Here is a 52,671-nt window from a genome sequence, read left to right as displayed (position 1 = left end):
CGACGACTGCGTGGAAATGGCGGTCGCCGACGTGGTCGGCGAGCTGACCGGTCACCAGCCGTCCGAGCGCGACGTGGTCAAGCTGGCTCAATCCACCCCCAGCACCGTCCACCCCGGGCCCGTCTACACCACGCCGAAGAGGCGCAATGCGGGGGGCGGCACCTCCTTCGACGATGAGCCGGCGCTTCTCGCGCACTACGGCATTCACGCGGTGGCAACGGACCAGGACCGCGCCGCGAAACACGGTGTCCCGACGGGCATGGGCGCGCTCGAGGAGGATCTGGCCAAGGGCCGCAAGGTGATCGCGGGGGTCAACTCCGAAGTCATCTGGGGTGAGCCCGTCGAGGACAAGACCCCGGATGGCCGCCCGGAGGCGAACCACGCGGTGGTGGTCACCGGCGTCGACACCGCGGCCGCCGTCGTCTACCTCAACGACAGCGGCATCGAGAACGGTCGCGGCGAGCGGGTGGGCCTGGACGTCTTCGCCCGGTCGTGGGCCAGCAGCGGCGAGCAGATGACCGTCACCGACTAGCCGATTCAGCTGTCCCAACTCGGTATCAAACCCAACGCGCGCATCAGCCGGCCCTCGAACCCGGTCAGCAGCGACACCCCGCTCACCGGGGACTGGGGCAGCGGGAAGTTGAGGCCGGGGTCGGGCGCCGGGTTGAAAGGGTAGCCGGTCGGCATCATCGAGGGCGGCAGCAAGCCGAGATCCACCAGCGCGGCCTGCGGGCCCTGGACCGCGCCGCGGGCCAGGGCAGGCAGGATGGTGGACGGGTCCGGCAGTTCGAACAGGCTGGCGGGGGTGGCGATGTTAGCGTAATCCCCTGTGCCGTAACCCATGTCGACGAGCACCCGCAGGTCCGGCTGCAGCAGGTCGGCCAGCGCGTTGCCGTAGGGCGCCGGCAGGTATAGGCGCAGCGGGGCGACCAGCGGCAGGTTCTGCGTCAGCAGCTCGTAGTAGGTGGTGGCACCGGTGTAGCCCGGCGAGGTCGGCAGCTGGACCGCGTTGGCGATCTGCGTCGGCGTCAGGTCGACGTAGTCGTGCGCCCCGTGGTAGAGCGCGAACCCCATGACCGCGTTCAGGTCGCTGACGGGGTTGAGCACATACCGCGGGAAGTTGGCAACCATGTCGTACTGGTTGGTGAAGATCACGGTGGGGCACGGCGAGTTGGGGGGCGTCGCGCCGGTGAACAAGACGTCGAACAACGGTATGTACAGGCCGGGGAACCGCGCGAAGAACCCGCCGTCGGGGTTGTCGGGGTTACCGGTCAAAAAGAACGAGAGGCTCGCGGGATCGGGCGGATTGGCCATCGTCATGAGGTTTCGGATCTCGTTGCTGGCCACAAGCGCGCCTTGTGAGGTGCCGTAGACGATCACCTTGTTGCCCGCCGAAAGTTCCGTGTTCACAGCGGTGTCGAGCAACCGCACGCCCTGCGCCACCGACTGGCCCAGCGTCAGATTGCCGAGCTGCGGGGTGACCGGCCAGAACTGTTCCGGCGTGTAGATCGCCTGTCCCAGAGCCCCCGCCAGCGGCGACAGTGCCGGGTTGTCAAGGAAGCCGGCCATGATCGCGCCGACGTACCTGGCGTCCGGCAGCGGGAACGTGGTGCCGCCGACGATCAGGGCCACCGCCCCGTTCTGGGGCACGATCAGCGGGGGGATGCTCGTCGGAGCGGGGCCCTCGGCCTGCGCGACGAGCGGGGCGAGCGGCGACTCCAGCCGGCCGATCACGTCGCGCAGCGCCTGCTGCGCGGCCTGCTCGGCGTCGGTGTAGGCGGTGCCGGCCGCGCCCAGCAGCGCGATGAACCGCCGGCGAAACGCCTCATCCTGCGCCGCCAACTCCTGATAGATGGCCGATTGCTCGTTGAACAGCGGCGTGATCGCCGCGCTGACCGCGTCGGCCCCGGCGGGCGGGATGTTGCCCGTCGGCAGCGCGGCGAGGGCGTTGGCCTCGTCGAGGATCGCGCCGATGTCGCCGACGTCCGCGGCCGCCGACGCCAGGTCCACGGGAATGACCTGCATCTGGACCATTCTGGGCAACGACCGCGGGACCTGCGGCGTATTGGCGGGAATAATGCGGAGCGTGAGGACTGCTACGAAAATCGCGGCCGGCGTGCTGGTCGGCCTGGCGTTGCTGTGCGGCCCGGGCATCGCGCAGGCCGACAGCGACCTGGAGCGGGAAGCGTGCCAGCTCATGGATGATCCGGCCGGCCCCGAAGCTGGTTATGCACCAGCGGAATACGCTTTCATGATGCTGCGCGCCAGAATGTCGGCTCAAGCCGCGCGCGACGTCATGTCGGTGGCGGCCCAGAACGTCTGCCCGAACCACATCGTCGATTTGCCGGCCAGCTGGCGCTGACCGGCCGCGGGCGGTCAGCGCGTGATCAGGGCGTCGAGCTCTGGCGTGTCGCTGCCGGTGAGCCGCCGGTGCATCGCCCAGGCGATCCTGGCGCCCTGGATCTTCGCCTGTTCGGCGACGCGCCCCTGAAACATCTCGTCGACGGTGTCGGTCCAGACCGTCAGCCACCGGACGAAGTGGCGACCGCTCAGTGGGGTGCGTCGGTGGACGTGCCGGTGGGCGTGCAGGGCGCTCCCCCGGTAGAGCCCGGCGCGAAAGAGCACGGTCTCCCAGAAGTCGGCCATCACCGGGATGTGGGTGTCCAGGCCCTTGCTGCGCAACTCGGCGAAGGGCTCGCCCAGGGTCTCGTCGAGCATCACGCGGCCGTAGAACCGGCGCAGGAGCGCCTCGACGTCCGCGCGGTCGGCAATGTCCTCACTCATGAGCGACCACCCGCGCCCGGCACAGCCCGGGCTCGAAGATGGACTCCGGCCCCCGGTGCGGTCCATGCGCCCCTCCCCTCGACCAGCCATTTAAAGGAAATTTTTCATTCATATCAGCGCCCTCGACAAGGGACCAAGGTCATCGAAATGGGCCGCCGATCCGTCACACCCGAAGGGAGTTAACAACTTTGGGCCCCCTCTAGCCAACGCGAGGGCGACCGTCTAGAGTTTACACAAAACCAACTTGTAAAAACAGGCCGCGTCCCAGGAAGGGGTCGAGCAGGATGAGCATTGCGGAACGGGCCGCGCAGACGACGTGGGAAGGCCCGCTGGCGTCGGGCGAGGGCAAGCTTTCGCGCGGGAGCAGCGGGGCCCTGGACGGCCTGCCGTTGACCTGGGCCTCCCGCACCGAGCAGCCCGGCGGCAAGACCAGCCCCGAAGAGCTGGCGGCGGCGGCGCACTCGTCGTGCTTCTCGATGGCGCTGGCGCTGAAACTGGGCGAGAACCACACGCCGCCACAGCGACTCGACGTCACCGCCACCGTCACCCTCGACGCGGTCGACGGCGTCCCGACCATCACCGCGTCGCGGTTGCAGGTCAGGGCGCGCGTTGCCGGGCTGGACGCCGAGGCGTTCGCGGCCGTGGTGGACCAGGCCGCCGCCTTGTGCCCGGTATCTCGGCTGTTCGCCGGCGCGACGATCAGCGTCGACGCCGCGCTCGACGAAACCGAGCCGGCCGACGCGTAGGACCGCCCGATGCCCAGCCCCGCCGTATCCGCCGCCCTGACCCGAGAACACCACGAAATCGACGCCGCGATCGGGAATTTCATCGAGAAGCTCGACTGCGGCAGCCTGCAGCCCGAGCTGCTGACCGAGGCGCTGGAGGCGCTGCGCCGGCACATCTACCTCGAGGAGATCTTCCTGTTCCCGCCGATCCGGGATGCCGGGGTGGTGATGCCGGTCTTCGTGATGATGCGCGAGCATGGCCAGCTGTGGCGCACGATGGACGCCCTGACGGATCTGCTCGCCGACGGGACCGACAGCCGACGGCTGGCGGATACCTGCGCGCAGCTGGTGGATCAACTCCAGCAGCACAATTCCAAAGAGGAGCCGGTCATCTACCCGAACGCCGACACCGCCCTGCCCCCGCACACAACCGCGGAACTGACCCGGTTCATCGAGACCGGCCGCACTCCAGACGGATGGGTGTGCCAGCAGGCGTGACCAAAGGAGGATTTTCATGCGCGTCGTAGTGGACCTCGATCGGTGCGAGGGCAACGCCTTCTGCACGAACATCGCGCCGGAGGTGTTCCAGCTCGACGACGACGAGTACGCCGTGGTGACCGCCGATCCCGTCCCCGCCGAGCAGGAGGCGCTCGTCGAGCAGGCCATCGCCGCGTGCCCGCGCGCGGCGCTGTCCCGCAAGGACTAGGTGTTCACGACGAGGGACAGCCCGCGCCGACCGCGGATTCGCTTGCGTTGCTTGCTGATCGCCACCAGGCGCGCCACCGCGGTCTCGATGCCGCGGGCCAGCGCGTCGATGTCGGCGACGGCGTCGTAGTCGGCCAGGACGCCGAAGAACAGGTCCTCGGCATAGCTGAGCATGGCCACCCCGGTGCGCAGTTGCATCGCGATCGGCGGGACGGGGAACACGCTGAGCACCCGCTGGCCCATGAGTTGCAGCGGCTGGCGGGGGCCCGGGACATTGGTCGCCAGGGTGGTGACACCGCGCTGCGGTAGCCGGGTCAGCAGCCGAACCGCCCACGCGGTCAGCGGGAACGGAATGCGGTTGGCCATCGACACGAACGCGTGGCCCGCCTGGCTCTGCCCGTGCGACTTGGTGCGGTCCAAGCGCGAATGGACGGCTCGCAGCCGCTCGATCGGGTGCTGCTCGTCGACCGGCAGGTACGGCAGCATGACCGAGACGCGGTTGTCCGTCTTGTCCAGGGCGTCGACCGACCGCATCGACACCGGCACTAACGCGCGCAGCGCATCCGGCAGCGGTTCTTCGCCGCGCTGGACGAGGATGTTGCGGTAGCTCTCCGTGATGGCCGCCAGCGCAACGTCATTGATGGTCACGTCAAACGACTGGCATACCTGCGCGATGTCGGCGAGCGGGACCCGCGCGACCCCGTAGCGCCGCAAGGTGGTGATCGGCCCGTTCAGCGACGTCGTCGTGGGGCGCAGCAACCCGGCCGCGATTTCCGCGGCGCCCAGCGCCGTGCGGGCGGCGGTGGCGGTGATGGCGGCCGACGCGCTCCACAGGCCGCCCAGCACACTGAACGGGTTCAACCCGATGATGCTCGGTGAGACCTTTTGCGGCTGTGCGTTTTTGGCGGCGCGGATGTGGCTGACGAAACTTTCGCCGATCCCGTCGTCGCACAGCCCGGCCAGCATGTGGGTGGCGGCGATGCCGTCGGCCATGCAGTGGTGGATTTTGGTGAGCATCGCCCACCGGTTGTCGCTGAGGCCCTCGATGATCCAGATTTCCCACAGCGGCCGGTCCCGGTCGAGGCGGCGGGAAATCACGTCGGCGGCCAGCTGGAACAGCTCCCGGTCGTCGCCGGGCCGCGGCAGCGCGATGTGCCGGACGTGGCGGCCGAGATCGAAGGACGGGTCGTCCACCCACTCGGGCGCGCCGAGATCGAATGCACGCGTGCGCACGCGCTGCGCGAACCGCGGGCACGCGCGAATGCGTTGCGCCAGCGTCGCCATCAGCGCATCACGGTCCGGGATGGGCCCCTCGATGACGGCCAGGCCACCGATCGCCAGGCTCACGTTTCGGTCGGCGTCCTCGGCTTTGAGAAAGCCCGCGTCCAGGGTTGTCAGTTGGTCCACGACCACCACCTCCGGCGTTGTCTGCAACTCGCAGTAACACCATTGTCCGTCTGGGCACCGGGCCAAGGCAGGGCCGAAAGTCCCGAATGCCGCTCTTAGCGGGTTCTCAGCGCTGCGCGCCTAGGCTCGCGCTCCCATGGTTACGACGACTCATCGCACCGCCCGGGCCCACGAATGAAGATCGCGTCCGTGGTCGCCCGCCAGCTGCTGGACTGCAAGGCGCGGCCACTGGTGGAGGTCGAAATCACCACGGATACCGGACATGTCGGGCGCGGCGCCTCCCCCACGGGCAGTTCGGTCGGCGTGCACGAGGCGTTCGTGCTGCGCGACGGCGACCTGGCCGAATACGACGGGCTGAGCGTTCATCGCGCCATCTCGGCCGTCACCGACGAGATTGCTCCCGTTCTCGTCGGCGCCGAGCTCGACGACCCGCGATCGCTGGACCGGGTCATGGTCGAACTCGACGGCACGCCCGACAAGCACCGGTTGGGCGGCAACGCGATCTACTCCGCCTCGGTCGCGCTGTTGCGGGCGGCGTCCGCCGCCGCGGGCATGCCGACCTATGCCTACGTCAACGCGCTGCTGGGTCTCGAACCGCCGACCACCGTGCCGGTGCCCAGTTTCAACATGATCAACGGCGGCCGCTACGGCGACGTCGTGCAGCCGTTCAACGAGTTCCTGGTCGTGCCCTATCGCGCCGACTCCATTGAAACGGCGGTCGAAAAGGGCGTGACTTTGTTCGGTGTGCTGGCCGACGTGCTAACCGAGCGGCTCGGCCGCGCGCCGCTGGTGGCCCCTTCGTACGGGTATGTCGCGCCGTCCAGCGACCCGCGAATCGTCCTGGACGCGTTGGCCGAAGCGGTCGAGCGCGCCGGCTGTGCCGACATCATGGCTTTTGCGCTGGACTGCGCGTCGAGCCAGGTGTACGACAAGGACGCCCACACGTACGCCCTCAACGGTGAGCGGGTGACCGCGGAGGCGCTGATCGACTATGCGCGGGCGCTTTCCGAGGACTTCCCGATGGTGTTCATCGAGGACCTCCTCGACGGCGACGACTGGGAGGGGTTCACCAAAGCGGCGCAGACCATCGACCGCTCGCTCATGCTTGGCGACGACCTCATCGTCACCAACCGCGACCGCCTGGAGCGGGCCGTAAACACCTCGGCCATCGACGGTTTCATCCTCAAGCCCAATCAGGTCGGGACCGTCGCCGAGGCCCTGGACTGCTTCGAGTACGCGTCGCAGCACGCGATCCTGACGATCCCGTCGGGCCGCTCGGGCGGGGTCATCGACGACGTGGTGATGGACCTGGCGGTGGGACTGGGCGCGCCGTTTCAGAAGAACGGCGCACCGCGGTCGGGCGAGCGCATCCAGAAGCTCAACTTCCTGTTGCGCGCGGCGGAGGGCATCCCCGACTGTGCGCTGGCGGACGTGCCGGCGCTGGTGCGGTTCTGACCGCTGCCGGATCAGCCGCCCAGCATCAGCCCCGCCGCTATGGCGGCCACTCCCACCACCGACACGATCGAAAGCGCCACCCAGTCCGCGCGTTTCGGCGCCGACAGGCGCGCCGAGATCTGGCCGGTCCCGCCGCGCGCGGTGATGGCGTCGCCCATCTCGTCCGCGCGCCGCAGGGTCACCGTGATGACCGCGACGACAAGGTCGACGACGTCCGCCATCAGCTGCCGCAGACGGGCTTTGCGGGGCCGGTGGCCGGGCCGTGGTCGCAGCCGCCGTGCCGCGTAGAGCACGCGGAATTCGTCGATCAGCATCGGGAAGGTGCGCAGCGCGAGCGCCAGTGCGACCGCCCAGTCGTCGACCGGGATCCGCAGCCGTCGCAGCCGGCGACCCAAAGTGGCCACCGCGGGGGCGATTTCGGCGACGTTGGTCGTCCACGACACCAGCGCGCCCATGCCGAGCAGCACGACCGACAGCGCGGTGAAGCGCAGGAAGTCCAGCAGGCCGCCAAGACCGAGCGTCACCGTGCCCACGTGCAGGTGCGGGCTGCCGCCGGCCAACGTGGCGATGACGGCGACGACGGCCAGCAGGATGGGAAGCCAGCGCGGCGGCGACGGCAGCGCGCCCCGGGAAATGTGTGCCGACCTCACCCCGGCGAGCACCAGCGCGCCCACCAGCCCGATGGTCACCCATCCCGGGTACAGCGTCAGCAGCATCGACATGCCAAAGGCGACAAGCAGTTTGGTGCCCGCCCACAGGTCGTGGATGGCGGACCGGCCGGGCACCGGCCGCAGCAGCACCAGCGGTCGACGTGGGCGCCGGGCCGGGCGCTTCGCCGGCGAGGCCACCGGCGCGGGTTGCAGCAGGCCGTCGTCCAGGCGCAGGGTGCGCGGGCAGAGTTCCTCCAGGCCGACGAAGTCGTGCGAAATGACGATCACGGTCAGGCCGGTGTCGCGGCGCCGATCGGCGAGCAGCCGCACCAGCCCGCGTTGACTGTCGGCGTCCAGTCCGGCGAGGGGTTCGTCGAGGATCAGCACGCGCGGCGACCGGGCGAGCAATCCGGCGAGGACGACGCGGCGCATCTGGCCGCCGCTGAGCTGGTCGATGGACCGCTTCGCCAGGGCGGCGTCCAGGCCGACGGCGGCCAGCGCCGCGGTCACCCGGGCGTGATCGTCGGCCGAAAAGCCGCCCGCGGACGCCACTTCCAGATCGACGCGGCTGCGCATCAACTGCAGCCGGGCGGCCTGGAACTGCAGCGCGACCGCGCCGATCTGTTCGGAGGCCGGGCGCCCGTCGAGCAGGCAGGCGCCGGTGGTCGGGGTGGTGAGCCCGGCCATGATCCACGCCAGCGTCGACTTGCCGGAGCCATTGCCGCCGTGCAGAAGTAGCCCATCGCCCTCGTGTACCACGAAGCTGATGTCGCGCAGCGCGGTCTGCGCCCACGGGGTGCCGCTGCCGTATTCGTGTCCGACACCGGCCAGTTCGAGCACCGGCGCGCCGGATGGGTGACTCGCCGCGGTCGCCGGCGCCGGCGCGGGCGCGGCCTCGACCATGGCGGCGTTGTCCGGCGAATCGCTCAGATTGATGGTGCGGTCGGCGTAGTCGGCCTCGTTGTTGTAGTGCGTGATGTGCACCAGGGCGGTGTGGTGGCGTTCGGTCAGGTTCGACAGCACGGCCATGAGCGCGTCGCGCCCCTGTTGGTCGACCATGCTGGTGACCTCGTCCGCGATGAGCAGCGCCGGCTCCCGCGCCAGCGCCGCCGCCACGGCCAGGCGCTGCAGTTCCCCGCCGGACAGGCCGCCGGTGTCGCGTTCGGCGAGGCCGTCCAGGCCGACCTCGGCGAGCAAGCGGTCGACATCGGTGGTCTCACCGGGCGGCAGTCCCCAGACCACGTCGTCGGCGACCCGCGTGCCCAGCACCTGGCTTTCGGGGTGCTGCATGACGACCGCGGTGCCACCGGGTCGCCCGAGCCCCACCGCGCCGGGGCGTTCGACGGTGCCCGATGTCGGTTCGCGGCCGGCCAGGATCAGCATCAGCGTGGTCTTGCCCGAGCCGTTGGCGCCGGTGACCGCGACGTGGTCGCCCGGTTGCACCGCGAGGCTGACCGGGCGCAGCGCGTCGTGGTCGCTGTGCGGGTATCGGAGGCGGGCCTCGTTCAGCCGCACCGGCAGCGGCTCGATCGTCCCGGCATGGGCCGACACGTCCAGTTTGTGGACGTCGGGGACGCCGCGGAGCCGCTCCAAGACGCGCGACAGCGCCCACCAACCGATCACCGAGGCGCCCATGATCGTCGCGAGCGCGCCGGCGACGACGAGCCATTGCCAGTGATCCAGCGCCAGGGTGAGGAATCCTCTGGTGTCCTGCGCGGCCGGCTGCAGGTGCGGAAGCCGCGCCATGATCGTCGCGATTCCGTCCACGGCGGCGGTGATCGCGTGGAACATCAACTCCCGCAACCGGACCAGGACCGTCAGCGCGACGACCACCGCGCCGGCCACCACCACACCGGCGCCGAAGGAGGCCGCGATCACGGTCGGCGTGCCGCGGTGGCGGCGTTTCACGGTTCCGGCCAGGCCGCCGACATAGGCGCACAGCGCCACGGCCCCGAAGCCGCTCACGCCGACCACCAGGAAGCCGATCACGGCGGCGGCGAACGTCGCGGCGACCAGAACCCGAATCCGGTAGCGATACGCCAGCAGGCCCATCGGGACGGCGCCCAGGAGTCCCAGGGCCCCCGCGTGCGGGAGGACGACAGCGATGATCGCGATCGCCGCGCACAGCGCGCCCATCACCGCGGCGTGGGACAGTTCGCCGGGCCGTAGCGACGGAGCGTGGGATTTTGCCGATAGCCGTTGAAGGTCGCCGGCGTCATGCGGTGGACGCGCCGAAACCGTTTGTCGCGTCACCAAATCGTGTCCGCCCGTCGGCGAAGGCAAGCTGTCGTAAGCATGGGATCGCCAGCCTATGTGCGAGCCGCTGAGAAGCCGCTGAGGACGATGACCCCTAGACCCCGCTGAAGCAGTCCTGACCGGTCTGTGACGACTGTGACGATGCCGGGATGGTCGCGTTGGCGGTCGAGAACGTAGCCTCCACGCCGGTATCGGTGACCTTGACGCTGTCGGCGTGGATGCCGAGCGGATAGTTCTGGGTCGCTTTGGACGTGAGACTGTCCAGGTTCTTCTGGACCGTGTCCGTCGACATTTTGGAGCCCAGCGCGCTCAGATTGACCACCTGCAGCGACAGCCCGTTGTTGGCGATCTGGGGCTTGACGGTGGCGCTGTCGAGCATGCCCTTTAATTCGATGGTTCCGTCGCCGGGGTTGGTGGTGACTTTGCTGGTGACAAAAGTGCCGATTACCGGGATGGCGTCCTGGATCGATTGCTTGATGCCATCAGATGACCAGGTGATGGTGCCGTGCAGCGCGCCGATGGTGCCCTTCGAGTTGTTGGTGTCACTCAGGTGCAGGTCCTTGATATCGATGCTGACTTTCATGCCCTTGGCGCTGCGCACCTGATTGCCGGCGGTCTGCACGGAAATGTCGGGGTACTGGCCGCTGAAGTATTGCCAGATCACCGGCGGCATGGCGGCGAATGACACGCTGGCGCTGTCTTGCACCTCGCACGCCACCGCGCTTGCCACCTTGGTCTGAGCCAGGTGGCGGACGTACAGCTCAGCACCGACCACGACGGCCAGGACGACCACCAAGACAATGGTCAAGACCAGAGCGATCGACCGCCGGCTGCCGAACAATCGGCGTCGGATTCCCGCCTGCTTCTCCTTCGGCGGTGGCTGAGTGGATAGCCGCGTGGTGGCCGGCTCCGGCTGCCTGGGCGGCGGGCCGGACTGGCCCTGCCGCGGGGGCTCCGGCCGACTTGGCTGATACGGCGGCGGATTTGGCGGCCGACCGGGCGGCTGTGGTCGGTTCGGCGCCGGCGGCGGTGGGTACGGCCGACCGGCCTGAGGAATCTGCCGGGTCGGAGAATCCGACGGAGGCGTCGGTTGGGGTCGTGGGGGTACCGGCCCCCTACCCGGACCGGGCGGCTGGGACGGGCGATTCCACTCCGGCGAATCGCCGCGCGGCGGCCCTTGGGGAGGTGTCATCAGCCCAATATTGCCTTATCGACGTGAACGCGCTGGTGGCAGACGTGGCGGTCGGAGGCATCCAGCTTTGCTGGCCCGCCCATTGACTCGGGCCGGTGAACCCCGAAGACCGATTTGATATCGACTGCCGCCCGCCACTTCTGTTGGTGAAAGTCAGATATTTAGCATCACGCGATGCAGGAATTGTCGGTCGATGTGTGCCTCCAGCGCTCACGCGCCATTCCCCGGCGCGACGTATTGCGCGGTGCCATCGTTATGTCTGCGCTGCCGGGGTTGTTTGCGGCATCGGCAAGTATCGCCGTTCCCCCGGCGGCTGCCGTCCCTACGGTGGCTGCCGCCACGCCAAAACTGATCGACTTCGCCATGCGCCAAGTTCCGGCCGAGGCCATTCGAGCTGCCGGCTACTCCGGGGTCATCAATTACGTGTCGCTGTCGCGTCCCGGCTCGTCCATGGGAGCCAAGCCGATCACCCGGCCCTACGCCGAGCAGCTGACCGCTGCCGGGCTGATGATCGTCAGCAATTACCAATACGGAAAGCCAGGCGGGACAGCACCATCGGATTTCAGGCGCGGGTTCGAGGGCGGCGTCGCCGATGCTCGCACCGCCTGGAAGCTGCACACCGCGGCGGGCGGCGGTCAGAGTGCCCCCATCTTCTTCAGCGTCGACGAGGACATCAACCACGACACCTGGAACAATTTGGCGCTCAAGTGGTTTCGTGGAATCAATTCGGTACTGGGAGTGCAGCGCACCGGCGTCTACGGCGGTATCGAGGTGTGCCGGTGGGCCGCCGCCGACGGCGTCATCGGAAGTTCGCGCACTCGCGGCCACCGGTGGGCGTGGCAGACCCGGTCCTGGTCCCGCGGTCAGATCGAGCCCGCCGCGGTTCTCTACCAACGGGTGGTGAGTACCGCGTCGAATCCCGGCCCGGTAGTCGGCGGACTCGAAGTCGACGTCAACGACGTCCTTGCCGATGATTGCGGTCAGTGGAATTTACATCCGTGAGCCCGGGTGCCAGCGGGCTGCACATTTCTGGGTGGAGCTAAGGGGACTCGAACCCCTGACCCCCACACTGCCAGTGTGAAACGAGGTGTGCTGGCCCGTATTCGTGGTCTACCGCGTGCCAAATCGTCAAGGACAGCAGGCGCTTTCCGTGCCCATTTGTCTAGCGTGTGTTTGCCCGTGATCGAGTGTGCTAGGACACCGCTAGGACACTCCGAACACGTGTTTGAGCGAGGGCGGCCGAAGATATGCTTCGGTATGAAGACTTTGCATTCCACCGACCTTTGTCGCGTTGGCTCATAGGTCCGCGCCCGACCAGTCTTGTGCCACGTCTCGTCCCTTACGGCTTGGGTGTCTTGTCTGCCGGGTCTAGGGAGCCCCAGCCTTGTTGTGGTCCCCACTCGTATGCGGCCAAAGCGTCAAACAGCACGGCGTTTCTGCCAAGCGAGTGATCTTTCAGGCCCGTCGAGATTTGATATCCGGGTTTCGACGGATCCGTGAGGAACTCCATCAGGAAGTCGCCAACGTCCTGGTCCTGAAGGGTGACCATTAGTTCTAGGTCGAAGCTCGCGCACACATTCGCAGGCATGTTCGGCTTGATCTCCTGAAAATCAAGGATCGCCTGCGCGTTAGCGAGGTTGAAGGGCTCCATAGTGACGATTAGGCCGACGCGCGGCAGCTCTCCCGGGATATGAACGAACTGAGGGTGTTTCTTGGCTATCAGTTCGTCCGTCGTATTCAGTTGCTTGAACGCGCGTCCAAGCATCCGCTTGAACTCGTCCTGAGCGTTTGGCTTGCCAAGACGTATGGCTTCGGTCGGGCGAACCGATTTGACCTCCACCAAAATGACGGTACCTTCGCAGACGACAATCCAATCAACCGATCGCTTGTTGTCCTTGTCGTACACGATCTCCGAGTAAACCTTGGCGTTGGGAATCTGCTCGAGCTGCCGGCCGACGTACCGCTCAAATAGGTCACCGACGTCTTCGGTGAACCTGTTTTCCCACTTCGCAGCGCCTGAGTAATACAAGCCGAGTGGGCTGATCTTGCGAAAGAGTTGGGCTGGGACCGGAACCAATAGTTCCCGTTCGATACCGGCTACAACTGGCTTGGCGAGCAGCGGATTGAAGCTGAACCGTCGGTAGGCTCCCCACATTTTCGGTTCGCGCATGGATTTGAACCATTCCGTCGAGGCAACAAAATTCTTGTCTGTGATTTGCGCCAGGAGTTCAGGAGAGAGCACATCGGTGATCCACTTGAATGCTGGTTTGTTGAACCACTCTGCCGAGAAGCGGCCCTGACTCTTAGTTGCGGCGGCGTGGATCAAGAACCCAGTTCCTACGTATTGCGACAGTGTGCAGCCGAGCAAATCCGCATCCCATCCCGGTCGTATCACCTTCAGCGCGTTTGCGGGCTTCGTATCTTGGAACAGCGCCGCGGTGCGGGCCATGAGATGAAAAGGGTTCTGCTCGTAACTGAGCTGCTCGGAGGTGATCCGGAGCATGAATCCGGCTAGGGAACTGGGATTGTCGGCTGACAGCTCTGGATCATTGACTGCCGCGTAGGCGGCGCAGCAACGCAGCAAGTCGTCGGTCGTGGCAGGTGACCTGTGTTCGTTGCCCGAGACCAGGCTGACACGGGCAATGTCTGCGAGGGTCCACGGCGTGAACTTCATCCAAGGGCTCTTTTGCCAAGATCCGGGCGCTGCGTACTGCGCGGCGGCCGCCGCCAGGAGCGGCATCAGCGAAGACGGCGCGTACTTGCGGACGCGTTGGACATATTCGTGATCGCTGATGCTGTCCCTATAATTGTTTGGCACAGTCGCCAAGCTACATACACATGGCCGACTGTGGAATTCGCGTGGAAACACCAGCGTCGCTTGGAATTCGGCTGCGACAGTTACAACGGCGGTCAGCTCAGGGATGGATTTCTCGGTCGGATCCAGCAGCCGCCGGGAACCAGTTGTCAGGGTGCGGCGGCGAAGCCCCACTCGATCGCCCGAGCCAGCCGGCGTAGGTACAGCTCTCGCTCCGGCGCAGGGCGGGTCATCATGAAGTACGGGTGCTTCGGAAACAAAAGATACGTCGTGCCCGGCGAGTCGGACAGTCGGGTGCGGGGAACACGAAAGGGCCAGTTGAGTTCGCGGCAGACCTCGGGTTCGTAGATCAACTGAACTGCCGCCTTCGCGAACTTACCAACACCGATCACCAGGCGCGGCTGTACGATCTCGCGCAGCTCGGCGCGCAAGAAACCGGCGCAGTTCTGGGTTTCGTGCCGGTAAGGGTCTCGGTCGCCGGGTGGGTGGCAGTGAATTGAGTTGGTAATGAACAGCTGTGCTTTGGCAACTCCGGCTCGCGTAAACGCATCTTCGAGAATGCGCGCACTACCGCCGACGAAAGGCTCCTGCGCCTCCATGCATTTGCGACACAGGGCCTCACCGACGATCGCTACTGGTGAGTCCAGCGACCCGAACCCCGGTGCTGATTCGGTCACGCCGGGCACATTTAGGCGATCGGGGCTAACACACTTGCGGCAAATCTTGATCCTGCGGTCGAGGCGAGCTTTCGCGAGCTGCCGCGATTTGTTCGTCACGGCAGTTCCCTCGGCTGCCTGCCGAGCAGGTCGGCGATGACGGCTTCGAGAGTGTGCTCGAGCATGTCGCTGTGGCGCAACGCCTTCGGCCCGATCGACTCGTCGGTGTAAAAGTAGAGCAACCGTGTGCCGTTAGTGTGCTTCTGCTGGGCCAGATCGCGCGCGGCTTTCATGCGGAACAGCCACACGCTGTCGGTCGATACGTCGACGCACGCGAGCCATTGCGCCTTCGAGTTATCGGGAAATTGCCAACTCAGCAGGTCTTTGCCCTTGCCGCCGGCGGGCTTCGAAGCGAGATTCGCCTTGACCTGAATCGTCGCTGCCGACTCGTGGCCTGGCACGTACATCACCAAGTCGATGCCGGAGTCGGTTGTCAGTCGGGCGCTGTCGATACCGAGCTTGAGGAGCTGATACTGGACCAGAAGCTCACCAGCTGCGCCGATCGCCTGGGTCCCCAACTTAACCTCTTGAAGCACCCGCCAAATCCTACTTGCTGCGGGCCTTCCTAATGTTGCCGTCGCCGGTCGTCTCGTACATGTCGAAGTTGCGCTCGGCGGTCAGTTCGATGAGGTCATCGAAGACCACTCCGAGCGCCACCGGCGCCTCTGGGCTGTCCACTTCGTGGCAGATGACGGACGGCGCGAATGGGTTGGAGTCCACCAGCAACACATAGAGTCGTTCGAATTGCTCGTCGCGGTCAGCCGGGTCCGCTCGCCCGGTGAACAATCGGAACCGGGGAAAGACATTCTCAAAGGTGCTGTTGCGCCGTGGTGTGTGGTCACTGGCCGCGCCGATGTCGAAGAAGAAGAACCCGGCCACGACCGCGAAGGGGAACCGGCGATGCAATGTCGTGGACTCGAATAGCAGGTCGCCGCGCCGGTTGGTGAGGTTCTTCTGGAAGTGCCCACCGACGCCATCGCGGAACATGATCGTCTTGACCGAGCAGGCCAGCATCAGGCCGGATTCCTCAGTGGCCCAGGTGACATCTACCTTCTTAGCTCCGAGTCCGCCCGCGAGACGCCGCTCAGCGCCAGACAGCCCGATTTCGCCGGGTACGCCGGGCCTCGCGGTGTCCATGCCACGCGCCCTCAACTCCTGCGCGATGGCCAGGGCCAGGGCGCTACTAATCTTGTTGCCCCACGGGTTCTTCTGCGCCTGTGGAGCATCGTCGGGCGGCTTCGGACCGGCAGCCTTTACCGCGCCGATGAGCAGGTCATCGATCCGCGCCACGGCGCCCTCTTGCGACTCGTCGGGCGGTTAGTTCTGCGTGGGCATCGCGCAACACGCGGACCTCGGCGCGGCCCATGCCCAGCTCGCCGACCAGCAGCACGTCGTCAACAAGCCTCGAGGCTTCGAGGAGCTTCCCGCCGCGCAGCAATCCGGCCACCTGAGGACGGATGTTCATCAGGCGCTCGGCTGCGGCCTCCACCATTGCCGCCGGAGGAACCGGCAGCCGGTCGGCCTCGCGCGGCTCCAGCTTGAGCATCCCGCCGCCGTAGGCCCTGCCGACGGTCTCAGCGCCGACCAGCGTCATCGACGTCAGCGAGGCCAGCGGCAACAGAGTCTTGCCGAGCTTTCGGACCTTGGGCGCGAGATAGACACCGTGCACGGAGTTAAGGTGCGCGGCCCTGGCGATGTTGGTTGACAGCCGAGGGGTGTCGGCGTTCATGTATGTCAGCAACAGATCGGCCGGAGCCAAATTCGGCACGCGCCACCATGGCTTGCGCACGCGGCACTTGTACGCGGTGTGGACACCAGCGGCCTCCCCGGCGGCGATGTAGGCCCATGCCGCCGGGGACGGCTCGTCCGGTGGGCGGAATAGCCAAGTGGCAGAGCCGTTCCGCCCAAGATCGTTGAGCGCGGCGGTGCCGAACGCCAGCCCGCGCAAGTGACGACTGCCCGGCGGAGACAGCCGCAAGACGTCGGTCCGTTCGAGGCCCAGGTCAACCACTCGGGCGGGCGACAGCGCGAAGTACTTATTGTTGCCTGTGACGATGCCCAGCGTCGTGTCACCCCAGCTCTCAAGGACGGTGAAGCCGCCGCTCGACAGCAGGCCGGTGTAGGCGGTAAGCGCGTCGGCGGACAGCAGCGAAGGCGTCCACTTCTCCTCTGGCCGCGTCGGCGTCCATGTGCGCCCGGCGGCGATCGTCGCCAATTCGGAGGCGTTGCGCGCCTGATAGATCGAGGCGTGGTCGGTCGGACCCTCCAGGTAGCCGTCCGCCAGGAGCAACAGCACCTCCTCTTGCGCGTCGGGGAACACCCGCTCGGTGAAGAGCACCAAATCGACACGGGCAAAAGACGCCAGCAGGAACCTGCGCACATCGGCGGCGTAGTTCACACTCAACAGTTCGGCCGGCAAAACCAGGCCCATGCGACCGCCGGGCTTGAGGAAGAGCGCCGAGTGCACCGCGAACGCTGCCCAGCTCGACGCGAGGTTCGTCAGACCCACCCCCGCGCGCAGCGCCGCCTCGCGTGACCGCGCCCTGGCCATACCGGAGAACTCTTGATAGCGGATATAGGGAGGGTTACCGATCACCACGTCATACGAGCCGGTGGGGTCTACGCAGAAGAAGTCGCTAACCATCACCCGCGCATCCAGTCCGGCGTTCCGCAGTAGCTTTCGCGCCGCGCGTGCCGAGGCATCGTGAACCTCGACACCGTCAAGGGCGGCGAACTGCTCGCCGTCGCCCGGACTGCGGAGCGAGGCCAGCCGGTCAACCGCTGCGAGCAAGAACGAGGCCTCCCCGCAAGATGGTTCGAGGATGCGATCAGCCGTACTGCGAACGGCCCACTCGGTGATGTAGCGGGCCACGAGCTCGGGGGTGAAAAAGGCGCCGCGTGCTTTGCGCAGGGCCGCCGTGTCAACCGCCGACGGCATTAGGGTCATGCCCCGCATCTTGCCTGGTGCTGGTGACACCCCGTTGGAGGCCACACCGGTTTCGGTCAATCAACCGCTGTTCCGGCTCTTCCACTGGCCGACACTGGGCGCGCCAGTCAACGTCCGCCAACCCTGGGTCACCAGGGCGGCGCGACGTCCAGGCTCCTAGCCAGCGAGCGGGAGACGCGCCTGTCTGCTCGGTCACAAAACCTTGCAACAGTGTCGAGGTATCTCGTGAGTTCGGGCCCAGTGGGCTGGATCGTTTGATCCCCGTGAGCGATGCCGTTCCGCGCGTCGACCAGCCCTTGTAGTTCTCGCGTGAGATTCCGCCGCCCCGCGGCGGTTCTCGTTACGTCAGAGATAATATTATCGATCCCGAACATTCGAAATAATCGTATTATGTCCTCCACCTTGGGCGATTTCATCCAGGCAATGTTGGCCTCAGCATCTAATCCCGTAACTCCTTGCCCCGGTAGCCAATGCGAGCTGTAAATTTCAAAGAGTTGCTTCAAATGAATTTCGCGCTGAGTCCACTCTCTAGTTGCGAGCGTCTCCAGCGGTGTCTTGATTTGCCTAAGGAGCATTTTTATCGGCAAGCGATCGGCTTGTGGGGCGATTTCGTTCAACACATCAATAAGAGATTCGTTGATACCGTAGATATACCGCTCGTAATGACTGCAAAGCAAGACGACGCAAGCTCGTCGAGCAGTTATCACAAATTGGAGTCGATCGTGTCTTTTCATACTTGAGCTGAGTTGTCTCGAGTAACCCCGAAGTCGCCGCACCTCATCAAGCCCTTGTTCGAGCTGCGAAAGAGCGTCTGAAGGCATTGTTGACTCAATCGGTTAGACGCAGTCCGGCTTTTTCGCAGGCCCTTCTATACTCGCTCATACGGCCAATCGTTCGAGATCGATCGACAATTGCTCGTTGTATGAAATCCAAAAACTCCGGATTGGTGTGCAGTCCGCCGAACTCTCGACGAAGCGCGGGGGCCAACTCTTCCACGGCTTTCTCATTAGCGTACGAGAGCGTTAGCATCTGGGCTTCGACGAGACCGCGGTTGATATTTCGATCAATAAGTTTGCCCCGTGCATCGGTAAGTCTAAATGCGTTAGTTCCGTACACGGTGCGCACATTTCTCGCTCCTCGCACGAAAATCTCGCCAATGTGGTCCAGTTGCTCCTCCGTGAATTGATTGGCAGCCCTGCAGTAATTATTCAAGAATCTTGGCAACGGCGGTCTATAGGAGCTCAAATCTTGCCGTAAAGCAAGCACTCGTATTATCAGCTCATGATCAACCATCCGGGCCCGCGGCGACTTCGTGTTGATGCAAGTTCGGAAGTCTTGGTTCATAACCCAGTCTGTTTTCACTCGGTTCATGAACTTGCCTCGATAGGTACTATTCCTGATCTCCTGTGCATTCAACGCTACGGACCCTGCATTGAGACGTTCGAATACTTCGAATTTCATGGTTGGATGAGATTCATCTGTAATTATTATGGCTCGTATCACCCTAGTTTTGATTCTGCGTTGGTGAGCCATAGGTAGTTGATGAAATCTCTTACCTCGATGTTCAGCGTCGGAAATGACCTGCAGTCCAGATAGTCTAAATTCGTTCGCAACAAATCGTGCAATCGAAGCTACCCGTTGGTGACCATCGATCACCTCGTAGCGTTCTTCGGGAGCCTCAGCAAGATATATGACTGGTATAGGTACGTTAAGCAGAAGTGACTCGATAAGCCGACTGGCCTTTGCGTTAGACCAAACATACTCGCGCTGAATATCAGGCAGGATAAGTATTTTATCGTTCCACTGATCGATGAGCGTCGATACCGATAAGTCGTACGATTGGGTTACAAGCTTCCTCTCCGCGAGGGGTATCGCGCTGTCACCTTCGTCACTCGGGGTGTCTGCCTCATCGTAATCCGCCATTTGCGTCCTTTCGCCTATTGCTCAATTCGAAATATTGTCATAGCGCCGCGGTCTGATACTGATCAATCGCCGTGTCGCGATGCGGCATTGAGCTCTATAGCTTCGATTTGTTTCAGATCTTGCCCCTCGGCGTTCTTCCACGAGATTAAACCGTTGTTTGTACCCCCGACTAGGAGGGCACCGGCGGCAGACGGACTACTGAAGAGGTGATCTTTAAGAAAGACTATCTTCCCCTCTTCCACGGTGTACGCACCTTGCTCGAGCAGGGCCTCTCTGAGTCGCTTCACCCAGCGGGGGGCGGACGGGCGGAGATCTTTGCGGCCAGTCGAACCGCGAAGGACCAAGATGCCCTCCGAAGTCTGTAATCCTGTTGCGCTGCAGCCAGCTTCCCGGAAGTACAAGACATCCTGATCCGCTGCGCGTCCACTGCTTGAGTCATTAGCGCGGCGGTGCACCTGCTCCAGTATCGGCGTGCCCAAGGTTGCTGCCAGGACTCCGATCGTTTCGAGGAATTCGTTGCAATCTGCCTCGAGGGGTTCGGGCGTGTATGGGTTAATCGCCTGATTACCGTTGATCAATTCGTACCGGCCAGCTTCCGCAGCACGTCTGACTGACAGCCACTCGAGATAGGCGACATGGGTTGATGTCCACTCGTTGGTTAGCGAGACCGCTACAATCGCTTTGTTCCAAAAATCTTTAGATACCGTGTGCTGTTGTATGCGGCTTCCGACATTTCCTGACTGGCCGATATATGCTTTTGGGCTCTGATCCGTTTCACCCGCACCTACCAGGAAATACAAACCGACTTGCCTCGACTCCTGCCGTTCTAGAAACTCGCGAAGCAGCGGCCGAGGGACCTCGAACATGCGAACGGTGCGCGTCGTTAGGTTGGCGATGCGAATACCGGATGGGTTTCCCGACGGCAGATAGATCTGGATCGTCTGCGCCCGCGCCATCCGAGCATCGCCTCCCGTGCCTGATGGTCCTCACTATAGAGCCCGACAAGCTGCTGGAACCGCGGCTCGCAGCGGCGTCACACCCAAGCGGCCGGTAAGACTTCGGTCCGCAAGTTTTTGGCCAAGCCCGCGTGGCACGTCGGTCATGCCCGCCGAGCGGCGATGAAAATCGGGGTGATCCGATCCGGTGGCCGTTCGGGGAGCTACCACCAGCGGCCACGCCGACGCCCAGGAATCTCAATCACGGGCATCTCCCATGGTGCGAGCGGGCGGTCGACGACTGGGCGAATATTCTCGGGACGGATACGCTCCTCATCGTGGTGCCGCTCGAAGATTTCCGCGTGGAAAGCGTTGTGCTCTCTTACCGTATCGATAACCCTTGCGAGAAGGATGTCAAGTCTTCGGACTTCGGCCTCTGCAGCGGTGAGGCGTTCGTAGAACGTAACCGATCGGTGGCCGCACCACTGGCGGAGTAGTTCGTGAACCGGGCATAAGCGCGTTCGGTACCATTCGAACTCCCACTCCGACGTGGTGGTTCGCTTGTCGGAACCATCACGCCCTTCCCAAGCCCGGCCGCGCTTGCAACGCTCTCGGGTCTCAGCCTCGCTGGCCATGACGTTTTCGAGCACCGGCGAAGGGTTGGCGCGGCAAGCGTACTCGGCAATGAGCAGGCTGCCATTGGCAGAAAGCTCGATAGTGCCGACGTTTTCGAACCATTCGACTTGGTCGAGGATGTCCCCAAAGGGCTCCCGCATGATGCACTCAAGTGCATCTTGCCGATAGACAGATGCCCCCTGCTTAACGAGTGACGTGTCAAACGCAGCAACGGCTTCTGGAATGAGAGATCGAAAACATCATTAACCGCCCACTCCTCGGTTTCATCCAGCGAATTGCGGTCAAGCCGCTGCCAGTTGGCCGTCAGCTCGTCGTATTCCGCGACTTCGCTCCACGCCCTCGGCAGGCGGGTGCTGGGCACGTTATCTCGAATTCGACCTGGAAACCGGCGCGCTGCGCATCCGACGGGCGCGCGTTGACGTGAACGGCAAGGACACCATCGTCCCGACCAAGACCGAGCGCAGCGCCCGCGATCTACCGGTGCCGCCAAGGGAACTCGGGATGCTCAAAGCCATGCGTGCGGTCCATCTGCGCGAGCGCCTGGCCGGGGGCCGACCGCTGGCTGACGGGGACCTGCTGCTCTCGCGAGTCGACGGCACACCGCTGCCGGTGCGCGACTACAGCCGTGAGTTCGCCGCCCAGCGCAGCGCCGCGGGACTCAAGGCGATCCCGCTCGGAAAGCTGCGGCACTCCAATATCTCTCGGATGCGCGCGGCGGGTATCGCCGCCGATGTGGTCGCCGCCTGGCACGGCCACACCGAGCGGATGACGCAGGCCGTCTACGGGCGCGCAACTGACGACCGTCTAACCGCCGCGTCGGCGGTGTTCTCGTTAGCGATAGATTTAGGACACTTTGACCTGCGCGGGCGCTCCCTCGCAAACGACAACGCCCGCTCCGACCGAGGTCAGAACGGGGATTTCTGGGTGGAGCTAAGGGGACTCGAACCCCTGACCCCCACACTGCCAGTGTGGTGCGCTACCAGCTGCGCCATAGCCCCAAGCGATGCCCATCGAAGTTACACCAAGGGTAACCGTGGTTCAAAGCTGCTGCTCAGGCAGGTTCAGCGTATGCGGAGACGGCAACGGATCGGGCTGCGGTTCGGGCACCGTCCGGGTTTCCGGCGCCGCCACCCAGCCGACCGCGGCGATCAACAGAACCACCCCGCTGATGGTGAAGCCCCAGCCGTAGCTCAGCCGCTCGGCCACCCAACCGAGCGTCATCGAGCCGACGATGGCGCCCAAGTCGGACATCATCTGCACCGCGGCCACCGGGGCGCCCGCGCGCGCCTCACTGCCGAGGATGTCGGCCACCGCCGCCTGCATCGGCGACATGTAGATGCCCGTCACCGCGCCGACGACAAACGCCGCCGCAAGGAACGCATGCAACGACGACGCGGCGCCCAGAAAGATGGTCGCCACACCGGACAGCGCCAGACCCACGATCATCAACGTGCGCCGCCCCATCCGATCGGACAGGTAGCCACTGGGGATCATGGCCACCGCGTTGCCCCCGGCGAAAGCCGCGAGCGCGACGCCGATGATGCCGACGCCGCGGCCCATGACGTCGGTGATGAACAACGGGACCAGGGCGACGCGAAGGCCGAATGCCGACCAGCCGGTCGCGAAGTTGGCCCCCAACGACGACCAATAGGCGCGGAACCGCAGCGCTTCGCGCATCGTCACCGTCGACCGCGTCGGCGGGCCCGGTGCGGCCAGCGTCGAATTGCGCAGGCTATAGAACAGCACCACCGCCACGCCCAGCAGCGCGACGCCGTACACGATGAACGGGGCGGTCAGCCCCCAACCCGCCGCCAACGCGCCGACGGCCGGCCCGGCGACCGCGCCAATCATGAACGACGTGGTGAATAGACCCGCGACGCGTCCGCGCGCGTCGGGCGGGCTGATATGGATCATCAATCCCAAGGCCGACACGTAGAACATCGTCGAGCCGATTCCGCTGATGACGCGGTAGAGGAGCAATTGCCAATAAGCCTGGGAAAACGCGCATGCGGCGGTGGCGATCGCGACGATCAGCATGCCGCCGATGTAAATGCGCCGCTCTCCCAGCTTCTGCACCAGCTGGCCGCTGATCGGCGCGAAACACAGCCTGCTCAACGAAAAGACGGTGACCAAGAATGTCACCGCCTTGATGCTGACCCCGAAACTGCGGGCGAAGGATGGCAGCGCCGGAGAAATGACACCGTAGCCCAGCGCGACCATGATATTTGCCCAGCTAAGGATCCAAACTTCGCGCGGCAGCCGGGTCGAACGCGACGCGCGCGCCCCCGGGCGGGCAAGGCGGAGGGAAAGGGTCACCCGATGACTTTAGAAACCACCTCGCGCGCACTTTCTTGCACCTCCGCTAAATGCTCGGGCCCGTTGAAAGATTCCGCATAAATCTTGTAGACGTCCTCAGTGCCCGACGGCCGCGCGGCGAACCACGCGTTGGCGGTCGTCACCTTCAGCCCGCCCAGCGGCGCGCCGTTGCCGGGCGCGGCGGTCAGCTTCGCGGTGATCGGCTCCCCCGCCAGCTCCGTGGCGCTGACCTCGTCGGGCGACAGCCTGGACAGCCGGGCCTTCTGCTCGCGGTCGGCGGGCGCGTCGACGCGCGCGTAGCACGGGGCGCCGTACTCGTCGGTCAGCTCGCGGTAGCGTTGCGAGGGGCTCGAACCGGTGACGGCCAGGATCTCAGAAGCCAAGAGCGCCAGGATGATTCCGTCCTTGTCGGTGGTCCACACCGATCCGTCGCGCCGCAGGAACGACGCCCCGGCCGACTCCTCGCCGCCGAAGCCGATCGTGCCGCCGAGCAGGCCGTCGACGAACCACTTGAACCCGACCGGCACCTCGACGAGCGTGCGGCCGATGCCGGCGACCACCCGGTCGATGATCGACGAGCTGACCGCCGTCTTGCCCACCGCGATGCCGCCCGGCCACGACGGGCGGTGGGTGTAGAGGTAGTCGATGGCCACCGCCAGGTAGTGATTCGGGTTGAGCAGCCCCTCGTCGGGGGTGACGATGCCGTGGCGGTCGGAATCGGCGTCGTTGCCGGTGGCGATCTGGTAGCGCGCCCGGTTGCCGATCAGCCCAGCCATCGCGTCCGGCGAGCTGCAGTCCATCCGGATCTTGCCGTCGTGGTCGAGCGTCATGAACCGCCACGTCGCGTCGACCAGCGGATTGACCACGGTCAGGTCCAGCCCATGGCGCTGGGCGATCTCGCCCCAGTAGTCGACGCTGGCGCCGCCCAGCGGGTCGGCGCCGATCCGCACCCCGGCCTCGCGGATGGCGGCGACGTCGACCACGCTCGGCAGGTCGTCGACGTAGGCGCCCAGGTAGTCGTAGCGCTGGGCGGCGGCGAGCGCGCGGCTGAAAGGCACCCGCTTCACTCCCGAGCCGTCACGCAGAATCTCGTTGGCGCGCTTGGCGATTGCGTTGGTCGCGTCGGTGTCCGCGGGGCCGCCGTTGGGCGGGTTGTACTTGAATCCGCCGTCGGCCGGCGGGTTGTGCGACGGCGTGACGACGATCCCGTCGGCCAGCGCCGCGGTGCGGCCGCGGTTGTACGCCAGGATGGCGTGGCTGATCGCCGGCGTCGGCGTGTAGCGGTCGCGGCTGTCGACCACGGCCAGCACTTCGTTGCCGGCCAGCACCTCCAGCGCCGACACCCAGGCCGGCTCCGAAAGGCCGTGGGTGTCACGCCCGATGAACAGCGGCCCGGTGGTGCCGTGCGCGGCGCGGTACTCGACGATGGCCTGCGTGATGGCCAGGATGTGGGCCTCGTTGAATGCGCCGTTGAGGGCCGAGCCGCGGTGACCCGACGTGCCGAACACGACCTGCTGGGCGACGTCGTCCGGGTCGGGTTCGATCGCGTAATAGGACGTGACGAGGTGGGGCAGGTCGACAAGGTCTTCGGGCTGGGCCGGCTGACCGGCGCGCGGGTGGGCCATGGTTACCAATTCTGCCCGTGCCCGCCGCCTACGCTGCAAGGCGTGCCCCAACCCGACTATCGCGAGCTGGCCGCGGTTTTCGCCGGCGGCGCGCTGGGCGCCCTGGCGCGCGCGGCGCTGGGCGTCGCCGTCGTCCGCGACCCGGCGAGCTGGCCCTGGCCGACGTTCGTCGTCAACATCGTCGGGGCGATCCTGGTCGGCTATTTCACCACCCGGCTGCTGGAGCGGCTGCCGGTGTCCAGTTACCGGCGGCCCCTGCTCGGCACCGGATTCTGCGGCGGGTTGACCACGTTCTCCACGATGCAGGTCGAGACCGTGGCGATGATCGAGCACGGCCATTGGGCCCTGGCCGCCGCGTACGCCGCCAGCAGCGTCGCGCTGGGCCTGCTGGCCGTCTACCTGACCACGGCGCTGGTGCGACGGGTGAGGGTGCGCACGTGACGGCGGTGTTGGTCTGGGCCGGGGTGGCGGTCGTCGGCGGCATCGGATCGGTGCTGCGCTTCGTGGTCGATCGCGCCGTGGCCCGCCGGGTCGCCCGGGCATTCCCGTTCGGAACCCTGGCCGTCAACGTCAGCGGTGCCGCGTTGCTCGGCTTCCTCGGAGCCCTGGCGCTGAGCAGGAACGCGGCGCTCGTCGCGGGGACCGGATTCGTTGGCGCCTACACCACCTTTTCCACCTGGATGCTGGAAACCCACCGCCTCGGCGAGGAACGCCGCACGCGCACGGCGCTGGCCAACATCGTCGTCAGCATCGCCCTCGGGATGGCCGCCGCCGTGCTCGGGCAATGGCTTGGGCAACAATTCATTTCGCGTTCGTAATGCCGCTCAGCAACGCGTCCAGCAGTCCATCGAAGCGCGCCTTCGGGACCGGTTGCGTGAGCGCCTGCAGGAGCAACGTGCCGATCAGCGCGCCGGCGACGGCGTCGAGGTCGGTGCCGGCGCGAAGTTCTCCATCCTCGACGGCCTGACGCAGCCGCGTCGTCAGCCCGGCGTGCTGGGGCGCGCTCAGTTGCCGATACAGGGCCGCGCCGTCGTCCGGGCTGGCCGCCGCCGCGGCGACCAGCGCCCGCACCAGCGCCGCGTTCGCCGGCTCGGCCAGGAAGTCGGCGTGCTCGTCGAGCCACGACCGTAGGTCGGCGCGGATGTCTCCGGTCTGCGCGACGGGAAACGAGCCCGATCCGCCGTAGGCCTCCAGAACCGCCTCGGCCACCAGCGGCGCCTTCGACGACCACCGGCGGTAGAGGGTCTTCTTCCCCACCCCCGCGCGCGCCGCGACGCTTTCCATCGACAGCTCGGCGTAGCTCCCGGTCGCCAGCAGCTCGCGGGCGGCCACCAGTATCGCCTGGTGAAGCCCGGTATCGCGGGGCCGGCCACGGGGTAGTGTCACAAAGGATACGATACGTGTCGTTTCCTGCTTTTCGACGGAAGGACCGCCGTGACCTACTCGCTGACGGTGCCCAAGGACTGGGAGGACATCACGCCGGAATGGATGTCGGCGGCGCTGGCGGCGGACCACCCCGGTGCGACGGTCGAATCGGTGACCGTGGATGCGCGCGACGACGGCACCAACCGCCGGGCCCGCCTCCGGGTGACCTACTCGGCCGGCAGCGGGCCGGCGACCGTGTTCGCCAAGGCCGCCGATCCCGACCACAAGGCGATGATCCGCATGACGAGCGGCATGTTTCACGAGCCGCGACTGTTCACCTGCGGGGCGCAACTGCCCCTAGAGCACCCCGCGGTTTACACCGCGTTGATCGACGAGGCGGACTACGACTTCGTGATGATCATGGAGGACCTCACCGCCCGCGGAGCCGATCCCCGCGACGCCACCAGGCCGATGACCGTCGACGAAGTCGCCACGGGCGTAAGGGGTTTGGGGCGGATGCACGGCAAGTATTGGGGCGACCGGGTGCTGCGCGATCCGGCCCTGGGCTGGCTGGAGCCCTTCTTGCCGTGGGACGGAATGGAATTCGCGCCGCTGCCCAGCGCGCTGGAACGCCTCGGCGATGACGCGCCCGCGGCCGTCACGTCGTTGACCATCGACCGGCTGATCGAGTCCATCTGGAAGCCCTACATCCGAACGCTGACCACGTCACCGCAGACCCTGCTGCACGGCGACCCCCACATCGGCAACACCTACCTGCTACCCGGCGGCGAGGTCGGCTTTCTCGACTGGCAGGTCGCCCGCCGGGGCAATTGGTCGCTGGATCTGGGTTATTTCCTGCAGGGCGCCCTGACCGTCGAGGATCGCCGCCGCAGCGAGCGCGCGCTGCTCGAGGAGTATCGCGACTCGCTGGGGCTGCCCACCGAAGAGATGCCTACGGCCGACGAAATCTGGTTGCGCTACCGGGCGTCGGTGGCTCACGGGCTCACCCTGTGGCTGTGTACGGCCAGCGCCGGGGAACTGTGGCAGCGCCCCGACATCGCTTTGGCTCTGGCGCGACGGTATTCGATCGCCTACGGCGATCTCGATACGGCGTCGGCGTTGACCGAAATCGCCGAATAACCCGGTCAGCCCTCGCGGAGCTTCGGAACGTCGTCGGGGGTGAGGGGCAGCGCATAGAGCGCCATGCGCCGATTCGACATGTCGTGCTCGCCGAGGAACACGCACCCGGCGCGCTCGCAGAAGCGCCGCGCGGTCTTGTTGCGGTGGTCGGGATCAAACATGATCCGCCGGCACCGCGGATCCTGTCCGAGCACGCTGGCCACGAAGTGCGGCAGCACGAACCCGGCGATCCCCCGGTTCACCAACTCTTCGTCGGCGATGGCGGCGTGTATTCCCAAGTCGTAGGGGTCGGCTTCGTACCGGGTCGCGATGGAATCCTTTGCGGCGCGGTACAATTCGATGTAGGCGTGGTCTTGGCCATCCAGGCTGGCAAAGAACGGCCGGGAATAGGCGCCATCGAGCTGCGCGCGCAGGTAGCGACGCCAGCGCTCCGCCGGCCAGGCATACTCCCATGATTCGGCCAGCGCGGGCCGGTTCATCCATTCCGCGATCATGTCCGCGTCGGCGTCCGGGTCGGCGAGCCGGAACGCGTACGGATCGGGAACCTCTGCCGCGCCGGGCGGCGGCGGGACGTTGCGGACCTCGTCGCTGAGATCGGTCAATTCCCGCGGCAGGATCACTTCCGGTTCGCTCATACTAAATTTTCAGCCTACCGAAGCCATTTGTCGGCCAGCGCCGAAACCCAGTCGGTGGCGGCATCCGGGCGATCCGGCGGCGCCGCCACGAGGACCAGCTCGTCGACACCCAGCTCCTCGAGCGCCCCGATGTCGCCGGCGTTAGGACTGCGCAGCGCCACCGACACCCGCAGCGCCGCGCGGTCGCGCCCCGACTCGGCGCACAGCCGCTCGAGGCGGCCGACCCGCTCGCTCACCGTGCCCACCCCGTCCAGGTTGAAGCCGTACCAGCCGTCGCCCCACGTCGCCGCACGCCGCAGCGCCGCATCGCTGTTGCCCCCGAGAGCAACCGGGATGCGCCGACCGCGCAGCGGCTTGGGGTTGACGCGGATTCCCTCGAAGCCGACGAACCGACCGTCGAACGAGGCGACGTCGTCACGCCACAAGGTGCGCATCGCGGCGACGTACTCGGCCGTTCGCGCCGCGCGGTGCTCGAACGGCACACCGAGCGCGTCGAATTCGTCTTTCGACCACCCGACACCGACCCCCAGCGTCAACCGCCCGCCGCTCAACCGATCCAGGCTCGCGGCCTGCTTGGCCACCACCACCGGGTTGTGTTCGGGCAGCAGCAGCACCCCCGTCGCCACGCCGATCCGGGACGAGGCGGCCGCGGCGAAACTCAGCGCGATCATCGGATCGAGCCAATCCGCTTGTGCGGGAACGGCTATGACGCCGTCGTCGGAGTACGGGTAGCGCGAACCTGGTCGATCCACCATGACGACGTGCTCGCCCACCCACAGGGTGGCGAAGCCGCAGCCGTCCGCGGCCGATGCGACGGCGTCGATCACCGCCCGGTCAGCGCCGGCACCGATTCCCAGGGCGTGCAATCCCAGCCGCACCGCACGATCGTCTCACGGCGATCAGCGGCTCTTGAGCAGCTTCGCCAAGACCGCGGCTTGGCTGATGTCCACGTCGCGGGTGGCCGTCACCAGGGTCACGACGCCGCGCTTGGTCAACGTGCGCAGCTCCGCCAGCGCGGGGTTGTCGTGAAGTTCGTCTTTGTAGCGCGCCGCGAACTCGTCGAACTTCTTCGGGTCGTGCTGGTACCACTCGCGCAGCTCCTTCGACGGGGCGACGTCTTTGAGCCACGTGCCCGCGCGCGGGTCGTCCTTGCGGATCCCGCGCGGCCAGACGCGATCTACCAACACACGCTGCCCCTCGTCGGAAACGGGCTCGTCGTATACGCGCGCCACCCGGATCCCGCTTTTGGCGGCCATGGGGCCCAGGCTAGCGGCGGGTCGTTTCGACGTGGTATATTCGAACGTATGTTCGATACCTTGGTGGCGGTCGATCCGGTGGCCGACGAGTCCGCGCTGGTGGAGCGCATCGCCGAACTGGAGCGGCTCAAGGCCGCCGCCGCGGCAGGTCAGGCCCGGTTGGCGGCCGCCTTCGACGCCGCGCGCCGAGCGGCCGAGTCCGCCGCCGGGGTGCCCTCCGCGCGGCGCGGGCGCGGGGTGGCAAGCGAGATCGCGCTGGCCCGCCAGGACTCTCCCGCTCGCGGTGGCCGGCACCTGGGTTTCGCCAAGGCGCTGGTGCACGAGATGCCGCACACCCTGGCGGCCCTGGAACGCGGGGCACTGTCGGAATGGCGGGCCACCCTGATCGTTCGCGAGAGCGCCTGCCTGGACGTCGAGGACCGCCGCAGGCTGGACGCCGAGTTGTGCGCCGACGCGGCCGGATTGGCCGGGATGGGCGACGCACGCGTGGCCGCGGCGGCCAAGGCGATCGCCTACCGGCTCGACCCGCACGCCGTGGTCGAGCGTGCGGCCAAGGCCCACGACGAACGCACCGTCACCATCCGTCCGGCCCCCGACACCATGGCCTACCTGACCGCGCTGCTCCCGGTGGCCAAGGGCGTGGCGGTGTATGCGGCGCTCAAGCGCGCGGCCGACACCACGTTCGACGACCGCTCCCGCGGCCAGGTCATGGCCGACACCCTGGTCGAGCGGGTCACCGGACGCCCGGCCGAGGTGGCCGAGCCGATCGCGGTCAACCTGGTGCTGCACGACGAGACCCTGCTGGGCGGCGCCGATACGCCGGCCGACCTGTCCGGGTATGGGCCTATCCCCGCGGCCGTCGCGCGCGCCTTGATCGCCGGCGCGGCCGGCGACCGGCGCTCCAAGGCGACGCTGCGCCGGCTCTACGCCCATCCGCGCTCGGGGGCGCTGGTGGCCATGGAGTCACGGGCGCGGCTGTTCCCGCGCGGGCTGGCCACCTTCATCGACCTGCGCGACGGGCGCTGCCGCACCCCGTACTGCGATGCGCCGATCCGCCACCGCGACCACGCCCAACCCTGGGCCGAAGGCGGCCCCACCACCGCCGCCAATGGCCTGGGCTGCTGTGAACGCTGTAACTACGCCAAGCAAACCGCGGGCTGGCGGGTACGCACCACGATCGACGAAAACCACACCCACACAGCCGAATTCACCACGCCGACGGGTCACAGCTACCGGTCGGCGGCCCCGCCCCGCGCGCCGACCGTCACCCTCGACGAAGTCGAACTCCACGTCGGCGTCACGCTCGTGAACTACGCCGCGTAGTCACGCCGGCCGGGTTATCCCGGGTTGGCGAGGCGCTCGACGTCGATGACCTCACCGCGATTGATGCTGACCCAATCCCGCCCGTCGAGGTACGGGCGCAGGCTGCGGCCGATGAGATCGAGATCGGCCTGCGCCTTGGGCCGCTGCAGTTCGTAGACGTGCGGCAGCTCGGCCATGCCGGTGACGACACCCCACAACGTCAGGGCGGCCGCACCGGTCGGCGGGTCCACCAGCACGGGCCCGAACAGGCACTGCCCCGACAGGAACAACGTCGGCACCCCGAATCCGCCGGCCTCGACGACGCGCCGATGGTCCTCGCGAATGTCGTCGTGCGTGGTCGGGTCGTCCAGCGCCGCGTCCAGGACCGCCGGGTCGGCGCCGATGTCGCCCAACAGCTTTCGCGCCACCGCGGGATCGTGAGGCTTGCCGCCCAGCGTGTGCAGCTCGCGCCCGATCGCGGCGTACCAGCGGTCCAGCGCCGCCATCTCGGTCCGGCGCAGCAGCGCCCCGATGCGCATCAGCGACCACCCGTAGGACCACTCCCGTTCCCATGGGTGCTTCTGGCCCTCGGCGCGGTTGACCTCCTCGAGGGAGAAGAACCGCCAATTGACCGCGATGCCGAGTTGCTCGCGGACGTCGCGGATCCACAACGAGGTCTGGTAGGCGAACGGGCACATCGGGTCGAAGTGAAAGTCCACGCTGGTACTCATCGGGATGTCCCTAGTAGTGATACGTGTCCGAGGGCGCTGGCGAGTGCACCCGCTCCTCGTCGTCGAACTCCGACGCCACGATGCCGTACGCGCGGGCCAGCTCGAGAATCTTGGTCGCCCGCGCGATGCGCGGCAGGTCGGAGCCGTTGCGGATCTCTCCCCCGTCGCGTTCGAATTCGGCGAAAAACTCCTTGGCCCAGGATATTTCGTCGTGTGACGGCGACAGCCCCTCGTTCACCACGGCGCACTGGTCGGGCGTCAGGCAGATCTTGCCGGTCATCCCGAATTCGACGGAAACGGCCGTCGCCTCGATGAGCTTCAGCGCGTTGGAACCGATGGTCGGCCCGTCGATCGCGCTGGGCAGGTTGGCCGCCTTGGCCGCGATGGTGAAGCGCGACCGCGCGTACGCCAGCGTGGTGGGGCTTTCGCCGAAGCCGGTGTCGCGGCGAAAATCGCCGATGCCAAAGGCCAGCCGGAAGGTGCCCTTGGCCGCGGCGATCTCGGTGATGCGCTCGAGGCCCCGCGCCGTTTCGACCAGGGCCACGATCGGGACATTGGGCAAGCGCTGGGCGGTCTCGGTGACGTGGTCCACCGACTCGACCATCGCCAGCATCACCCCGCCGACCGGGGTTCCGGCCAGCGCCGCCAAGTCGTCCGCCCACCACGGGGTGCCGAACCCGTTGATGCGGACCCAGTCGGTGTTCTCGGGGCTGAGCCAGTTGACCACGTTGTCGCGCGCGGCCTGCTTGTCCTTGGGCGCCACGGCGTCCTCGATGTCGAGCACGACGATGTCGGCGCGGGAATGCGCCGCGGCCTGGAACCGGTCGGCGTGCGCGCCGTTGACCAGCAGCCAGCTGCGCGCGAGGACGGGATCGATGCGCCACCCGATGTCGGCGGGATCCGGCGCTTGGTCGTCGACCTGGTCGTACATTGCGTGATCTGTCGCCATGTTTCATTCCGTGGGTGCTAATTGGTGTGCTTAAACCGTAGCGGCACGGCCGACCGGGTGGTCGCTAGGTGGCCCTAAGCCCGCCTTGCCGCGGCTTGCCCCGGCGCCACAGCAGGCCGCCGATCGCCAGCGCGACGCACAGCACGAGCGCGGCGAGCAGCGACTGCAGCGCAAAGACCGCCAAGTCGTTGACGTCGTAGAAGTCGTCTCCGTTCACGCACTGAAAGCTCACCGTGGTGCCCGATTGGCCCGGCTTGTAGCTGTAGTGCGAGGTGTTGTAGGCCATGGTGTACCCGCTGCCGCACACGATCGGGCTCATCCACAGCGCGGTCGACGGGATGAGCGCGGTGACCGCCGCCGCGCCGCCGGCGCAGATGCCGATCGCCCCGCCGAGCATCCCGATGATCGCTCCCACACGATCGGCCCCGACGAGCTTGCGCCGCGGCGCCGCAACGTATTCCGCCGAGTACGTGTGCCCGCGGGGCGCCAGGAAAACGGGATCCGACGGGTCGCAACGCTGGTAAACGACTTCGCCGCCGACCTTGATCGTCCCGCCGGCCCGCAGGCCGGCGCGGGCCAGGGCATCTTTGTACTGTTCCGGCGACAAACCCGCCTCGACGACGGCCCGCGACAGCGCCTCACGAAGCTGCGCCACCTTCGGTCCCGACGGCAGCGCCTGCGCCAGCCGGTGCGCGTGCTCGTCGATGGCCTCCAGCTGAGCGGCGGAAACGGGGGCCGGCTGGCCGACGGGCCGGCTCGCCGCGGCGGCCGATTTCGCCTCGGCGAGCTGGCGTTCCAGGTCCGCGATGCGCTTCTGCTGCGCGAGCTGGCGCTCCAGCTCGCCAATGCGCTGCTCGGGATCCTGCGGGCCCATCAGCAAATGATCCCACTTTGCGATGTGCGGCGCACCCACGCGTTCAATTCCGATCAAACCGCCGACGACGCGTTTGCCCAGCAACCTAGCCGCCCACCGTCGTGCGGCGAACAATCGGCGCGCATTTGGTTTTACCGGCGTCGAGCGGGGTAGCCGGTGGCTTGCGACAGACACGTCGCTTGTTCGAGGGGACTAGAGCCGACTGGCCCCGAACTCTGTCTCGGTCACCCCATCTCGATCGAGAGAAACCCATTCAGGAGTAATCATGCGTAAAACCCTTGCAGTCATTTCGACGACCGGAGCCCTGTTGTTCGGCGGGGCCGGCGTCGCCAACGCCACCGTCGAGAGTGCTCCGGCGCCGTCGCAGACCACAACGACCTTGGCGGACAACAACAATGACCAGCAGCAGCACAGCGACAAGTCAGGTTTGTGGGGGCTGCTCGGCCTCCTCGGCTTGGGTGGGCTCGTGGGGCTGAAGCGCCGCAGGGACACCGACGCGGTCACCGGTGTCGGGACAACCACACCGCGCGGGGGTGCCGTCTAGCCGGCTCCGTCGCGGCCCCCGCCATGCGCCGTGCGCGTCTGGCGGGGGCCGCGCGACACCCGCGTTTACACGTCCCCTCGCCGGGTACGTGTGGCGCAGCGGTGCACAGCCGAAGCCCGCTCCCCTCACATCCCCTAGCACTGGAGGTATCGGCGATGGCCGAGATGATCGTCCAATCACCCGAGGAAGTCGTCGCGTTCCTCAAGGCGCAGCACAACCTCATCGAGGACATGTTCGACGACGTGCTGCATGCGTCGGACCCCCAAGCGCGCGAGAAGCCGTTCGTCGAATTGCGCCAACTGCTGGCCGTGCACGAGACGGCCGAGGAGATGGTGGTGCATCCGCGGGTGCGCCGCGAGGCCGACGCCGGCGACGACATCGTGGACGCCCGGCTCAAAGAAGAGCACGAGGCCAAGGAAATGCTGTCGCAGATCGAAAAACTCGACATCACCTCGCAGCAGTTCATTGACGAGATCACCAAGCTCCGCGACGCCGTGCTCGATCACGCCCGGCACGAGGAGGACGAGGAATTCCCCGTGCTGGAACGCAACGTCGACACCGACGACCTCAAGCGGATGGGCTCGGCGGTGCGCGCCGCCGAGGCCATCGCCCCCACGCGCCCGCATCCCGGCGTGGAATCGGCGAAGCTGAACTTCGCCGTCGGGCCGTTCGCCTCGATGCTCGACCGCGCCCGCGACCTGATCGAGCAAGCCATCGGCTAGCCGCGGCCTTCCGTAGTCTCGGTGGGATGAGCGTCGCACCGGACACCACCGTCGCGTTAGGCGACCGGTTCTTCCGCGAACTGCCGGAACTGGCCGTCCGCTGGCAAGCCGAGACCGCCCCCGACCCGCGGTTGCTCACGCTCAACGAGCCGCTGGCCGCGGAGCTTGGCCTCGATGTCGACTGGCTGCGCGGCCCCGACGGGCTGCGTTTTTTGGTCGGCAACCGGGTTCCCGACGGCGCCGTCCCGGTGGCTCAGGCCTACGCCGGGCATCAGTTCGGTGGCTACGTCCCGCGGCTGGGCGACGGGCGCGCGCTGCTGCTCGGCGAACTCGTCGACACCGACGGGCGCCTGCGCGACATCCACCTGAAGGGCTCCGGTCCCACCCCCTTCGCGCGCGGCGGCGACGGCCTGGCCGCCGTGGGACCGATGCTGCGCGAATACATCGTCAGCGAAGCGATGCACGCACTAAGTGTCCCGACGACGCGGTCGCTGGCCGTGGTGGCCACCGGGCGACCGGTGGAACGCGACGCGGTACTGCCCGGCGCCGTGCTCACCCGCGTCGCCGGCAGCCACCTGCGCGTCGGGACCTTCCAATACGCGTCGGCCTCCGGCGACCTGGGCCTGCTGCGCCGCCTCGCCGACCACGCCATCGCACGCCACCACCCGCGCGCGGCGCGGGCCGACCGACCGTACCTGGCGCTCTTCGAAGCCGTGGCCGCCGTCCAGGCGTCGCTGATCGCGCGATGGATGCTGATCGGGTTCGTCCACGGCGTGATGAACACCGACAACATGACCATCTCCGGCGAAACCATCGACTACGGGCCGTGCGCCTTCATGGAGGCCTACGACCCGGAGACGGTATTCAGCTCGATCGACTTCTGGGGCCGCTACTCCTACGGCAGCCAGCCGCTGGTCGCGGGATGGAACCTGGCCCGGTTCGCCGAGGCGCTTCTTCCGTTGCTGTCCAACAACATTGAGGAATCCGTCGCGCTGGCCGAGGAGGCGTTCGGGGTGTTCCAGCCGACGTACGACGCCGTGTGGTCTTCGGGCATGCGCGCCAAACTGGGCTTGTCCGCCGACCTCGACGCCGGCGTCGTCACGCCGTTGGTCGACGAATTGCTCGGCCTGCTTCAGGAGAGCCACGTCGACTACACCTCGTTCTTCCGCCGGCTCGGGCAGGCGGCCCGCGGGGATGCCGAACCCGCGCGCGGACTGTTCGTCAACCTCGCGGGCTTCGACGACTGGACGTCACGCTGGCGGGCCCTGGGCCCCGACGCCGACACGATGGACCGCACCAACCCGATCTACATCCCGCGCAACCACCTGGTCGAGGAGGCGCTGACGGCGGCGACGGCCGGCGACCTCGATCCGCTCGCGCGGCTTCTGGATGCCGTCGGCGCGCCGTACGACGAACGGCCCGGCCTGCAGCGCTACGCCAGCCCCGCGCCGGAGGACTTCGGGAAATACCAAACCTTCTGCGGCACCTGAGATCACGCGAGTTTCGCGAACTCGGCCTGCAGCTCGTCCAGGCGCCGCAGCGTCTGGTCGCGAGGCTCGGTGGGCAACTCCACCAGAACCTGCTCCAGCCCCAGCCGCAGGTAGCCCTCGACACTGTCCGCCGTCGGCTTCCCCGCGTGGATGTTGATCACCGGCACCTCGTGATCGGCGCCCGCGCGCAATTGGTCGAGCTGGCCCGACAGAACGTCCGGCGACGGGCTCATCGAAATCCAGCCCGCGTTGAGCCGCGCGATGCGTGGGAAACTCGCCGGCCCGCCGCCCAGATACACCGGCGGGTGCGGCCGCGTCAGGGGCTTCGGCCAACTGTAGATCGGATCGAAATCCACGAATTTCCCGTGGAATTCGGCCTTCTCCTGGGTCCAGATCTCGATCATCGCGCATAGCCGCTCTTCGACCACCCGCCCGCGCACCTTGGGATCGACGCCGTGGTTGGCGATCTCTTCACGCAACCAGCCCACGCCCACCCCGAAGCGAAACCGCCCCCGCGAGATCAGGTCAAGCGACGCAACCTCTTTGGCCGTCAGGATCGGGTCGCGCTGCGGGATCAACGCGATGCCGGTACCGACGAGCAGCCGCTCCGTCGCCACCGCCGCCGCCGTCAACGCCACGAACGGATCGAGCGTGCGGTAGTACTTCGGCGGAATCGGGCCGCCGCCCGGGTAGGGGGTCTTGGCGTCGACCGGGATGTGCGAATGCTCGGCCAAAAACAGCGACGCGAACCCGCGTTGCTCCAGCGCCTGGCCCAATTCGACCGGGCCGATCCCCTCGTCGGTAACGAAGGTCAGGATGCCGAATCGCACGCTTGCTCCTTTGCGGTCCGGCGGGTCGCCCCCCAGAGCCCGACCCCGATACCGACCGCGGCGCCGCCCAGGCCGACGAGCCGCTGCGAAGGCTTCAGCTCCTCATGCACCCGCAACCCGCCGAGCAGGTCCGCCGCGTCGGCGCCGCCGGAGGCGAGGAACCAGCCCCGGGTGCCCCTGCCGCGCAGCGCCGCGACGGCGAGCAGCCCGCCGATCAACGCATCGCGGTAGCCCATCGAATGCAGCAGCAATCGCGCCGTCGGCGTCGGCTCCTCCGGATCGCCCCACAACCGGTTCGCCCGGAGCGGGTCCACGAGAAAGGAGATGCCCGACGCGAGTCGGATGCTGCCGGCGAGGAGCGCGGCACGGTCAATCGACATGGCCGAAGCCTAGACCAACCCGACAGGACGCATAGAAAAAACTAATTGTCATCGATGCGCGCCGAATGCGAACTATTGTTCACCGAAAGTTTGATTTCGATGACCGCATTCCCGACGGCCGGCGCGCCGACCGTGACCGCCCGGTGATCGTTGACCGCAAACGCGTTTTGGCGACAACGGATTTGCCGCGACGGCTTCCGCCGGCGCGGGGACGGCGGCCAAAAACTGAGCGACCAGCCACAAGTCCCGTCAGGTTGATCTTGAATGTAACTATTGTGCATCCGTCTAACGATGCGTCGGCAACATTGGCCCGGTGGTTGCGCGCGTTGGACGGCGACTCGTTCGGCACTGGCTTTACGAAAGTGCATGTGTACGAACGGTTCGGGCGTTATTTTGCTTAACTATGACGGGACAGGGGGATCCGCTCGCGCGCCGGCAGCCATTCGCCGGCCGTCCGGTCACGCCACGGCGTAAAAAGCTCGCCCCAGACCCAGACGTTCGCCGCGCCATTGTGGATGCCGCGTCCAAATCGGTTCGTGAGCAAGGGGTTCGAGGGCTCAGCGTCGCCGCCGTATTGGAACGCGCCCGGCTGAGCACCCGGGCCTTCTATCGGCATTTCGATTCGAAGGACCAGTTGGTTGCGGCCGTCTTCCTCGACATGACGCGCACCGAGGTGGTGCGGCTGCGGGCAAGGATGGCGCACGCCACCAACCCGGTCGAGGCGGTCGCCGCCTGGATTGACGGACGGCTCGACCTCGCCTTCGACGAAGACATCAAGGCGGAGCTGCGGCAGCTGTCGCTGGAGGCTCAGTCGAAGGCGGTCTCCTCGCCCGACATGGTGACGCCCGCCTACAGCGCGATTCTCGAGCCGCTCATCGAGCAGCTTCAGCGCGGCCTGGAACTCGGCGTGTTCAAGGACATCATTCCCGCGACCGCGGCCAAGTCCATCCACGGCGTGGTGTGGGCCGGCACTCAACGGCAGTGGGCGGTGCACCACTGGGACCGCGAGCACGTACGCGACCGTGCGGTTCGGTTCTGCCTGCGCGGACTGGGCGTGGCACCACACACGATCGAACAAGTCACCGCGGACGAAGAAGCCGTGGGTTAGGCGGCGCGGGGGGCACTAGCGAACTGAAGTGAAAACGTGAGTTTTCACGGTGAAAAGCAGGTTTTCGGAAACCGAGTACGGGGGTATCTACGCAGCTGTGACACACATGTCAAATCCGGCCGTCTCAACCAGGCGCAACAAACTCGCTCCGGACCCCGATGTTCGCTGCGCCATTTTGACCGCCGCATCCAGCTCCATGCACGACCACGGGGTGCGGGGGCTCAGCATCGCCGCGGTGCTCGAGCGCGCGCAGCTGAGCACCCGCGCGTTCTACCGACATTTCGAATCAAAGGACCAGTTGGTCGCGGCGGTCTTCCTCGAGCTGGCGCGAATGGAAACGCAAAGGCTGCGAGCGAAAATGGCGGATGCCGCCGACCCGGTGGAAGCCGTCGTCGCCTGGGTCGACGGACGGCTCGAACTCGCCTTCGGCGAGGGCAGCGACCTGGGCCGGCGTCGCCTGACGCTGGAAGCCCATTCGAAAGCCTTCTCCTCTCCGGAGATGACCGCGCCCGCCTACAGCGCGATTCTCGAACCGCTCGTCGAGCAGCTCGAGCGTGGCCTGGAACTCGGTGTGTTCGAGGACATCATCCCCGCGACCGCGGCCAAGTCGATCCACGGCGTGGTGTGGGCCGGCACGCAGCGACAGTGGGCGACACACCGTTGGGATCACACCGTTGTTCGCGATCGTGCGCTGCGGTTCTGCCTGCGCGGGCTGGGCGTCGCGCCGCACACGATCGAACACGTCACCCGGCGCGAGACGGTAGCCAGCTAGCGGGTCACTTGGCCGGGCAGGCCTCGGCGATCTGGATCGAGGCCGGCCACAGTGCCGCCGTCACGCCGAACGCCGCGACGTCGGCGCCCGACGGCAGCACGCTTTCCAGCCGCGTCTGAATCCGTTGGGTTTCGTCGGCATGCACGACGGCCCAGACGAAGCCGATCGTCAGGTAGGGAATCGCCAGCCACAGCGCCAACTCGAGCAGCGCGCCGACACTGACTTCGTACTGCAGCACGCGCCGCAGGGCATTCATCGCGACCGTCATAACGCGCACTCCCCTGCACGGCATGGCTTTAACTCCTCGTGAGGTTCTCACATCGGTCGCCCGATGGCTACCATGACCGTCATGGCCGAGCCGTCCCCGGCTGGCGACGAAACGTTCGCACTCAACCGTGCCGAGACGGTTGCCGTTCCCAATGACGCGGCTTCGGATGGGGTCGATCGCACGTCCCGGCGCGACTATGACGACGACGTCCCAGGTGAACCGGCCGCCGACCGCCAGTCGTGGAGTGCCACGTGGCGCCGAGCCGCCGTGCTGCTGGCGGGCGGTCTCGCCCTCGCCGGGGGAATCGTTCTGGCTTTCTGGCTGGCGACGCCGTCGTCCAAGGGTCCAGCGCCGCCGCCGGCCGGCGGCGCGGCGCCCGCACCGGCCACACCGCAGGCGACCGCCGCCGCGCCGTCGTCAATAGCCTCCACACCGGAGCAGGACAACAAGTACGTGCAGGACTTGAATGACCATGGCATCTCGTTCGCCAATCCCGAGGCCGCCGTGCACAACGGCAAGGTGGTGTGCGACGACATCCGTCAGGGCATGACGGTGTCCCAGATCGCCGCGTCGTTTCGCGCGAGCAATCCGGGGCTCGATGCCGATACGTACGTCACCCTTTCCGTGCGCGCGTACTGCCCACAGAACGCCAACCTGGTTGGCGGAGGACCGTAAATGCTAGGCGCGATGCAACGTCAGCGATACGATCGGCCCATCGCCTAGACGGATTCGAGTTGGCCATGAATCACATGCGGCCCCCCGGGACCCCCGGGACCCTGTACGGACCTCCGCAACCGTGACAGACTTCGGCATCGGCCCGGCTGGGTCGACGAACTCCGGAATGCAAACGGTGCGATATTGATTGGTCCACGAAGCGCATGACTGCCCCGGCGCCCCGATCCCGGCAGACTCCCGTCGCGGTTTTCATCGGCGCGACGGCCGTCGCGATAGCCGCCCTGGCGGGTCTCATCTCCGTCGGCGTCTACCTGTCCCGAGACAAGACCGCTATTTCGCCGGGGCCGCAGACGGTGACGATCAGCCCGTCGGCCGCGGCGATGTCCCCGGCCGACGGAGCGGACGCGCAATTCCTGTCCACGCTGGACAGCTACGGCATCACCGACAACGGCAAGGCCGCCATCCGTCAGCGCTACATGGAGTTGGGCCACCACACCTGTTTTCTGCTGTTGCCGCCGCGGCCACAGTCACTGGAGCTGACGGTGACCAACATCCTGGACGCGCAGACCCAGGACATCGCCGCCGGCAATCGGTGGCCGAAGCGGTTCACGCATGACGACGCCGAGCATTTGGCGCAGGCCGCCGTCGGCGCCTACTGCCCCAGCGCGGCGAAGTAACGCGGTGGATTTCGTCGACCGCCGCCGATTGCTCCGGCTGGTCGGCGGCGCCGGGTTGGCGTCCATGCTAAGCGCGCGCGCAGATCCCACCGCGAGCTCGGCGCCCGGCCCCACCTCGGCCCAGTTGCTCTGCCGGGACGCCTGGGGCGCGAAACCCGCCCGCCCCGGAGGAAAGCCGCACACCATCACCCGGATGACCCTGCACCACGAGGCCGTGGTCCTCGGCGACAACCGCAACGCCCCCGGCCGGTTACAGCAGGACCAGCACTACCACCAAGACCAACTGGGCTGGATCGACATCGCGTACCACGTCGGCGTCGACCGCAACGGCAACATCTACGAACTGCGCAGCACCGCGATCGCCGGTGACACCGCGACGGACTACGACACCACGGGACACTTCCTGGTGCTGTGCGAAGGTGACTTCGACCAGGAGGCGGTGTCGGAGGCCCAGCTGCACGGGGCCGCCGTCGCGTTTGCCTGGGCGGCGCAGAACTTTCGCATCTCCAGCGCCACGCTGGCGGGCCATCGCGACTTCGCCCAGACGTCCTGTCCGGGCGCCAACCTCTATGCCCACCTCTCCTCGGGCGACCTCAAGAATCGCATCGACAATCTGCTGGCCGCCGGCGGTGTGGACCTGCAGCGCTTCTGCGGAACCGAGGCCGCCGCACGGGTCGCTGCTATCGAGGCGGGCAATTAGCTTGCGCCGCATCGAGAGTGAAGACTTGCACCGCGGCTGACTTGCCCTTCAACTCGTGGGATCCCCGGTGGACCAGGTCCGGCGGCCGGGTGGTCAGCGCGTCGACGCACGACTGGGTCAGCAGGATCACGTCGCCCGTGGTCTTGGTGAGCTGCTCGACGCGGGCGGCGACGTTGACAGTGTCACCGATTAGCGTGAACTCGAGTTTGCCTCCGCCGCCGATGGTTCCGGCGATCACCACGCCGGTGTTGATCCCGATGCCGATCCGCAGTGCGCCGCCGAAGCGCTGCGCGACGAGGCGCTGAATTTCGACGGCGACTTCCACCGCAGAATCGGCATGTCCCGCAAGGTCGTTCGGTGCGCCGAAGACTGCCAGCGCCCCGTCGCCTAGGAACTTGTTCACATGCCCACCGGCATGGACGACGGCGGGAACCACGATCTCGAACAGCGCGTTGAGCCGCGCCACGGTGTCCTCGGCCGTGTTCGCCTCGGCGAACGGGGTGAAATCACGGATGTCGACGAACATCACGGTCACCTCGCGGCGCTCGCCGGTGAACACGTCGTCGCCCTGCTCGAGCAGCCGCGCGGCCAGTGTTGGGTCGACGTAGGTGCCGAACGCGCCCTGAAGCCGTTGGCGCTCAGCCAGACCCGCCTGCATGCGGTTGAACGACGCCGACAGGGCCCCGAGGTCGTCGTCCTGGACCACCGGCAGGCGCTGGCTATAGTCCCCCGCCGCAACGCGTTCGGCGCCCTTGGCGAGGTCGCGAATGGGTTGCAGCGATCTCGAGAATCCGAATCCGACGGTCACCGGCACGGCGAAGGCAACCGCCATCGCACCCCCGATCACGATCGACAGGATGGGGGCGGCGCTGACTCGATTGGAAACTGCGGCAAGCAATGCCCCTCCGGCGCCGTACGCAAACGTGGCGGCGACCACCGACACGTTCGACCTTGTGGCGAAGGTCGGGCGTGCGCGCGGCAGCGAATCGCCGAGTCCCGTGTCACCGGCTAGGGCGATCCTGGCTGGGCGCCACGCCGCCTCCACGATGCTGTGATGGGCTACCAGCATGATCGCCGCTCCGATGGCTGCGGCCACGATCCCGTATTGCACCAGCCGCGTCCAACGGGCTCCGACCATCACACCGACGACGACCGCCAACCCGGCGGCCCAGACGGCGGTGCCCCACACCGATCGGACAGTCGCCCTCCGTGTGTTGATGTAGGTGCCCTCCAGCGCGGCCGCTCGATCGATGTTGTGGCCCGCGGCAAACTGCTCCGCGGCGCGTACCAAGCGGCGACCCGGAAGGACGAAGATGCACGCAAGCACCACCACCGCGGCGACGGTGGCGGCTCCGACCTCGATGTAGCGACCGGCCTTCTCGAACGCGACGATCGGGAAGGATATGAATACGAAGTAGATCGGGAGCGAGATGAAATATGCGAGCACGCTCCATACCAAGAGATACCTTGTACCAAACCGATCCCACGTCCACTGAATGAAGCGGTCCATGCGAGGAGATTACCGTCGGGCCGCGGCCCCCTCCCCTTCCGCGAGCGCCCGTGTTTGTACGGGGCACGCCGATAACTGTTGGCATTTTGGGGACTCTCGCCGAAGAAAAGTGCGAAGGTAGGGCCGATGCCACGATTTCTGGGTGTGCCGCTCGCGATTGCCGCGATCGCGATGTGCCTGACCGCCGCGCCGGCGGCGGCCGTCGGTGACTGGGAGTGCGGTGTCATCCTGCCGGCGACCGACCGGCTGGAAACCTGGTTCAACGAGGTGTCCCCGACGGGGACACCGGCGTGGGTGGCGGGGCAGATCCGCAATGCGCTGGCGCCGCTGCACGGCGTGACCGTTCCGGCAGCGATCGACCTGCGGGTCCGGTCGGGCATGCTGGCATCGCAGATCGACGGCAGCGACGTCTACCGGCCGGCCAACTCGGAACAACTCGCCGGCGACCTCGACGAGGCCCGAAAGCAGTTGGCGGCGTCCCGCGACTTCTGCGCGCCCTAGGGACCGGCTACCGCTGCTGCCCCTGGCGCCAGCGCCGAATCTCGATGCGCTGGGCGTCGGGCCAGATGGCCATGGCGGCCGGTGAGGCGCAAAAGGTTTCCTCGGCCTGGCGGAGATTCATGTCGACCGCGTGCAGGCCGTCTTCCTGGTGGGCGCGGCAGACGACGGTCAGGACCCGGTGCGTGTCGGGGTCCACCTCTTCCGCTTCGATGGTCAGCACCACGACGAGCGTGTACCCGGCGCCGGTCGGCAGATAGAACGTGAGGTCCCGGCTGTCCAGCCCGCCGCCATTGGTCACCAGATAGCCGTCGCCGCTTTGATAGACGGCCTGCCCGACCATCTGGGTGCGTTCGTAGTGCAGGCGATCGCCCGGTGCTCGCCACACCGCGAACAGCGTATTCGGGCTGCCGTTGAACGGGTTTCGGGCGATCGGGATGATCAACTCGTCGCGGCCGTCGCCGTCGATGTCCTGTAGCCCGACACCCCCCGGGCTCGACGGCTGCAGCAGCTCGTCGATGGTCTGCACCACCTCGCCCGACGGGTCGGTGATGGTGACCTTGGCAGCCCTGGGCCCGGGTAACTCGGGCGCGGTCCAGTAGGTGACGGCGAAATCGAGGGAACCGGAGTGCATGCGGCAATCGGTATGCGGCGACGTGGCTTTCGGCGTGATGAGCGCGGCGCCCTGCGGGCACGGCGGCAGCGCGGTGTCAGCCGCCGCGGACGGACACACGATGCCCGCGACGGCCATCGTCATCGCGGCGGCCAGCGATGAGAGCCGCTGCACGGCCACGCGCCTACCGCTTGGGCGCCGGCTTGGCGGGAGCGGGAGCGGGAGGGGCCCCCGGCGGGGGGAGCTGCTCCTCGACGGGTGGGCGGGTGCCGGTCTTGGGGCCGATGTCGCAGACCTGAAAGGCGTTGCCCACCTTGTTGACGGTGACCTGCAGCAGGATGATCGACACCTTGGGCGTCGGGTTTTGCAGATTGCGCGTGGTTTGGTGCGCCGACACCACCACCTGGTAGGCCCCGCCGGGCTGGGCGGTCGGATCGGTGGCCAGCACCTCACCGGTGGAGCTGACCTGCGCCTGCAGCATGATGCCCTTGAGTAGGTCGGTGGCGTTGACGTACTTGTCCTTAAGCTGTTGGCACACACCGTCTTCGACCGACCGGAAGAAGGCGTCCGGGTCCTCGAAGCTATAGGTGAGCGACTTCTGCGCGTACTCCTTGGCCACCTGCGCCGCCGCGTCGCGATCGGCCTGGTCCCGACGCAGCTGCGCGAGTTGGCCGGTCACGTCGCGATACTTCATGAACCCGAACACGCCGCCGGCGATCACCGCCGCCGCCGCGATGGCCGCAACCCAGCGGCCCGGCCGCTTCGGATGCAAGCGCAGCTTGCTCAGCCGGCTGGACCGCGCGTCGTCATCAACGGCGGCGACGGTCTCGTCGATGTCGTCCGTCTCGTCCACCTTGTCGTCTTTGATGTCGTCTTTGATCGTCGAGCTGGCCATTTCCGTTACTTCCTCACTCATTGGTGCCATTCGGGGACGTTGAGCTGCACGCGCATGCCCCCGGTGTCGTTGAAGGTCGATTCCCAGAAGTCCAGCCAGTGCCCGTAGTCGACCTTGACGTCGTGCAGCGGGGCGACCGCGGGTTGCAGGACGGGCGCGAAGGTGCTCAGCGGTCCGGCCAGCATGTCCAGGTATTCGCCGAGCTTGGTCACCAGCACTCCGGCCGCGTCGTCGGGGCCCACCACGCCCACGCCGCTGTGCGAAAGGGTCTCAATTTCGTGGATCAGCCGCAAAAAAGCCGGAACCGAGCGCGGCAGCAGCTTTCCGGTCTGGCTGATCACTTCGCCGGCGTTGAGCTCACCGAGGTTGGTGGTGAACGTCGCGATGTTGCCGAACAGCGTTGCCATCAACTGCTTGTCGTCGTGTATCACTTTGGCGGTCAACCCGGCCGTGGTGGCCAGGGAATCGAGGGTGCCGTCGTTGCCGGCGAACGCCGCACCGATGTTGCTGATGATGGTACGTGCGTGATCGGGGTTGAGCGCCGAGATCAGGGCGTTGCCCTTGGTGAGCAGGTCGCTGCCGGTCACCATCGGCGCGACCCGGTCGGGTGGGATGACCGTCCCGTCGGTGAAGTACGGCGGCGCAATCAGTTTCGGCCTGAACTCGATGTATTGCTCGCCGGCCGCGGACAGGTTTTCCACGCTGATCGCGCTGTTGGCGGGGACGGGGTGCGAGCGGTCGAGGTCGATCGAGACCGCCAGCCCCGTCGTGGTGGTCCGGATGCCGGTCACCCGGCCCACCTTGACGCCGCGCATCGTCACCTCGGAGGTGGGCAGCAGGCCGCCGGAGGTGTTGAGCAACAGGGTGAGACGGGTGACTTCTTTGGTCGGGCCGATGTCGAGCACACCGACCGCCATGTAGGCCGCGCCGAGCAGCGTCAACGCGGTCAGGATGGCCAGCGTGATGCGGGCATTGAACTTCATGGGATCAGCCCCATCGTCCGCATCGCGGAGACCGCCGCATCGGCCTTGTCGGCGGGGTCCACGCCTTCGTGGCCAGTCGGTGGATGAAGTTCGGAGACAATGTATTTCGGTCCTCCGTTGCGGAAGAAGCCGAGGAGCTTGTAGTGCAGGAACGCGATCAGCTTGTCGGCGAGAACCGGAATGGTGGTGTCGGCGGTGGCCACCGTGTTAATCCAGGGCGTGATGTAGGACAACATCTGCATCATGTCGCCGTTGACCGGGTTCACGATCTGTGCGCCGAAATCGCTGATCTCTTTCGAGTCCGCGACGACGTGCAGGATGGCCAGTGTGATCGCGGACAGGCCTTCGAGCTTCGGGGGGCCCTCGGTCACCAACCGGTTGAACACTGCGGTGTTCGCCGCCAGGTTGGCACTGATGTTCTCCAGACTCGACAGCATGCCGTTGATCGTGTCCGTGTTGGCGGCCAGGTCGTTGAGTACGCCGCCGATGGTCTGCTGGATGCGCGTCAGCTCGGCAGGGTCTTTCGGGAACGCCTTGTTGAAGTTGACGACGGTGTCTTGCAGGGTGCCGATCGTGCCGCCGGCCACCAGGTTGGATACCGACCGCAACACGTCCTCGACGTTGGCGGCCGGGGCGGTGTTGCGCAGTGGGATGGTGTCACCGTCACGCAATAGCGCCGTCGACGGGTTGTCCGCCGGCAGCAGCGCGATATAGACGTCGCCGAGCGGGGTGGCCTGGCGCAGTTCGGCGCGGGTGTTGCCGGGAAGCCTGCTGTCGCCGGACATGTCGACGTAGGCGACCGCGGTGTTGCCGTCGAGCTGCACGTGGTCGAGCACGCCGATCTGCACTCCCCCGGAGTCCACCTTGGCCCGCGCGGGCAGGTTGAGCACGCTGGAAAACTCGATCTTTACCCGGTACGCGTGGTGGGGGGTGTAGGCGCCCGGCACCGGCAGCCGGGTCGGATCCAGCGAGCACGCCGCCGCGAGGCTCATCGCCGCGGCGAAGAGCAGGACACGGGCAGCGCGCGTCATTCGTCCGGTCATGACAGCGCGGCCCCCAGGATGAGGTCGGTCAGGCCGAGGGTGACCGGATCCGACGCGGTGCCCGACGCGCAGGCCGCGGCGGCACCGGGGATGTGGCGCCGCTGCAGCCCCTCGCAGATGGCGCCGGCCTGCGATGGGGAAATCGCCACCTGCGGTGGGATATACGTGACGTTGTGAGTGCCCCACGCCGGCTCGTAGATGTCGGTCAGCCAGTGGCTGAACTGCGGCCACGAATTGATGGTGGCCAGGATGGCCGGGGTGTGGGCGTTGAGGACGCGCTGCACCCAGGAGACCAGCTTTTCGATCTTCTTATAGATCCGCGGCCCGAACCGGTTCATCATTTCGACCAAGATCGGCAGCAGGTGCGTCAGGTGACTGATGGCGGTCGCAAAGTTGTCCGACAGGCCCTCGACCAATTCCGTTGTGGCGGGCAGCGTCTGGATCACCGAGGCGAAGCTGTCCCAGTTCTTGAGGAAGTCCGAGGTGAGGATCTCACCGTTTTCGAACAGCGACCGGTAGTCGGCGTCGGCCTTGTACGGGTCGGCGAGCATGGTCACCAGATTGCGCAGCGTTTGGTTGAGGCCGGCGCCGGTGCCGTCCAGCGAGCGGCTGGCCGCGCCCAGGCTGTCGTTGATGGCCTGCACGCCGGGCGCCTTCGACGGGTCCTGGCCTTCCTGAGGCCCGAGGATGGCGTCGGCGAGTTTGCCTATGGCGGCGAAGGTTTCGCTGACGCTGATCGGGGTTTTGGTGGACTTCAGCTTGATGCACCCGGGGCCGGTGAACTTCGGGCCGCCGGTGTAGGGCTTGGTCAGCTCGATGTGGCGGTCGGTGACAATCGATTGCGAGTAGGTGACCGCGCCGACGTCGGCCGGCAGGTCGAGGTCGGCGGGCACGGTGAAATCGACCTCGACGAACGCTGGCTTGTTGACGATCGCGGTCGTCGAACCGACCTCGATGCCCAGCAGCGCCACCTTGTTGCCCGGGTACAGCCCGACGGCGTCGGTCAGCTCGGCGCACATCGCCCGGGTGTTGTTGGGCATCACCAGCTTGGCGCCGATGATCGCCACCGCCGCGACGGCGGCGATGACGACGACCACCGTCGCGATGCCCAGTGGGGACCGCAACCGGGAGCCGAGCGCCGAAATCCTTGCCATCTCAACAGTTCCTCATCAGGTTGGGCAGGCACAGGTCCTGCCCGGGGACCAGCCGGTTGTGTTGGTCGAAGACGACCCCGTTCCCGCTGAGCATCGGCACCACGATGTTGAGGGTCTGTCCCAGGCCCTCGAGCGCCTCGCCGACGCGGTCTGGGTGGGCGGTCAGCGTGTCGGTGATGTCGTCGATGCCGTTGGCGACGGGCGCGACCTCCCGGGCGTAGAACGCGGCGATGCGGTCCAGGATGCGGGACAGTTCGCTGAGCAGGCTGAAGAATTCGACGATGTCGACGGACTTCGCGGTGTACGTCCTGCCGAGGATGTCCAACTGCTCGAACAACGTGATGAGTTGTTTGCGTCCGGCGACCATCGCCCGCAGTCCGTTGTTGGTGAAGTCCAGCGTGCGGTGGAAATCTTCGGTGGACTCGCTCAACGATGTGGTCAGCGCGTTGGCCGACCGCAGCAGGTCGCGTATCGCGTTGGGGTATCTGTTGGCCGCGTTGGCGACCTCGGAGAAGGTGTCATGGATGACCTGGCCGTCGACTTCCTTGATCAGCGGGGTCGCGGCCTGGATGATGTCGTTGACCTCGAACGGCAACGTGATGCGCTGCGGCGGGATCGCGTTGCGGCCCAACGGCAGAGCACCCTTCGGGTCGAGCGCCACGTAGTGCCCGCCCAGCGGGGTCAGCAGCTTGACGTCCAGTGTGGATTCCGAGCCGACCACCACCGACTGCTTGACGTCGAATTTCATCTCGACGACGCCGCCGTCGAGCCGGACGCTGGTGACCTTTCCGACCGGGATGCCGGCGACGCGAACCTGGTCGCCGACGCGCAGCCCGCCCGAGTTGGACAGGTGCGCGGTATAGCCGCTCTGACCGGACGGATTCAGGTAGGCCATCGCCGTGCCGGCCAACGCCGCGAGGATGACGACGACACCGAGGATCCCGTGGCGGCGGTTGCGGAGGGCGGCGGCATGCTCGTCGAGCACCACGCGCCGACGCTTGAACTCCTTGAATCGGTCGCCGAACACCATCACCGGCACACCACCAGGTTCTGCTGCGCGAACGACACCTGCCCGATGCCCGGCAGGGTGACCTCACCGTGGGAGCAGGAAAACGTTGGCGTGGCGGCCTTGTCGTCGACCAGCGAGTCCCGCAGGCCCTGGATCAACGACGGCATCAGCGACAGGCCCGAGATGATCGTCGCAGTCTGCGGCCACATCCGGCTGAACAGGTCGTAGAGCGGAACCTTCGTCCCGTCGAAGATGCGCTCGAAGTACTGCAGGAGATGTGCGCTGTTGCGCAGGACGGGCAGCCCGCTTTCCATCGCGTCGCGAAACTCCTCACCCTTGGAACCGAACCGCGTGACCACCTCGTTGAGCGTGGCGATGAGATGGAACAGCTGGTCGGATTTGCCGCCCAGATCCTTCGAGATCGCGCTGAGGTTGCGGATCGTCGCCGTGATGACCGCCTTGCGGTCGACGGCCAACTTGGAGATGACGTCGAGGTCATGCAGGAACGGGCCGACGCCGGCTTCGTCGCCCTGGATCAGCCGCAGCAGGTTCTCGCCCAGCAGGTTGAACTGGGCCGGGTCGAGTGTCTGGAAAATCGGCCGAAACCCGTTGAAAAGCTTGGCCACATCGAACGACGGGATCGTCTGCCCCAGTGGAATGGTGCCCCCGACCGGCAGCCGCCGGTCGGGCTTGGCCGGCTGGACGAGCTCCACATAGCGCTGCCCGAGCAGGGTTTGGTAGCGCACCGCGGCGACGGTGTTGGCGAACACCGGATGGTCGTCCTGCGCGGTGAAGTCCACCTTGGCGATCCGCCCGTCGAGCCGGATGGTTTGCACCTTGCCGACCTGCACCCCGGAGATGCGCACGTCGTCTCCGACGTAGAGCCCGGACACGTCCGAAAACGCCGCGGTGTAGCGGGAAACCGCCCCGGACACCGGGGAACGCAGGGCCGTGAGCACGATCAGGGCACACACCACCGCGACCGCGGTGAAGATGGTCAGCCACACAACGGATTTGGTGACGCTTCTCATCGGCCGCCCCCCTGCGGTGCCGGTCCGGGTGCTGTCGGCAGGGCCGCCGGCAGCCCGGGCATCGTGTCCATGACGACCTCGATCTGCATGCGGACCTTGCCATTGACGATCGGGAACGCCGCGCTGGTGCGGTCCAGCAGACCCGACAGCCGGTCATAGACGGGCGCCTGGCTGCCCATCATGTAGGTGAGCGGCAGCAGCACGTCGGCCAGCGAGCCCATGATCGGGACGAGCCACGAGACGTTCTTCGCGAACGTGCGGTCCATGTTGAACAACAGCTTTGCGCTCTGGTCCATGATCAGATTCATGCGCGCGACGCCGTCGGGCTGGGCCAAAAACGCCATCCCGTTGAGCAGGTCGTACGCCAAGCCGATGAGCGGAACGGAGTCGTCGACGCCGTTGACGACCGAGGCGAGCACCGAAAGCGACTGCGAGAAGGGCACTTTCTGAGAATCGACGAGCATCTTGACCAGGTCGAAGTAGGACCGGGTCACCGGCTCGGTCAGGTCGGCGTGTCGGCGCACCACCTCGATGATGTGGTCGACGTCGGGCGAATCGATGATCTGGCCGAGCTTTTGGCCCTGACGCAGCAATCCGGTGATCGACGTCGAGTGCGAGTTGGTTCCTATCAGCAGCGTCTGGTCGGGCCTCAACCGGGAACCGGTGCCGCTGCTGACCAGCTCCACCGCCGCGAGTCCGAAAGCGTTGGAGGACATGAACCTTGCCGTGGTGTCGGAGGCCAGGGCCTTCGCCTGACCGGGCTCGAGCTCCACCGTCATCTTCTGCTTGTTGTATCCGACCGATTGCAGCGCTTTGACCGACCCGATGGTCAGCCCACGAAACTTCACCTCCGCGCCCGGCGTCAAACCCTCACCGAGCGTGTCGGTCACCACGGTGAGCTTGAACGTGTCGGAGTAGCCGCCGGTGCCCAGCTGATACAGCGCGATGCCGGCGATCCCCAGCACGACGGCGGCGATCAGACCACGGATCCGCAGCGCGCGTGAACTGGGCGCTCGCGCTCCTTGGTCTGGAAATATCGGCATGCCCTATCCCGAGATCCGAATCCCGGGGCTGTTGCCCCAGAACAACAACGTCAGCACCATGTCGGCCGCGACCACGGTGACGATGCTGGCCCGGATGGCTCGGCCGGAAGCCCGCCCGACGCCCTCGGGACCGCCGCCGGCGTAGTAGCCCTGATAACCGTGGATGGCGATGATCAGCGTCACGAAGGTGGCCGCCTTGAGCACCGAGAACACCACGTCGGAAGGTCGGATGAACGAGTCGAAATAGTGGTAGTAGGTGCCCGACGACTGGCCGTGCAGCACGTTGACCACCAGCGCGCACGACACATAGCTGAGCGCCAGTGTCACCACGTACAGCGGGACGATGGTGATCATCCCCGCGATCACCCGGGTCGTGACCACGAACGGGATCGATTGAATGCCAAGGGCTTCGAGCGCGTCGATTTCCTCGGAGATCCGCATGGCCCCGATCTCGGCGGTCATGCGGCACCCGGCCTGGGCCGCGAAGCCGATCCCCGCGATCATCGGCGCCATCTCGCGGGTGTTGGCATACGCCGAGACGAATCCGGTCAGCGGGCCCATGCCCACCATGTCGAGGGCGCCGTAGCCTTCGATTCCCACCGAACCGCCGACCGCCGCGCCCATGAACACCAGCACGCCGATGGTGCCGCCGCCGACGATGAGCGACCCGTTTCCCCAGATCATGTCGACCAGCAGCACCCCGGTTTGCTGCCGGTAGTGCTTCAGCGTGTGCGGGATCGCGCCGAGCACCTGGAAAAGGAAGGTCAATTGGTGACCCAGGCGCTGGATGAGGGAATCACCGCGCCCGGCGACCCACCCCGGGGCACGCAGGGCCGTGGGCAGATGCTTTGACGGCGCCGCCATCAGCCCACTCTCAGCGGCATGGACATCGACAAACCCTGGGTGATCACCAGGTTGAGGACGAACACCGCCACCACGCCGATGACCACGGACGCGTTGACCGCGTCGGCCACGCCGCGCGCCCCGCCCTTGGTCTCCAGACCGCGCTGGCACGCCACCAGGATCACCACGACACCGAACAGCCAGGTCTTGAGCACGGCGACACCGACGTCCCCGACGCTGGCGAAGGACGCGAACGACGCGATGTAGCTGCCCGGGGTGCCCGACTGGAAGCCGACGTTGATCGCGTAGCCCGCCGCCAGCCCCATGAAGATGATGAAGGAGCACAGCACCGGCGCGACGAACACGATCGCCGCCAGCCGGGGAGTGACCAGCCGTTGCACCGGGTCGATGCCCATGACGCGCAGCGCGTCCACCTCTTCGCGAATGGTGCGGGCGCCGAGGTCGGTGGCCACGGCCGAGCCGGCCGCGCCGCCCAGCAGCAATGCCGCCACGATCGGTGCGCCCTGACGGATCACCCCGAGGC

At 66.6% G+C, this 52,671-nt stretch carries 57 protein-coding genes and 1 tRNA gene (2 of these 58 cut by a window edge); 20 read left to right on the top strand and 38 right to left on the bottom strand.

Going from position 1 to position 52,671, the window contains the following annotated elements; all coding sequences use genetic code 11:
* On the top strand, positions 1 to 532 hold the 3' portion of the coding sequence (locus tag AC5Y4Z_RS12145) for a C39 family peptidase (RefSeq protein WP_499964788.1). 167 nt of this gene lie to the left of the window's left edge; the window shows 532 of its 699 coding nt (coding positions 168-699); the start codon falls outside the window, past its left edge; its stop codon occupies positions 530 to 532.
* Between the two features lie 5 nt (positions 533 to 537).
* On the opposite strand, the gene AC5Y4Z_RS12140 is transcribed toward AC5Y4Z_RS12145, so the two are convergent.
* Positions 538 to 2,025, bottom strand: a complete 1,488-nt coding sequence (locus AC5Y4Z_RS12140; RefSeq protein WP_499963973.1) for a PE family protein — start codon at positions 2,023 to 2,025, stop codon at positions 538 to 540.
* On the opposite strand from AC5Y4Z_RS12140, the gene AC5Y4Z_RS12135 reads away from it, so the two are divergent.
* Positions 2,015 to 2,362, top strand: a complete 348-nt coding sequence (locus AC5Y4Z_RS12135) for a hypothetical protein (RefSeq protein WP_499963971.1) — start codon at positions 2,015 to 2,017, stop codon at positions 2,360 to 2,362. The genes AC5Y4Z_RS12140 and AC5Y4Z_RS12135 overlap by 11 nt on opposite strands.
* Before the next feature lie 14 nt (positions 2,363 to 2,376).
* On the opposite strand, the gene AC5Y4Z_RS12130 is transcribed toward AC5Y4Z_RS12135, so the two are convergent.
* Positions 2,377 to 2,784 (bottom strand): group III truncated hemoglobin, encoded by a 408-nt coding sequence (locus tag AC5Y4Z_RS12130; RefSeq protein WP_499963968.1) that lies wholly within the window; start codon positions 2,782 to 2,784, stop codon positions 2,377 to 2,379.
* Positions 2,785 to 3,068: 284 nt separating this feature from the next.
* On the opposite strand from AC5Y4Z_RS12130, the gene AC5Y4Z_RS12125 reads away from it, so the two are divergent.
* From AC5Y4Z_RS12125 to AC5Y4Z_RS12115, 3 genes are read left to right on the top strand one after another with little or no spacing between them, the layout of a single operon-like run.
* On the top strand, positions 3,069 to 3,530 hold the full coding sequence (locus AC5Y4Z_RS12125; protein ID WP_499963966.1) for an OsmC family peroxiredoxin: 462 nt from the start codon (positions 3,069 to 3,071) through the stop codon (positions 3,528 to 3,530).
* A 9-nt stretch (positions 3,531 to 3,539) separates the two neighbouring features.
* Positions 3,540 to 4,007, top strand: coding sequence for a hemerythrin domain-containing protein (locus tag AC5Y4Z_RS12120; protein WP_499963964.1), 468 nt, complete (start codon positions 3,540 to 3,542; stop codon positions 4,005 to 4,007).
* A gap of 16 nt (positions 4,008 to 4,023) precedes the next feature.
* The gene (locus AC5Y4Z_RS12115; RefSeq protein WP_499963962.1) at positions 4,024 to 4,215 is read left to right on the top strand and encodes a ferredoxin; all 192 of its coding nucleotides are present in this window, start codon (positions 4,024 to 4,026) and stop codon (positions 4,213 to 4,215) included.
* On the opposite strand, the gene AC5Y4Z_RS12110 is transcribed toward AC5Y4Z_RS12115, so the two are convergent.
* Positions 4,212 to 5,621: a WS/DGAT/MGAT family O-acyltransferase gene (locus AC5Y4Z_RS12110; RefSeq protein ID WP_499963960.1), complete on the bottom strand. Its 1,410-nt coding sequence runs from the start codon at positions 5,619 to 5,621 to the stop codon at positions 4,212 to 4,214. The two genes, AC5Y4Z_RS12115 and AC5Y4Z_RS12110, sit on opposite strands and share 4 nt — an antisense overlap.
* Positions 5,622 to 5,795: 174 nt before the next feature.
* Here AC5Y4Z_RS12110 and eno point away from each other — a divergent pair, with 174 nt between their 5' ends.
* Positions 5,796 to 7,076 (top strand): phosphopyruvate hydratase, encoded by a 1,281-nt coding sequence (gene eno, locus AC5Y4Z_RS12105; protein WP_499963959.1) that lies wholly within the window; start codon positions 5,796 to 5,798, stop codon positions 7,074 to 7,076.
* A gap of 11 nt (positions 7,077 to 7,087) precedes the next feature.
* Here the strand turns inward: eno and AC5Y4Z_RS12100 are convergent, their stop codons facing one another.
* Together AC5Y4Z_RS12100 and AC5Y4Z_RS12095 are read right to left on the bottom strand one after the other, a co-directional pair.
* Positions 7,088 to 9,862, bottom strand: coding sequence for an ATP-binding cassette domain-containing protein (locus AC5Y4Z_RS12100; protein ID WP_499963957.1), 2,775 nt, complete (start codon positions 9,860 to 9,862; stop codon positions 7,088 to 7,090).
* Positions 9,863 to 10,076: 214 nt separating this feature from the next.
* The gene (locus AC5Y4Z_RS12095; RefSeq protein ID WP_499963955.1) at positions 10,077 to 10,775 is read right to left on the bottom strand and encodes an LmeA family phospholipid-binding protein; all 699 of its coding nucleotides are present in this window, start codon (positions 10,773 to 10,775) and stop codon (positions 10,077 to 10,079) included.
* Between the two features lie 573 nt (positions 10,776 to 11,348).
* Here AC5Y4Z_RS12095 and AC5Y4Z_RS12090 point away from each other — a divergent pair.
* Positions 11,349 to 12,176: a DUF1906 domain-containing protein gene (locus tag AC5Y4Z_RS12090; protein ID WP_499963952.1), complete on the top strand. Its 828-nt coding sequence runs from the start codon at positions 11,349 to 11,351 to the stop codon at positions 12,174 to 12,176.
* A 337-nt stretch (positions 12,177 to 12,513) separates the two neighbouring features.
* On the opposite strand, the gene AC5Y4Z_RS12085 is transcribed toward AC5Y4Z_RS12090, so the two are convergent.
* The 12 genes from AC5Y4Z_RS12085 to pgm all read right to left on the bottom strand — a co-directional run bounded on the left by AC5Y4Z_RS12085 (position 12,514) and on the right by pgm (position 25,087).
* A complete protein-coding gene (locus tag AC5Y4Z_RS12085) occupies positions 12,514 to 13,992 on the bottom strand; it encodes a nuclease-related domain-containing protein (protein WP_499963950.1) in 1,479 nt (492 codons plus the stop codon).
* A gap of 146 nt (positions 13,993 to 14,138) precedes the next feature.
* Complete coding sequence (locus AC5Y4Z_RS12080) at positions 14,139 to 14,765, bottom strand: uracil-DNA glycosylase family protein (protein WP_499963948.1); 627 nt, start codon at positions 14,763 to 14,765, stop codon at positions 14,139 to 14,141.
* On the bottom strand, positions 14,762 to 15,241 hold the full coding sequence (locus AC5Y4Z_RS12075; protein ID WP_499963946.1) for a hypothetical protein: 480 nt from the start codon (positions 15,239 to 15,241) through the stop codon (positions 14,762 to 14,764). The genes AC5Y4Z_RS12080 and AC5Y4Z_RS12075 overlap by 4 nt, the downstream gene beginning before the upstream one ends.
* A 10-nt stretch (positions 15,242 to 15,251) precedes the next feature.
* The gene (locus AC5Y4Z_RS12070) at positions 15,252 to 15,995 is read right to left on the bottom strand and encodes a hypothetical protein (RefSeq protein ID WP_499963944.1); all 744 of its coding nucleotides are present in this window, start codon (positions 15,993 to 15,995) and stop codon (positions 15,252 to 15,254) included.
* Positions 15,979 to 17,652 carry an N-6 DNA methylase gene (locus tag AC5Y4Z_RS12065; RefSeq protein ID WP_499964786.1) on the bottom strand — a complete coding sequence of 558 codons (1,674 nt, stop codon included), beginning with the start codon at positions 17,650 to 17,652 and terminating at the stop codon, positions 15,979 to 15,981. The genes AC5Y4Z_RS12070 and AC5Y4Z_RS12065 overlap by 17 nt, the downstream gene beginning before the upstream one ends.
* A 128-nt stretch (positions 17,653 to 17,780) precedes the next feature.
* Positions 17,781 to 18,473: an MAE_28990/MAE_18760 family HEPN-like nuclease gene (locus AC5Y4Z_RS12060; protein ID WP_499963942.1), complete on the bottom strand. Its 693-nt coding sequence runs from the start codon at positions 18,471 to 18,473 to the stop codon at positions 17,781 to 17,783.
* Positions 18,474 to 18,480: 7 nt separating this feature from the next.
* Positions 18,481 to 19,575, bottom strand: coding sequence for a DUF262 domain-containing protein (locus AC5Y4Z_RS12055; protein WP_499963940.1), 1,095 nt, complete (start codon positions 19,573 to 19,575; stop codon positions 18,481 to 18,483).
* Between the two features lie 62 nt (positions 19,576 to 19,637).
* Positions 19,638 to 20,531: a GIY-YIG nuclease family protein gene (locus AC5Y4Z_RS12050; RefSeq protein WP_499963938.1), complete on the bottom strand. Its 894-nt coding sequence runs from the start codon at positions 20,529 to 20,531 to the stop codon at positions 19,638 to 19,640.
* Positions 20,532 to 20,734: 203 nt separating this feature from the next.
* Positions 20,735 to 21,286 (bottom strand): hypothetical protein, encoded by a 552-nt coding sequence (locus AC5Y4Z_RS12045; RefSeq protein ID WP_499963936.1) that lies wholly within the window; start codon positions 21,284 to 21,286, stop codon positions 20,735 to 20,737.
* A gap of 785 nt (positions 21,287 to 22,071) precedes the next feature.
* A tRNA-Ala gene (locus AC5Y4Z_RS12040) sits at positions 22,072 to 22,144 on the bottom strand.
* A 40-nt stretch (positions 22,145 to 22,184) separates the two neighbouring features.
* On the bottom strand, positions 22,185 to 23,462 hold the full coding sequence (locus tag AC5Y4Z_RS12035) for an MFS transporter (protein WP_499963934.1): 1,278 nt from the start codon (positions 23,460 to 23,462) through the stop codon (positions 22,185 to 22,187).
* Positions 23,459 to 25,087, bottom strand: a complete 1,629-nt coding sequence (gene pgm / locus AC5Y4Z_RS12030) for a phosphoglucomutase (alpha-D-glucose-1,6-bisphosphate-dependent) (RefSeq protein WP_499963932.1) — start codon at positions 25,085 to 25,087, stop codon at positions 23,459 to 23,461. Before pgm ends, AC5Y4Z_RS12035 begins: the two co-directional genes overlap by 4 nt.
* Before the next feature lie 42 nt (positions 25,088 to 25,129).
* On the opposite strand from pgm, the gene crcB (AC5Y4Z_RS12025) reads away from it, so the two are divergent.
* Both crcB (AC5Y4Z_RS12025) and crcB (AC5Y4Z_RS12020) read left to right on the top strand, forming a co-directional pair.
* On the top strand, positions 25,130 to 25,528 hold the full coding sequence (gene crcB / locus AC5Y4Z_RS12025; protein ID WP_499963930.1) for a fluoride efflux transporter CrcB: 399 nt from the start codon (positions 25,130 to 25,132) through the stop codon (positions 25,526 to 25,528).
* Entirely contained in the window at positions 25,525 to 25,905 is a 381-nt protein-coding gene (crcB, locus tag AC5Y4Z_RS12020) for a fluoride efflux transporter CrcB (protein ID WP_499963928.1), read from the top strand. The genes crcB (AC5Y4Z_RS12025) and crcB (AC5Y4Z_RS12020) overlap by 4 nt, the downstream gene beginning before the upstream one ends.
* On the opposite strand, the gene AC5Y4Z_RS12015 is transcribed toward crcB (AC5Y4Z_RS12020), so the two are convergent.
* A complete protein-coding gene (locus AC5Y4Z_RS12015) occupies positions 25,889 to 26,473 on the bottom strand; it encodes a TetR/AcrR family transcriptional regulator (RefSeq protein ID WP_499963926.1) in 585 nt (194 codons plus the stop codon). The two genes, crcB (AC5Y4Z_RS12020) and AC5Y4Z_RS12015, sit on opposite strands and share 17 nt — an antisense overlap.
* Before the next feature lie 102 nt (positions 26,474 to 26,575).
* Between AC5Y4Z_RS12015 and AC5Y4Z_RS12010 the strand changes: the two genes are divergently transcribed.
* Positions 26,576 to 27,592: a phosphotransferase gene (locus AC5Y4Z_RS12010; RefSeq protein WP_499964784.1), complete on the top strand. Its 1,017-nt coding sequence runs from the start codon at positions 26,576 to 26,578 to the stop codon at positions 27,590 to 27,592.
* Positions 27,593 to 27,597: 5 nt separating this feature from the next.
* On the opposite strand, the gene AC5Y4Z_RS12005 is transcribed toward AC5Y4Z_RS12010, so the two are convergent.
* The 3 genes from AC5Y4Z_RS12005 to AC5Y4Z_RS11995 are packed head-to-tail and all read right to left on the bottom strand — an operon-like array spanning position 27,598 to position 29,483.
* Positions 27,598 to 28,227 (bottom strand): GNAT family N-acetyltransferase, encoded by a 630-nt coding sequence (locus AC5Y4Z_RS12005; protein ID WP_499963924.1) that lies wholly within the window; start codon positions 28,225 to 28,227, stop codon positions 27,598 to 27,600.
* A gap of 14 nt (positions 28,228 to 28,241) precedes the next feature.
* Positions 28,242 to 29,105 (bottom strand): LLM class F420-dependent oxidoreductase, encoded by an 864-nt coding sequence (locus AC5Y4Z_RS12000; RefSeq protein WP_499963922.1) that lies wholly within the window; start codon positions 29,103 to 29,105, stop codon positions 28,242 to 28,244.
* Positions 29,106 to 29,126: 21 nt separating this feature from the next.
* Positions 29,127 to 29,483 (bottom strand): DUF488 domain-containing protein, encoded by a 357-nt coding sequence (locus AC5Y4Z_RS11995; RefSeq protein ID WP_499963920.1) that lies wholly within the window; start codon positions 29,481 to 29,483, stop codon positions 29,127 to 29,129.
* A 48-nt stretch (positions 29,484 to 29,531) separates the two neighbouring features.
* Between AC5Y4Z_RS11995 and AC5Y4Z_RS11990 the strand changes: the two genes are divergently transcribed.
* Complete coding sequence (locus tag AC5Y4Z_RS11990) at positions 29,532 to 30,806, top strand: HNH endonuclease (RefSeq protein ID WP_499963918.1); 1,275 nt, start codon at positions 29,532 to 29,534, stop codon at positions 30,804 to 30,806.
* A gap of 14 nt (positions 30,807 to 30,820) precedes the next feature.
* On the opposite strand, the gene AC5Y4Z_RS11985 is transcribed toward AC5Y4Z_RS11990, so the two are convergent.
* From AC5Y4Z_RS11985 to AC5Y4Z_RS11975, 3 genes are all read right to left on the bottom strand, one after another.
* Entirely contained in the window at positions 30,821 to 31,516 is a 696-nt protein-coding gene (locus AC5Y4Z_RS11985) for a mycothiol-dependent nitroreductase Rv2466c family protein (RefSeq protein ID WP_499963915.1), read from the bottom strand.
* A gap of 10 nt (positions 31,517 to 31,526) precedes the next feature.
* Positions 31,527 to 32,447, bottom strand: a complete 921-nt coding sequence (locus AC5Y4Z_RS11980) for an HpcH/HpaI aldolase/citrate lyase family protein (RefSeq protein WP_499964782.1) — start codon at positions 32,445 to 32,447, stop codon at positions 31,527 to 31,529.
* Between the two features lie 82 nt (positions 32,448 to 32,529).
* Positions 32,530 to 33,339: a hypothetical protein gene (locus AC5Y4Z_RS11975; protein WP_499963913.1), complete on the bottom strand. Its 810-nt coding sequence runs from the start codon at positions 33,337 to 33,339 to the stop codon at positions 32,530 to 32,532.
* Between the two features lie 265 nt (positions 33,340 to 33,604).
* Between AC5Y4Z_RS11975 and AC5Y4Z_RS11970 the strand changes: the two genes are divergently transcribed.
* The 3 genes from AC5Y4Z_RS11970 (at position 33,605) to AC5Y4Z_RS11960 (ending at position 36,095) form a co-directional block, all read left to right on the top strand.
* Positions 33,605 to 33,883, top strand: a complete 279-nt coding sequence (locus AC5Y4Z_RS11970) for a WGxxGxxG family protein (RefSeq protein WP_499963911.1) — start codon at positions 33,605 to 33,607, stop codon at positions 33,881 to 33,883.
* Between the two features lie 155 nt (positions 33,884 to 34,038).
* Positions 34,039 to 34,605, top strand: a complete 567-nt coding sequence (locus AC5Y4Z_RS11965; RefSeq protein WP_499963909.1) for a hemerythrin domain-containing protein — start codon at positions 34,039 to 34,041, stop codon at positions 34,603 to 34,605.
* Positions 34,606 to 34,631: 26 nt separating this feature from the next.
* Entirely contained in the window at positions 34,632 to 36,095 is a 1,464-nt protein-coding gene (locus AC5Y4Z_RS11960) for a protein adenylyltransferase SelO (RefSeq protein WP_499963907.1), read from the top strand.
* 2 nt (positions 36,096 to 36,097) lie between these two features.
* On the opposite strand, the gene AC5Y4Z_RS11955 is transcribed toward AC5Y4Z_RS11960, so the two are convergent.
* Both AC5Y4Z_RS11955 and AC5Y4Z_RS11950 read right to left on the bottom strand, forming a co-directional pair.
* The gene (locus AC5Y4Z_RS11955; RefSeq protein ID WP_499963905.1) at positions 36,098 to 36,925 is read right to left on the bottom strand and encodes an LLM class F420-dependent oxidoreductase; all 828 of its coding nucleotides are present in this window, start codon (positions 36,923 to 36,925) and stop codon (positions 36,098 to 36,100) included.
* Positions 36,907 to 37,305 (bottom strand): DUF4267 domain-containing protein, encoded by a 399-nt coding sequence (locus AC5Y4Z_RS11950; protein WP_499963903.1) that lies wholly within the window; start codon positions 37,303 to 37,305, stop codon positions 36,907 to 36,909. The genes AC5Y4Z_RS11955 and AC5Y4Z_RS11950 overlap by 19 nt, the downstream gene beginning before the upstream one ends.
* Before the next feature lie 403 nt (positions 37,306 to 37,708).
* Between AC5Y4Z_RS11950 and AC5Y4Z_RS11945 the strand changes: the two genes are divergently transcribed.
* Positions 37,709 to 38,413 (top strand): TetR/AcrR family transcriptional regulator, encoded by a 705-nt coding sequence (locus AC5Y4Z_RS11945; protein ID WP_499963901.1) that lies wholly within the window; start codon positions 37,709 to 37,711, stop codon positions 38,411 to 38,413.
* Between the two features lie 106 nt (positions 38,414 to 38,519).
* On the top strand, positions 38,520 to 39,185 hold the full coding sequence (locus tag AC5Y4Z_RS11940) for a TetR/AcrR family transcriptional regulator (RefSeq protein WP_499963899.1): 666 nt from the start codon (positions 38,520 to 38,522) through the stop codon (positions 39,183 to 39,185).
* Between the two features lie 4 nt (positions 39,186 to 39,189).
* On the opposite strand, the gene AC5Y4Z_RS11935 is transcribed toward AC5Y4Z_RS11940, so the two are convergent.
* Positions 39,190 to 39,453, bottom strand: a complete 264-nt coding sequence (locus AC5Y4Z_RS11935) for a hypothetical protein (RefSeq protein WP_499963897.1) — start codon at positions 39,451 to 39,453, stop codon at positions 39,190 to 39,192.
* Between the two features lie 81 nt (positions 39,454 to 39,534).
* On the opposite strand from AC5Y4Z_RS11935, the gene AC5Y4Z_RS11930 reads away from it, so the two are divergent.
* The 3 genes from AC5Y4Z_RS11930 to AC5Y4Z_RS11920 all read left to right on the top strand — a co-directional run bounded on the left by AC5Y4Z_RS11930 (position 39,535) and on the right by AC5Y4Z_RS11920 (position 41,505).
* On the top strand, positions 39,535 to 40,128 hold the full coding sequence (locus tag AC5Y4Z_RS11930; RefSeq protein ID WP_499963895.1) for a DUF732 domain-containing protein: 594 nt from the start codon (positions 39,535 to 39,537) through the stop codon (positions 40,126 to 40,128).
* A gap of 203 nt (positions 40,129 to 40,331) precedes the next feature.
* On the top strand, positions 40,332 to 40,805 hold the full coding sequence (locus tag AC5Y4Z_RS11925) for a DUF732 domain-containing protein (protein WP_499963892.1): 474 nt from the start codon (positions 40,332 to 40,334) through the stop codon (positions 40,803 to 40,805).
* 4 nt (positions 40,806 to 40,809) lie between these two features.
* Entirely contained in the window at positions 40,810 to 41,505 is a 696-nt protein-coding gene (locus tag AC5Y4Z_RS11920) for a peptidoglycan recognition protein family protein (protein WP_499963890.1), read from the top strand.
* On the opposite strand, the gene AC5Y4Z_RS11915 is transcribed toward AC5Y4Z_RS11920, so the two are convergent.
* Positions 41,486 to 43,015 (bottom strand): adenylate/guanylate cyclase domain-containing protein, encoded by a 1,530-nt coding sequence (locus AC5Y4Z_RS11915; RefSeq protein WP_499963888.1) that lies wholly within the window; start codon positions 43,013 to 43,015, stop codon positions 41,486 to 41,488. The two genes, AC5Y4Z_RS11920 and AC5Y4Z_RS11915, sit on opposite strands and share 20 nt — an antisense overlap.
* Positions 43,016 to 43,141: 126 nt before the next feature.
* On the opposite strand from AC5Y4Z_RS11915, the gene AC5Y4Z_RS11910 reads away from it, so the two are divergent.
* A complete protein-coding gene (locus AC5Y4Z_RS11910; protein ID WP_499963886.1) occupies positions 43,142 to 43,516 on the top strand; it encodes a hypothetical protein in 375 nt (124 codons plus the stop codon).
* A gap of 7 nt (positions 43,517 to 43,523) precedes the next feature.
* Here the strand turns inward: AC5Y4Z_RS11910 and AC5Y4Z_RS11905 are convergent, their stop codons facing one another.
* The 10 genes in view from AC5Y4Z_RS11905 to AC5Y4Z_RS11860 are tightly spaced (at most 40 nt apart) and all read right to left on the bottom strand, a layout consistent with a single transcriptional unit that may run on beyond the window.
* Complete coding sequence (locus tag AC5Y4Z_RS11905; RefSeq protein ID WP_499964780.1) at positions 43,524 to 44,270, bottom strand: hypothetical protein; 747 nt, start codon at positions 44,268 to 44,270, stop codon at positions 43,524 to 43,526.
* A gap of 40 nt (positions 44,271 to 44,310) precedes the next feature.
* On the bottom strand, positions 44,311 to 45,042 hold the full coding sequence (locus AC5Y4Z_RS11900; protein ID WP_499963884.1) for a hypothetical protein: 732 nt from the start codon (positions 45,040 to 45,042) through the stop codon (positions 44,311 to 44,313).
* Complete coding sequence (locus AC5Y4Z_RS11895; RefSeq protein ID WP_499963882.1) at positions 45,039 to 46,004, bottom strand: MlaD family protein; 966 nt, start codon at positions 46,002 to 46,004, stop codon at positions 45,039 to 45,041. Before AC5Y4Z_RS11895 ends, AC5Y4Z_RS11900 begins: the two co-directional genes overlap by 4 nt.
* A complete protein-coding gene (locus AC5Y4Z_RS11890) occupies positions 46,001 to 47,035 on the bottom strand; it encodes an MlaD family protein (RefSeq protein WP_499963880.1) in 1,035 nt (344 codons plus the stop codon). The genes AC5Y4Z_RS11895 and AC5Y4Z_RS11890 overlap by 4 nt, the downstream gene beginning before the upstream one ends.
* An 8-nt stretch (positions 47,036 to 47,043) precedes the next feature.
* Complete coding sequence (locus AC5Y4Z_RS11885) at positions 47,044 to 48,201, bottom strand: MlaD family protein (protein WP_499963877.1); 1,158 nt, start codon at positions 48,199 to 48,201, stop codon at positions 47,044 to 47,046.
* 1 nt (position 48,202) lies between these two features.
* A complete protein-coding gene (locus AC5Y4Z_RS11880; protein WP_499964778.1) occupies positions 48,203 to 49,231 on the bottom strand; it encodes an MlaD family protein in 1,029 nt (342 codons plus the stop codon).
* Complete coding sequence (locus AC5Y4Z_RS11875) at positions 49,231 to 50,241, bottom strand: MlaD family protein (protein ID WP_499963875.1); 1,011 nt, start codon at positions 50,239 to 50,241, stop codon at positions 49,231 to 49,233. The genes AC5Y4Z_RS11880 and AC5Y4Z_RS11875 overlap by 1 nt, the downstream gene beginning before the upstream one ends.
* Complete coding sequence (locus tag AC5Y4Z_RS11870; RefSeq protein WP_499963872.1) at positions 50,238 to 51,284, bottom strand: MlaD family protein; 1,047 nt, start codon at positions 51,282 to 51,284, stop codon at positions 50,238 to 50,240. The genes AC5Y4Z_RS11875 and AC5Y4Z_RS11870 overlap by 4 nt, the downstream gene beginning before the upstream one ends.
* Positions 51,285 to 51,287: 3 nt before the next feature.
* On the bottom strand, positions 51,288 to 52,148 hold the full coding sequence (locus tag AC5Y4Z_RS11865; RefSeq protein WP_499963870.1) for an MlaE family ABC transporter permease: 861 nt from the start codon (positions 52,146 to 52,148) through the stop codon (positions 51,288 to 51,290).
* A protein-coding gene (locus AC5Y4Z_RS11860) for an MlaE family ABC transporter permease (protein WP_499964776.1) crosses the window boundary here: on the bottom strand, positions 52,148 to 52,671 show its 3' portion. It continues 286 nt past the right edge of the window; the window shows 524 of its 810 coding nt (coding positions 287-810); the start codon falls outside the window, past its right edge; it ends in the stop codon at positions 52,148 to 52,150. Before AC5Y4Z_RS11860 ends, AC5Y4Z_RS11865 begins: the two co-directional genes overlap by 1 nt.

It is taken from the genome of Mycobacterium sp. NGS63 (assembly GCF_059812295.1).
This window is presented reverse-complemented; position numbering and strand designations above follow the sequence as displayed.

What these genes read in the sequence shown, in the direction of transcription:
- AC5Y4Z_RS12055 (WP_499963940.1), bottom strand. Translation starts at nt 19,575, where the DNA reads ATGGCGGATTACGATGAGGCAGACACCCCGAGTGACGAAGGTGACAGC.
- AC5Y4Z_RS11905 (WP_499964780.1), bottom strand. Translation starts at nt 44,270, where the DNA reads ATGACGATGGCCGTCGCGGGCATCGTGTGTCCGTCCGCGGCGGCTGAC.
- AC5Y4Z_RS12050 (WP_499963938.1), bottom strand. Translation starts at nt 20,531, where the DNA reads ATGGCGCGGGCGCAGACGATCCAGATCTATCTGCCGTCGGGAAACCCA.
- AC5Y4Z_RS12060 (WP_499963942.1), bottom strand. Translation starts at nt 18,473, where the DNA reads ATGCCTTCAGACGCTCTTTCGCAGCTCGAACAAGGGCTTGATGAGGTG.
- AC5Y4Z_RS11895 (WP_499963882.1), bottom strand. Translation starts at nt 46,004, where the DNA reads ATGAAGTTCAATGCCCGCATCACGCTGGCCATCCTGACCGCGTTGACG.
- AC5Y4Z_RS11975 (WP_499963913.1), bottom strand. Translation starts at nt 33,339, where the DNA reads ATGGGCCCGCAGGATCCCGAGCAGCGCATTGGCGAGCTGGAGCGCCAG.
- AC5Y4Z_RS12135 (WP_499963971.1), top strand. Translation starts at nt 2,015, where the DNA reads ATGACCTGCATCTGGACCATTCTGGGCAACGACCGCGGGACCTGCGGC.
- AC5Y4Z_RS11930 (WP_499963895.1), top strand. Translation starts at nt 39,535, where the DNA reads ATGGCCGAGCCGTCCCCGGCTGGCGACGAAACGTTCGCACTCAACCGT.
- AC5Y4Z_RS12090 (WP_499963952.1), top strand. Translation starts at nt 11,349, where the DNA reads ATGCAGGAATTGTCGGTCGATGTGTGCCTCCAGCGCTCACGCGCCATT.
- AC5Y4Z_RS11865 (WP_499963870.1), bottom strand. Translation starts at nt 52,148, where the DNA reads ATGGCGGCGCCGTCAAAGCATCTGCCCACGGCCCTGCGTGCCCCGGGG.
- AC5Y4Z_RS12115 (WP_499963962.1), top strand. Translation starts at nt 4,024, where the DNA reads ATGCGCGTCGTAGTGGACCTCGATCGGTGCGAGGGCAACGCCTTCTGC.
- AC5Y4Z_RS12005 (WP_499963924.1), bottom strand. Translation starts at nt 28,227, where the DNA reads ATGAGCGAACCGGAAGTGATCCTGCCGCGGGAATTGACCGATCTCAGC.
- AC5Y4Z_RS11990 (WP_499963918.1), top strand. Translation starts at nt 29,532, where the DNA reads ATGTTCGATACCTTGGTGGCGGTCGATCCGGTGGCCGACGAGTCCGCG.
- AC5Y4Z_RS11970 (WP_499963911.1), top strand. Translation starts at nt 33,605, where the DNA reads ATGCGTAAAACCCTTGCAGTCATTTCGACGACCGGAGCCCTGTTGTTC.
- AC5Y4Z_RS11910 (WP_499963886.1), top strand. Translation starts at nt 43,142, where the DNA reads ATGCCACGATTTCTGGGTGTGCCGCTCGCGATTGCCGCGATCGCGATG.
- AC5Y4Z_RS12125 (WP_499963966.1), top strand. Translation starts at nt 3,069, where the DNA reads ATGAGCATTGCGGAACGGGCCGCGCAGACGACGTGGGAAGGCCCGCTG.
- AC5Y4Z_RS12045 (WP_499963936.1), bottom strand. Translation starts at nt 21,286, where the DNA reads ATGCGGGAGCCCTTTGGGGACATCCTCGACCAAGTCGAATGGTTCGAA.
- AC5Y4Z_RS12100 (WP_499963957.1), bottom strand. Translation starts at nt 9,862, where the DNA reads ATGGGCGCGCTGTGCGCGGCGATCGCGATCATCGCTGTCGTCCTCCCG.
- AC5Y4Z_RS12010 (WP_499964784.1), top strand. Translation starts at nt 26,576, where the DNA reads ATGTCGGCGGCGCTGGCGGCGGACCACCCCGGTGCGACGGTCGAATCG.
- AC5Y4Z_RS11885 (WP_499963877.1), bottom strand. Translation starts at nt 48,201, where the DNA reads ATGGCAAGGATTTCGGCGCTCGGCTCCCGGTTGCGGTCCCCACTGGGC.
- AC5Y4Z_RS12140 (WP_499963973.1), bottom strand. Translation starts at nt 2,025, where the DNA reads ATGCAGGTCATTCCCGTGGACCTGGCGTCGGCGGCCGCGGACGTCGGC.
- AC5Y4Z_RS11945 (WP_499963901.1), top strand. Translation starts at nt 37,709, where the DNA reads ATGACGGGACAGGGGGATCCGCTCGCGCGCCGGCAGCCATTCGCCGGC.
- pgm (WP_499963932.1), bottom strand. Translation starts at nt 25,087, where the DNA reads ATGGCCCACCCGCGCGCCGGTCAGCCGGCCCAGCCCGAAGACCTTGTC.
- AC5Y4Z_RS11950 (WP_499963903.1), bottom strand. Translation starts at nt 37,305, where the DNA reads ATGTCGATTGACCGTGCCGCGCTCCTCGCCGGCAGCATCCGACTCGCG.
- AC5Y4Z_RS11995 (WP_499963920.1), bottom strand. Translation starts at nt 29,483, where the DNA reads ATGGCCGCCAAAAGCGGGATCCGGGTGGCGCGCGTATACGACGAGCCC.
- AC5Y4Z_RS11870 (WP_499963872.1), bottom strand. Translation starts at nt 51,284, where the DNA reads ATGCCGATATTTCCAGACCAAGGAGCGCGAGCGCCCAGTTCACGCGCG.
- AC5Y4Z_RS11915 (WP_499963888.1), bottom strand. Translation starts at nt 43,015, where the DNA reads ATGGACCGCTTCATTCAGTGGACGTGGGATCGGTTTGGTACAAGGTAT.
- AC5Y4Z_RS11940 (WP_499963899.1), top strand. Translation starts at nt 38,520, where the DNA reads ATGTCAAATCCGGCCGTCTCAACCAGGCGCAACAAACTCGCTCCGGAC.
- AC5Y4Z_RS11925 (WP_499963892.1), top strand. Translation starts at nt 40,332, where the DNA reads ATGACTGCCCCGGCGCCCCGATCCCGGCAGACTCCCGTCGCGGTTTTC.
- AC5Y4Z_RS12130 (WP_499963968.1), bottom strand. Translation starts at nt 2,784, where the DNA reads ATGAGTGAGGACATTGCCGACCGCGCGGACGTCGAGGCGCTCCTGCGC.
- AC5Y4Z_RS12120 (WP_499963964.1), top strand. Translation starts at nt 3,540, where the DNA reads ATGCCCAGCCCCGCCGTATCCGCCGCCCTGACCCGAGAACACCACGAA.
- AC5Y4Z_RS11965 (WP_499963909.1), top strand. Translation starts at nt 34,039, where the DNA reads ATGGCCGAGATGATCGTCCAATCACCCGAGGAAGTCGTCGCGTTCCTC.
- eno (WP_499963959.1), top strand. Translation starts at nt 5,796, where the DNA reads ATGAAGATCGCGTCCGTGGTCGCCCGCCAGCTGCTGGACTGCAAGGCG.
- AC5Y4Z_RS11875 (WP_499963875.1), bottom strand. Translation starts at nt 50,241, where the DNA reads ATGAGAAGCGTCACCAAATCCGTTGTGTGGCTGACCATCTTCACCGCG.
- AC5Y4Z_RS11980 (WP_499964782.1), bottom strand. Translation starts at nt 32,447, where the DNA reads ATGTACGACCAGGTCGACGACCAAGCGCCGGATCCCGCCGACATCGGG.
- AC5Y4Z_RS11935 (WP_499963897.1), bottom strand. Translation starts at nt 39,453, where the DNA reads ATGACGGTCGCGATGAATGCCCTGCGGCGCGTGCTGCAGTACGAAGTC.
- AC5Y4Z_RS12065 (WP_499964786.1), bottom strand. Translation starts at nt 17,652, where the DNA reads ATGACCCTAATGCCGTCGGCGGTTGACACGGCGGCCCTGCGCAAAGCA.
- AC5Y4Z_RS11890 (WP_499963880.1), bottom strand. Translation starts at nt 47,035, where the DNA reads ATGACGCGCGCTGCCCGTGTCCTGCTCTTCGCCGCGGCGATGAGCCTC.
- AC5Y4Z_RS11880 (WP_499964778.1), bottom strand. Translation starts at nt 49,231, where the DNA reads ATGGTGTTCGGCGACCGATTCAAGGAGTTCAAGCGTCGGCGCGTGGTG.
- AC5Y4Z_RS11960 (WP_499963907.1), top strand. Translation starts at nt 34,632, where the DNA reads ATGAGCGTCGCACCGGACACCACCGTCGCGTTAGGCGACCGGTTCTTC.
- AC5Y4Z_RS11985 (WP_499963915.1), bottom strand. Translation starts at nt 31,516, where the DNA reads ATGAGTACCAGCGTGGACTTTCACTTCGACCCGATGTGCCCGTTCGCC.
- AC5Y4Z_RS11900 (WP_499963884.1), bottom strand. Translation starts at nt 45,042, where the DNA reads ATGAGTGAGGAAGTAACGGAAATGGCCAGCTCGACGATCAAAGACGAC.